The organism is Cytobacillus solani, from assembly GCF_001420595.1.
GTDB classification, from domain to species: Bacteria; Bacillota; Bacilli; order Bacillales; family Cytobacillaceae; genus Cytobacillus; species Cytobacillus solani.
In genome coordinates this window covers 4,671,490-4,729,160 of record NZ_LJIX01000006.1, presented here as the reverse complement: position 1 = coordinate 4,729,160, position 57,671 = coordinate 4,671,490, and the positions used below count along the sequence as shown (strand labels likewise).

Below are 57,671 nucleotides of genomic sequence, written 5' to 3'. Positions count from 1 at the left end.
ATTGCTGTTGAAGAGCTTTCAAGAGTCTGTGCCTCAACAGGCGTGACATTATCTGCACATACTTCTCTTGCAGGCTGGCCAATTTATAAGTTCGGCAGTGAAGAGCAAAAGCAAAAATACTTAAAACCGATGGCCCAAGGAGAGAAAATTGGCGGCTACGGCTTAACAGAGCCTGGGAGCGGTTCAGATGCAGGCGGTATGAAAACGACTGCTCGTCTTGAAGGGGATCACTATATTTTAAATGGCTCGAAAATTTTTATTACAAATGGCGGAATTGCTGATATTTACGTTGTATTTGCGCTAACAGATCCGTCTTCAAAGCATAAGGGAACAACAGCATTCATTATTGAATCAGACTTCGAAGGATTCTCAGTCGGCAAAAAGGAGAAAAAGCTAGGCATTCGTTCTTCACCAACAACAGAAATCATTTTTGATAACTGCAAGGTACCAGTTGAAAATGTGCTAGGTGAAGTAGGAGAAGGCTTCAAAATTGCAATGATGACGCTTGATGGCGGACGCAACGGAATTGCAGCTCAGGCAGTCGGAATTGCGCAAGGTGCTCTAGATGCTTCGATTGAATATGCAAAGGAGCGCGTGCAATTCGGAAAGCCGATTGCAGCTCAGCAAGGCATTGGTTTTAAGCTGGCAGATATGGCTACAAGTGTGGAAGCTTCAAGGCTATTAACCTATCAAGCAGCATGGCTTGAATCTGAAGGCTTGCCGTATGGAAAAGAGTCAGCCATGTCTAAGTTGCTTGCAGGAGATACGGCAATGAAGGTAACGACAGATGCCGTGCAAATTTTCGGCGGCTATGGCTATACAAAGGATTATCCAGTTGAGCGCTTTATGCGAGATGCAAAAATCACTCAGATTTATGAAGGAACACAAGAAATTCAGCGTCTCGTTATTTCTCGCATGCTAACGAAATAAGGCTTGCATATAGAGTTTAAAAGCGGGGTTTCCTCGAAGATCTAGATCGTCTTAGTCTGCTAAACCTGCTGAAAACTTGCCCTAAAGGCATACTCGAAATTGGGGATTGATAAAGGCGGTAGGTAAAGTGAAAAAACGTGAAGTACAAGCGTCTGTGAAAGACGAACGGCTCGTTAAAAAGAGGCGGGATCAAATGATTAAAGGTGCGGTAACCCTTTTTATTCAAAAAGGGTTCCATCGCACAACAACAAGGGAAATTGCTAAGGCTTCCGGTTTTAGCATCGGCACATTATATGAGTACATCCGAACGAAGGAAGATGTCTTATATCTTGTGTGTGACAGCATTTATGATCAGGTAAGCGAACGCCTTCAGGAAGACCTTGATACAAACCGGGGAACACTAGAAAGCTTAAGGCTTGGCATTGCGGGATATTTCCGGGTGGTTGATGAGATGCAGGATGAGGTGCTCGTCATGTATCAGGAAGTGAAGTCGTTATCAAAAGATGCCTTGCCTTATGTCCTGAAGAAAGAACTTGAAATGGTCGAAATGTTCGAACAGGTCATTAATGGCTGTGTAGAAAATGGAGAATTAGATCTAACGGAGGAGCAGGTCAAAATGATTGCTCATAATATCTTTGTCCAAGGGCAAATGTGGGCCTTCCGCCGCTGGTCATTGAAAAAAATCTACACAATCGATGATTACATTAAGCTGCAAACTGATTTGCTTTTTCAAGGAATCATTGCTGAGAAATCAAAACAAATTTAGGGGATTGCACGATAAATAAGGGGACTTGCTAGATAAACTATTCCAATTGCTAGATAAATGAACAAAGCTGTTAGATAAACCATAAAAAATGCTCGATAAGCAATCAATCTAATAGAGGGGGAGAAGAATGAGTAATCCAGAAGTTTATAAACCAAAGAATCATATTCGTTTTGTTACAGCTTCCAGTCTTTTTGATGGTCATGATGCCTCCATAAATATTATGAGAAGAATTATTCAGGCAAGTGGTGCAGAGGTTATTCATCTTGGACATAACCGTTCAGTTGAAGAAGTGGTAAATGCAGCCATTCAAGAGGATGTTCAGGGGATCGCGATTTCTTCCTACCAAGGAGGGCATGTTGAATACTTTAAATATATGTACGATCTTTTAAAGGAAAAAGGCGCGCCGCACATCCGAATTTATGGTGGTGGGGGCGGCGTTATTATTCCGAAAGAAATAAAGGAGCTTCATGAATACGGAATTGCAAAAATCTTTTCTCCTGAAGATGGGCGCCAAAATGGGCTTCAAGGCATGATCAACGTGATGCTTGAGGAATGTGACTTCACAACATTCCATACAGAAGCAACGGAGCAAATTGAAAAACTCCAAGATGGGCAGGTGAATGCCATAGCGAAGCTCATTACGCTGGCAGAACACCATGTCAGCATGGAAAAAGAAACGGCAGCCGCGCTTGATTCAGTAATGGAAAAGGTAAAAACATTAGAGAAATCTGTTCCGGTTCTTGGGATTACCGGTACTGGAGGAGCAGGAAAAAGCTCATTAACTGATGAATTAATTCGTCGTTTTATCAATGAAATTCCGGAAAAGAAGGTTGCAATCCTATCTGTTGATCCGACGAAACAGAAAACAGGCGGCGCTCTTCTAGGTGACCGTATTCGAATGAATGCGATTTTTAATCCTCGTGTATATATGCGCAGTTTAGCGACAAGACAATCAAAAAGTGAGCTTTCACTTGCTATTAAGGATGCCATTTCTGTTGTTAAAGCGGCAGGATTTGATCTCATCGTTGTTGAAACAAGCGGAATAGGGCAAGGGGATGCTGAAATAACTGAAATTTGCGACGTTTCAATGTATGTTATGACGAGTGAATTCGGTGCCCCATCCCAGCTTGAAAAAATCGATATGATTGATTATGCCGATTTAATTGTCATTAACAAATTCGAACGAAAAGGCTCAGAGGATGCGAGACGGCAAGTTCAGAAGCAATATCAAAGAAGCCATATGCTGTTTGAAAAAGACATGGATGAAATGCCGGTATACGGAACGATTGCCAGTCAATTCAATGATCCGGGAACAAATGCTGTTTTTGCAGCTTTAATCGAAAAGATCAATGAAAGGTCTGGAACAGATTGGAAAACCTCGTTTTCTAAAAATGCACATGTCGAAAAACAAAACGTTATTATCCCGAATGAGCAGCGTTACTATTTAAGAGAAGTTTCTGAAGCTGTTCGCAATTATCATAAGAAGGCAAATGAACAGGCAGAGCTTGCCCGCAAGCTATTCCAGCTCGAAGGAGCAATACTTGCCATTCGTGAGCAGGATGCAAACGAGGAAGTTCTTGCATCGTTAGAAAAGGTGAAAGCAAACACTGAAGCAAAGCTCACACCAGAAACGATAAAAATTCTTGACGGCTGGGAAGACTTAACGAAGAAGTATACAGGCGAACAGTTTGTTACAAAAATACGTGACAAAGAAATCGTAACGATTTTAAAGACGAAAAGCCTATCAGGTCTTTCAATTCCAAAGGTCGCATTGCCGAAATATAAGGATTATGGAGAAATTATCCGTTGGGTGTATAGAGAAAATGTGCCGGGTTCATTCCCGTACACGGCTGGGGTTTTCCCGTTCAAGCGTGAGGGAGAAGATCCGAAAAGGCAATTTGCTGGCGAAGGGACACCAGAAAGAACGAATCGCCGTTTCCACTATTTATCAAAGGATGATTCGGCTAAGCGTTTAAGCACAGCTTTCGACTCGGTTACGCTTTATGGAGAAGATCCGGATTACCGTCCAGATATTTACGGAAAAGTAGGGGAAAGTGGAGTCAGCATTTGTACGTTAGATGATATGAAAAAGCTTTATGCAGGTTTTGACCTCTGTCATCCATCCACATCTGTTTCGATGACAATCAATGGGCCGGCGCCGATTATTCTTGCGATGTTTATGAATACAGCGATTGAACAGCAAATCGAAGCGAAGGAACAAGAGCTTGGCCGGATCTTAACGGAAGCGGAATTTGCAGAAGTAAGGGCACTCACATTACAAACAGTTAGGGGAACCGTTCAAGCAGATATTTTAAAAGAAGACCAAGGTCAGAATACATGTATTTTCTCTACCGAATTTGCTCTTCGGATGATGGGGGATATTCAGCAATACTTCATTGACCAAAAGGTTCGCAATTATTATTCTGTATCGATCTCCGGTTACCATATTGCAGAAGCAGGAGCAAATCCAATTTCACAGCTTGCCTTCACACTTGCAAACGGCTTTACGTATGTAGAGTATTATTTAAGCAGAGGAATGGATATTAATGATTTCGCGCCGAATTTATCGTTCTTCTTCTCAAATGGACTGGATCCTGAATATACGGTGCTAGGCCGCGTGGCACGCCGCATTTGGGCTACGGTAATGAGAGATAAGTATGGAGCAAATGAGCGCAGCCAAAAGCTGAAGTACCATATTCAAACATCAGGCCGCTCGCTTCATGCGCAGGAAATTGATTTCAATGATATTCGTACAACATTGCAGGCATTAATGGCTCTTCATGATAACTGTAATTCCTTGCATACGAATGCGTACGATGAGGCGATTACAACTCCGACTGAGGAATCCGTCCGCCGTGCAATGGCGATTCAGATGATTATTACGAAGGAGCATGGATTAACGAAGAATGAAAACCCGCTGCAAGGGGCATTTATTATTGATGAATTAACAGATCTTGTTGAGGAGCAGGTGCTTCAAGAATTTGAACGGATCAATGATCGCGGCGGTGTGCTCGGTGCAATGGAAACACAGTACCAGCGCGGGAAAATCCAAGACGAATCGATGTATTATGAAATGCGAAAGCATACAGGTGAGCTGCCGATTATCGGCGTCAATACGTATTTAAATCCAAATCCTCCTTCAGAGGAAGATATGAACAATATGGAGCTGGCAAGGGCAACGAAGGAAGAAAAGGAAACACAAATCCAGAATTTGCGCAGCTTCCAGGAAAGAAGCAAAGAGAAAACAGAGGATGCGCTAACACGATTGAAGAAAACAGCGGTCAGCGGCGGAAATATTTTTGCTGAACTGATGGAAACGGTTAAAGTAGCAAGCCTTGGCCAAATTACCAGAGCTCTTTATGAAGTTGGGGGTCAGTACAGAAGGAATATGTAATATTAAATAAGAGATCGGGAGGAAATCGGCGTTACAGCCGATTTCCTTTTGTCTAGCAGGCTTGTCTTATGCTTGGCGGGACTAACCAGTCACTTTCACTTATTGTTTACAAAAAAATTCATTCCTTACTTATACTTTCCGACGGGAATTCGATATAATCGAATATAGTTAAGTGTATACTTCACAGATTTGAAAGAGCAGGGTGTGAAATAAGTGAAACGGATTTTTGTTTTTATTGGACTATTAGGGGTTTGTATTGGAACAGTCTATCTATATCAAAGGCAATTAGGGGCAATCCCGTTTTTATTAATATCCATTTATTTCTTTATTTTAGCCTACAAACAGCTCTCAAAAAAAACGAATCATAGTGACGATGAAGAAAAAGAGAAGAAAAACAACAGATATAGCTAGCATAAACAGAAAAATTTTGTTTATAATGAAGAATATGCATTTTAGAGCATGCGAATGAAAGCAGAAATAATACGTTTCTTAACTATTTTTTTGTTTATTTTTCCCTTCAGAGGAAAGTGCTGAAGGTGTTACATAGAGAAAGGACGTGCGAATATTGAGTTTACAAGAGTACTCGAAAGAACAATTGCAAGAAATGTCTTTAATTGAAATCGCATATGAGTTATTAAAGGGAAGAAAAGAAGCTTTGCCTTTCAAGGTAATCATGGATGAACTTACAAATCTTCTTGAGCTTACAGACGAACAAGTTAAGGCAAAAATTGCGCAATTCTATACAGATTTAAATATTGATGGTCGTTTCTTAGGCCTAGGAGATAACACTTGGGGTCTCCGTGTTTGGTATCCAATTGATCAAGTGGAAGAAGAAGTCGTTACAGATATTAAGCCTAAGAAGAAAAAGGCGAAAAAGGCTTCTGATGATGATTTAGACCTTGAAGATTTTGATGAACTAGACGAAGATGATATTGATTATGATGATATTGACGATTTAGATGAAGAAGATTTACTTGATGAAGATGATGATGACGATCTGATTGAAGATGAAGAGGATTTAGATGAAGATCTTCTTGAAAAAGATGAAGAATTTGATATTGATGATGAAGAAGAAGAATTAGAAGATGACGAGCTTGATCTTGATGAGGAGGAAGAAGAAGATTTATAATCTTGACTTTTTCCTAGCAGGCTTGTAGAATCATTTTTGGGCTCCTTTTAAAAAGGAACGATTCATTATACACGTACAGCGCTCCCTTACTTTTAATAAGTAAGCGGAGCGCTTTTTATTTTTTTATTGCATCGCTAGACCCTCTAACATCAAGCCGGTGATCCGGTCTGAATGATTTCTTTAATTATGTCTTTAAATAAAGGCAAATTTGTACAAACTGATACCTAAGGGGGAATTATGATGACAAAGTATATTTTTGTGACAGGCGGCGTAGTGTCGTCACTAGGAAAGGGTATTGTAGCAGCATCACTTGGAAGACTGTTGAAAAACAGAGGTTTAACGGTAACGATTCAAAAATTTGATCCCTATATAAATGTAGATCCAGGGACAATGAGTCCATACCAGCATGGTGAAGTTTTCGTTACGGGTGATGGAGCAGAAACGGATTTGGACTTAGGGCACTATGAACGCTTTGTTGACATCAATGTAACTAAATACAGCAGTGTGACAACAGGTAAGATCTATTCAACCGTGCTTCGGAAGGAACGCCGCGGGGATTATAATGGCGGTACAGTTCAAGTGATTCCGCATATTACGAATGAAATTAAAGATCGGGTATTCCGCGCTGGCCATGAAACAAATTCAGATGTGGTCATCACTGAAATTGGCGGTACAGTAGGAGACATTGAATCGCTTCCATTCTTAGAAGCCATCCGTCAGATTAAAAGTGATGTGGGCCGTGACAATGTAATGTATGTTCACTGTACATTAGTGCCGTATATTAAGGCTGCTGGAGAAATGAAAACAAAGCCGACACAGCATAGTGTAAAAGAACTAAGAAGCTTAGGCATCCAGCCAAATGTCATTGTTGTTCGTACAGAAATGCCGATCTCTCAAGATATGAAGGATAAGCTTGCTCTATTCTGTGATATTGATAAAGATGCGGTAATTGAATGCCGTGATGCGGACACATTATATTCCATTCCGTTAGCTCTTCAGGATCAGAATCTTGATAAAATTGTTTGTGACCATTTGAAGCTAGACTGCGGAGAAGCAGACATGACCGAATGGAAACAGCTAGTTGATAAAGTTACTCATTTATCGAAGACAACAAGAATTGCTCTTGTTGGTAAATATGTTGAACTGCAAGATGCATATATTTCTGTAGTTGAGGCATTGAAGCATGCAGGGTATGCACATGACTCAGATATTGAAGTGGACTGGATTAATGCGGAAGAGGTTACTGAAAGCAATGTGGCAGATATACTGAAGGATGCAGATGGCGTACTAGTACCAGGCGGATTCGGTGATCGTGGAATCGAAGGGAAAATTCTTGCGATCCAATATGCACGGGAACAGAAAAAGCCATTCCTTGGGATTTGCTTAGGTATGCAGCTTGCATCGATTGAATTTGCAAGAAATGTGCTAAACCTTAAAGGAGCACATTCAGCGGAAATTGATCCAACAACAGAGCATGCGATTATTGATCTTCTTCCAGAGCAAAAGGATATAGAGGATCTTGGCGGAACGTTACGACTTGGATTGCAAGCTTGTAAATTAATCGAAGAGACGAAGGCTTACGACGCGTATCAGGATGAAGTTGTGTACGAACGTCATCGTCATCGCTACGAGTTCAATAATCATTATCGTCAAGAAATGGAAGAAGCAGGTTTTGTATTCTCTGGGACAAGCCCTGACGGACGCCTAGTCGAAATTATTGAAATTAAAGACCATCCATGGTTCGTGGCATCCCAATTCCATCCGGAATTTATTTCAAGACCAAATCGTCCACAGCCATTATTCCGTGAATTTGTCGGTGCAGCATTACAATTCAGCGAAAAGTAATGGAAAAACCCCCGCTAATTTGGCGGGGGTTTCTATTTGGTCGATAAATCATTGAAAGTGGCCCGTAAACTGCAGAAAGTGGCCGATAAACTAGTAAAAGTGGCCCTAAAATTAGAGAAGTGGCTTATAAAAACGAACAAGGTGAAATTTCTTTCTTATGAATTACTCATATTCTGCAAGGATTTCCTCAATGGTGAAGCGGATTCCATAATAAACAAACAAAGCAGCCATTGATGCTGGAAAGCCAAAGCGGTTTCCTTCCTCATCAGGCAGAAGCCCTTTTGTAAGAGATAAATTAATATGAACATCAGCTAGATTGACTAAGTTTTCACCTTCTTCAGATACAACGGTGGAGATAGCAACAAAAGGAATCTGCTTTTCTGCTAAAAATTTTCCTGCTTTGACTGCCTCTTCATCTGTTGAATATCTGGAAACAATTAAAAATCTGTCGGTTTCGGAAATGTCATCAAAGTTATCATCAGTATTCCATATGACTCCCTTTTTTAAGGGCTCCTGACTTTCTGTTGCTTCATAAGCAACGGCCTTCATTTCATTTGCTGCAAATATGTATAACTTTCCGCTTCCGATGACAGCTTGTGCAAGCAAGCGTGCACTGTCCTCCATTGCCAATTCTTCGTTATCCTGTATTCTTTTAAACAACCCAGAAAGCTGGGTAGAAAACATTTTTAGCATCTTCTCTCTCCTTAAAATTGTTTCATTGTAAATCATGTCTATTATAAGGGAATGTAGAGAAAAAGGTAAAATTATGGCTGGGAATAAAAAAACAGGCAGGAATTGACAGGAATGGAGTAGAATTATAGGAAGGGGAGTAATTGGATAGCCAGCAGGACATCATAGGATAGAAAGAAAGAACAATCGTTATTAACGAAGGGAAGAGGTGGCTTAATGAAGGGGAAAATCTTAATTGTTGATGATCAATTTGGAATTCGGATTTTACTGAATGAGGTATTACAGAAGGAAGGGTACGATACATACCAGGCAGCAAATGGCATTCAGGCACTCGAAATTGTCTCAAAGCATTCACCTGATTTAGTTTTGCTTGATATGAAAATACCAGGAATGGACGGTATTGAAATATTGAAGCGAATGAGAGTCATCGATAAAGAAATTCGCGTAATTATTATGACAGCATACGGAGAATTAGATATGATTCAGGAAGCGAAGGATCTAGGTGCCCTTACCCATTTTGCAAAGCCTTTCGATATTGATGACATTCGTTCAGCTGTTAAGGAATATTTGCCATTATCAAATACTTTATAAGAAGCCCATGTAAATGAGGCTTCTTTTCTCTGTATTAAAATAGTAACAAACAAAAATCATACATTAATAGCAATTCTTTTTCTGTTTTGGTATGATACAAATGAATTCCAAAGGATACGCTAATCTTTACGCGCGGACATCTGTACATATTCGATTCATATGAAGGAAAGACTTTAATAAGAATCCGCGCAAATAAACCGTTTATTTTAAGGAGGAAAAAAAGATGCCTTTAGTTTCAATGACTGATATGCTTAATAAAGGTAAAGCCGAGGGCTATGCAGTAGGTCAATTTAACTTAAACAATCTTGAGTTTACTCAAGCGATTCTTCTAGCAGCAGAGGAGGAAAAATCTCCAGTTATTCTTGGTGTCTCTGAAGGTGCTGCCCGTTACATGGGTGGATTTAAAACGGTTGTCAAAATGGTAGAAGGCTTACTTGAAGATTATAAAATTACCGTTCCAGTTGCGATTCACTTAGATCATGGATCAAGCTATGATAAATGTAAGGAAGCGATTGATGCAGGTTTCACATCTGTCATGATAGATGCTTCACATGACCCTTTTGAGGAAAATATCGCAACTACTTCAAAGGTAGTTGAATATGCACACGCAAAAGGAGTATCTGTTGAAGCGGAATTAGGCACGGTTGGCGGGCAGGAAGATGATGTCGTTGCTGATGGCGTTATTTATGCAGATGCAAAAGAGTGTGATGAACTTGTTAAGCGTACGAAAATTGATTGCTTAGCTCCTGCACTAGGTTCCGTTCATGGCCCATACAAAGGGGAGCCAAATCTAGGCTTTGCTGAGATGGAGGAAATCGGAAATCTGACAGGTGTTCCTCTCGTTCTTCATGGCGGAACAGGCATTCCAACAAAGGATATTCAAAAAGCGATCTCTTTAGGTACAGCAAAAATTAATGTAAATACTGAGAATCAAATCGCTTCTGCGAAAACGGTTCGTGAAGTTCTAGCCGCGAATCCAAATATGTATGATCCACGCAAATATTTAGGACCAGCACGCGATAAAATCAAGGAAACAGTCATTGGGAAAATGCGTGAATTCGGTTCTTCTGGCAAAGCTTAATAACATCTATTTGAAGTGGAAACCGCCTCTTAATTAGCAGGCGGTTTCCATTCATTTGTCATCTTTTTTGAAGACTTTTTTCTAAAAGGTTATTGTTGGAAAAAAGCTTGGTTGATTGTAGCGAAAGGCATGAGACTCCTGCGGGAAGTGTGGGACAGCTGAGACCCCACAGGAGCGTAAGCGACGAGGAGGCTCAGCGCCCACCCCGCGGAAAGCGAGTACCAGTAGCGAAAATCAACTTCTACCACAAACATTGTATTTAGCAACAACAACGTTTGTGAAAACCGCCTTTTTGAAATTTTAATAACAGGAGGAATTACTAATGAAATTTTTTATTGATACAGCAAATATGGAAGAAATTAAAGAAGCGTTCTCTTTAGGTGTAGTTGCAGGTGTCACAACCAATCCATCCCTCGTAGCAAAGGAAAAAAATGTTTCTTTTGAGGATCGTCTACGTGAAATTACGGCACTTGTCCCAGGTTCAGTAAGCGCTGAGGTCATCGCACTTGATGCAGAAGGAATGATCAAGGAAGGAAAGGAGTTAGCAGCGATTGCCCCTAATATTACAATTAAAGTGCCAATGACTCCAGATGGGTTAAAAGCTGTTCATGCTTTTTCAAAAGAAGGCATTAAAACAAACGTAACACTTATCTTTAGTGCGAACCAAGCATTGCTTGCAGCAAGAGCGGGTGCTACATATGTTTCTCCGTTCGTTGGAAGACTGGATGATATCGGTCATAACGGACTTGACCTTATTTCCACAATCGCAGAAATTTTTGCGATTCACGATATCTCAACAGAAATTATTGCCGCATCTATTAGACATCCACAGCATGTAACAGATGCAGCCTTAAGAGGGGCGCATATTGCAACCGTTCCTTACAAAGTAATCCAGCAATTATTCAACCATCCGTTGACAGATAAGGGCATTGAAGCCTTTCTAGCAGATTGGAATGCCCGTTCATAAAAAGACTAGTTTATGAACGCTTCATTTTAGGGGGAAAAGTGTATTTTTCTGGGTCTTTAGGCTTAATTTAAACTTTTTTGCATATCGATACATGAGAATTATTTTTTCGTGTAAACTAGATGATGTGGATATTGTCGGTATACGTTAAAAACGATTAGTAATTTTATCCATTTGTTCGTTGAAGATAACTCATTACCATGGAACTATTGCATAATTAGAATAAGCCTATTTACTTGTTTTAATAAACACGCACAGTGTTTTCTTACACATACGGCTTAGAAGGGAGTTAATAATGGAAAAGCTTATGATTGCAGGCGGTTATCCTTTAAAAGGAACGGTTCGGATTAGCGGGGCGAAAAATAGTGCAGTGGCTTTAATACCGGCTACGATACTGGCTGATTCGCCCGTCACGATTGAAGGGCTGCCAAATATTTCGGATGTTCAAATTTTAAAGGGACTGCTTGAGGAACTTGGGGGGACAGTCAGCTTTAATGAAAGTGATATGACTGTCGATCCATCTTCTATGATTTCCATGCCTTTGCCGAATGGAAAAGTAAAAAAACTGCGTGCCTCTTATTATTTAATGGGTGCTATGCTTGGCCGGTTCAAGAAAGCAGTCATTGGTCTTCCTGGCGGCTGTCATCTTGGACCAAGACCGATTGATCAGCACATAAAAGGCTTTGAAGCCCTTGGGGCAAAGGTCACAAACGAGCAGGGTGCCATTTACTTGCGGGCGGATGAACTTATTGGAGCAAGAATTTATCTTGATGTCGTTAGTGTTGGTGCAACCATCAATATTATGCTTGCTGCTGTAAGAGCAAAAGGCAGAACGATTATTGAAAATGCGGCTAAGGAGCCGGAAATTATTGATGTTGCCACATTGTTAACGAATATGGGTGCAAAAATTAAGGGTGCTGGTACGGATGTTATTCGGATTGATGGAGTTGACCAGCTCCATGGCTGCCAGCATACCATTATTCCTGATCGTATTGAGGCGGGAACGTACATGATTCTTGGAGCGGCAGTAGGCGAAGGGGTTTTAATTGATAATGTTATTCCTCAGCACCTTGAGTCATTGATTGCCAAGCTTCGGGAAATGGGTGTCAAAATTGAAGCAGGGGATGATCAAGTCTTTGTCGGACCGGCAGATCAAATGAAAGCGGTAGATATTAAAACACTTGTCTATCCTGGTTTCCCAACAGATCTTCAGCAGCCAATTACAACGTTGTTAACGAATGCAGTTGGGACAAGCATGGTAACCGATACGATTTATAGTGCCCGTTTTAAGCATATAGATGAATTAAGAAGAATGAATGGGAACATTAAGGTTGAAGGCCGAACAGCCATTATACATGGCCCGGTTAAGCTTCAAGGAGCAAAAGTGAAGGCAACTGATCTGCGTGCAGGTGCTGCTTTGGTCATTGCTGGCTTAATGGCTGAAGGAGTAACAGAAGTAACGGGAGTCGAGCATATTGACCGTGGATACAGCCATCTAGTTGAAAAATTAAATGGCCTTGGAGCAACCATTTGGCGTGAAAATTTAACACAAGAAGAGCAAGAGCAAATCAAAAATGCATAATTATAAATGCGGAGCTGGACAAAAGATATAGAATACAGCAAAGAGGTTGAGGGGGAAATAAAGATGGAACGCAGTTTAACAATGGAGCTTGTCCGTGTAACTGAGGGTGCTGCCCTAGCATCTGCCCGTTGGATGGGGAGAGGGAAAAAGGATGAGGCAGATGATGCAGCAACTTCTGCTATGCGCGATGTCTTTGATACGGTTCCGATGAAAGGAACGGTTGTTATTGGGGAAGGGGAAATGGATGAAGCACCAATGCTTTATATTGGAGAAAAGCTTGGTACTGGCTATGGTCCCCGTGTAGATGTTGCTGTCGATCCACTTGAAGGAACAAATATTGTTGCATCTGGCGGATGGAATGCTTTAGCCGTTTTGGCTATTGCTGATCATGGCAATTTGCTTCATGCACCTGATATGTATATGGACAAAATTGCTGTAGGTCCAGAAGCAGTAGGCCAAATTGATATTAATGCCTCAGTTATTGATAATCTGAAAGCTGTCGCAAAGGCAAAGAATAAAGATATTTCAGATGTTGTCGCAACCGTATTAAATCGTCCGAGACATGATTATATTATCAGCCAGCTTCGTGAAGCAGGAGCAAGAATTAAGCTGATTAATGATGGCGATGTAGCTGGTGCGATTAACACAGCTTTTGATCATACAGGTGTAGACATTTTGTTTGGTTCTGGCGGAGCTCCTGAAGGTGTATTAGCAGCGGTAGCTTTAAAATGCCTTGGTGGAGAAATCCAAGGAAAGCTTATTCCGCAAAATGATACTGAAATTGAGCGCTGTCAGAAAATGGGGCTAGATATTAATAAGGTTCTTCTTATGGAAGATCTAGTTAAAGGCGATGATGCGATTTTTGCTGCTACTGGTGTAACCGATGGCGAGCTTTTACGCGGTGTTCAATTTAAAGGCTCTTACGGATCCACTCATTCAATCGTCATGCGTGCAAAATCAGGAACAGTACGTTTTATCGAAGGCCGTCATAGCCTTAAGAAAAAACCGAATCTTGTTATTCGTTAATCGATATAAGAAAAGCGGAAGCGCCTTGGTCATCGTCGTACAAACTGGAAGGACCGCGAATGAGATAAAGGAAACACGGTGAGCGAGAGCGAACCGATGTTGACGCAATCGTTGCGGAGGGGGCCTGAAGTTTGATAGGTGATAAGACGCTTGCGCTAGACAATTCTCTAACTCCAAAGTTATACTTTCTTATCTTTTAAAAAAAGGTCTGGCGAAGAGCCAGACCTATCATTTCATTACCCCTTCCTTATTTCTTCAATCAAAATTTAGTTGTGAAACCTCTTATAAAGGGGTAAAATAGAAATTGTTTTTCAAGTAGTAGAGGAATCCTCAAAAAATGACCATTCAACTTAGTTAATGATAGAAATATAGCTCCTTTTCCGGATCTATCCTCGGTTCTTTAATTACTTTTAGTAGAATTCATTACCTCAGGTAGAAAAGCGCAAGCGCCTTGTTCATCGCCGTACAAACTGGAAGGGACACGACTGAGATAAAGGAGACACAATGAGAGAAGCGAATTGATGTCGACTTATCGCAGGGAGGGGACCTGAAGTTTGATAGGCAATAGGCGCTGGAGCTAGACAATTCTCTAATTCCAAAGTTATACAATCTTATCTTTAAACAAAATCCCTTTTTCCTTTCCATAGTGATGGTTTTATTTGTGCGTATATCGAAAAAGAGATTGAAAATTCAAAAGTGTGGTGTCTATATGGGATTAAATATTTCAAGTTTAGAAAATATGAAGCTAAAAGAGCTTTATGAGCTTGCTCGTGAATATAAAGTATCTTATTACAGTAAATTATCAAAAAAGGAATTAATATTTGCCATTTTAAAGGCCCGAGCTGAAAAGGAAGGATACTTCTTTATGGAAGGTGTCCTTGAAATCATTCAGTCAGAAGGCTTTGGATTTTTGCGTCCAATCAACTATTCACCAAGCTCCGAGGACATCTATATATCGGCATCTCAGATCCGCCGCTTCGATTTAAGAAATGGAGATAAAGTTTCTGGTAAAGTTCGTCCTCCAAAAGAAAATGAACGATATTTTGGTCTTCTTCAAGTAGAAGCTGTCAATGGGGATGACCCAGAAACGGCAAAGGAACGTGTCCATTTCCCTGGATTAACGCCTTTATATCCAGATTTGCAGATGAAGCTTGAAACAACGCCTAAGCATCTATCCACTCGAATTATGGACGTGCTTGCACCTGTTGGATTTGGTCAGCGCGGATTGATTGTTGCTCCGCCAAAGGCAGGTAAAACGATGCTCTTAAAAGAGATTGCCAACAGTATTACCACGAATCACCCAGACGTTGAGTTAATCGTTTTATTAATTGATGAGCGTCCAGAAGAAGTAACAGATATTGAGCGATCTGTTGCAGGGGATGTGGTTAGCTCAACATTTGACGAGGTTCCTGAAAACCATATTAAAGTGGCCGAGCTTGTGCTTGAACGCGCGATGCGTCTTGTTGAACATAAGCGCGATGTAGTCATTTTGATGGACAGTATTACTAGGTTAGCAAGAGCGTATAACCTGGTAATCCCACCTAGCGGAAGAACATTATCAGGGGGGATTGACCCAGCAGCCTTCCACCGTCCGAAGCGTTTCTTCGGTGCGGCCCGTAATATTGAAGAAGGCGGAAGCTTAACCATTCTAGCTACAGCTCTAGTCGACACAGGTTCTCGTATGGACGATGTCATCTATGAAGAATTTAAAGGGACAGGGAATATGGAGCTTCATCTGGATCGTTCACTTGCTGAACGCAGAATTTTCCCTGCTATTGATATTCGCCGTTCAGGAACACGTAAAGAGGAGCTTCTCATTCAAAAGGATCATCTGGACAAGCTTTGGGCTATTAGAAAATCAATGTCTGATTCGCCTGATTTTGCTGAGAAGTTCTTGCGTAAGCTAAGACAGACTAAATCAAATGAAGAATTTTTTGCTAACCTCTCAGAGGAAATGAAGGCAAAGAAAAACGGGATTAAGTAATAACATAGGGTAATTTCCAAACCAATTATTTCCCTTTCCTAGGAAACAAGAAATCAAATATTGCAAAATAGGTTTGGCCTTGTTATAATAATTCCAGTGTGTTTTTAGGTTATACGGCATCGACATGATTGCCCGTACTATATACTCTGTTTCAGTATGATTCAGGGCGGAAGGAGATGAAAAGAATGAAAGCAGGAATTCATCCAAATTACAATAAAGCAATGGTGAAATGTGCTTGCGGTAACGAGTTCGAAACAGGTTCTGTTCAAAAAGAGATCCGTGTTGAAACTTGTTCTGAATGCCATCCATTCTATACAGGACGTCAAAAATTCGCTGAAGCTGGCGGACGTGTTGATCGTTTCAATAAAAAATACGGCATTAAGCAACAATAATAACAACCAAAACAGGCAAGTTTTCTTTCTTGCCTGTTTTTTATTGCCCTTTCATACTTTAGAAAAGCACAAGCGCTTTGATCATCGCCGTACAAACGCAGAAGGGCTCCGACTGAGATAAAGGAAACACGGTAAGCGTAAGCGAACCGATGTTGACGCAATCGTTGCGGAGGGGACCTGAAGTTTGATAGGCGATAGGCGCTGGAGCTAGACAATCCGAAATGCGGAGGCGGCTTGCTCAGGGGCGACAAGCATAAGACGAATCGGCAGGAAGGCTGCTCTTTAGCCTTCTTGACGAGTTGGCTTATGACCTCGAGCCCCTAGCCGCCGTAGCTAGACAATTCTCTAACTCCAAAGTTATACTTTCCTATCTCATAATAATGTCTTTTGACAGTGTCATTTTAGGATACTTAGAGATAATATATAATGCAACATTGTAAGGAGGAGAGGCCGTTCATGTATGTGATGAAGCATCATGGGTGGGTAGAAGTCATTTGTGGGAGCATGTTCTCTGGTAAATCGGAAGAACTAATCCGCCGTGTGCGCAGAGCTCAATTTGCTAAACAAAAAATTGTAGTATTTAAACCGCAAATAGACAATCGCTACAGTGACGAAGAAGTCGTTTCCCATAATGGGACTGCTTTTACAGCAATCCCCATTTCCCACTCAACCGATATTTTTCAACATATTAATTCCGAAGTAGATGTGATTGCTATTGATGAAGTCCAGTTTTTTGATTCAGAGGTTGTGAAGGTGATTCAGCACTTAGCTAATAGCGGTCATCGAGTGATTGCAGCCGGTCTTGATCAGGATTTCCGCGGAGAGCCATTTGGCCAGATGCCAGCATTGATGGCTATTGCTGAATTGGTTACGAAGCTGCAGGCTGTTTGTGCGGTATGCGGATCGCCAGCAAGCCGCACTCAACGCTTGATTAATGGCAAACCAGCTTCCTATGATGATCCCGTAATTTTAGTTGGTGCCTCCGAGGCGTACGAGCCTCGCTGCCGTCATCATCACGAGGTTCCGAAATCTCCTAGTCTCAGCTACGGGAAGGAAACATCCACTTCCATTTCATAATGCAAATACATTTTACGTTCTGTCTGAATGAGTTCAGGCAGTTTTTTTATGGCAAAAAATGAGCTTTGGCTGATAAAGTGATAAAATTCCCTGATAAACCACACAATTTGTCTGATAAAATAATTTGCAGTTATATTTTAGTTCGAGCAGCTTCAAAATAATATTGCTTAAAAACCAAAATGCGATATATTAGTTATATGTAAAACTGACATAAATTTTTAACATTAGAGGTGAAATGAATTGCGTCCGATTATTTTAGGCGTGTTTGCTGCTTTCTTTTTTGCTTTTACTTTTATTTTGAATCGGTCAATGGAGCTATCGGGAGGCAGCTGGATTTGGAGTGCTTCGCTTCGCTATTTATTTATGGTCCCCTTTCTTCTTATTCTTGTTATGTGGCGAAGAAATTTGAAGCCACTTTTGCTTGAGATGAAAAGAAATCCGGGCATTTGGTTTTTGTGGAGCATTATTGGCTTTGGTTTATTCTATGCGCCATTAAGTTTTGCAGCTGCTTATGGGCCTGGCTGGCTTGTTGCAGGGACATGGCAAATAACCATTGTTTCGGGGGCTTTGCTTTCTCCTTTATTTTTCGAGACAAGGCAAACGGAAAGTGGTCCACTGAGGATTCGAAGCAAAATACCGATTGTTGGCTTGATGATGTCTATCCTCATCTTAATAGGTGTAGGAGTCATGCAAATAGAGCATGCGGGTCATTTATCGGCAAAAGCAATTATTTGGGGTGTCCTGCCGGTAATCATTGCTTCCTTTGCTTATCCGCTTGGGAATCGGAAAATGATGGAGGTATGTCAAAATCGATTGGATGCCTATCAGCGCGTTTTAGGGATGACGTTAGCAAGTTTGCCCTTCTGGCTTCTTCTTTCTGTTTATGGCGCTGCAACGGTCGGTCTGCCTAGCATGGGACAAACGATTCAATCGCTACTGGTCGCAGTTTGTTCAGGTGTGATGGCAACTGTTCTCTTTTTCAAAGCAACTGACTTGGTGAAGGGGAATATGCCTAAATTGGCTGCAGTTGAAGCAACCCAATCATTTGAAGTATTGTTTGCTGTATCCGGTGAATGGCTGATATTATCTGCACCGCTGCCTTCCTATTTGTCATGGATTGGAATGCTTCTTGTCATTATTGGCATGGTTTCGCATAGCTATGTTTCACAAAGAGAGATTCCGATTAAGCTATCAATCGTAAAATATAAGTCAGTTTAATTGGAATTGACTTTATATAGCACTGATTGATATATTGGTTTCATGAAAACAATAAAAACGATTGAACGACCAGCATTAAGAGATCAAGTGTATGATTCATTAAAAAAAGCGATTATTACTTTGGAGCTGGAACCGGGTCAGCGCATTAAAGATAAGGATTTAGCAGCTGAATTTGGCGTCAGCCGAACCCCTGTTAGAGAGGCGCTTAAAAGACTCGAAGATGAAGGGCTTGTTGAGTCGCTGCCAGGTTCTCAAACGCGGATTACAGAAATTCATTTAGAGGAGGCGAAAAACGCATTCACTGTTGTGGCTGCTTTGCAAAGTTTAGCGGCACGGCTTGCAGTTCCCATCATTTCTGATGAAGACATTCAATTAATGGAAGAAAGCAACATGGAATTGCGTAAAGCATTAGAGAAAAAAGATGTGATTCAAGCAGTGGAAGCAGATGATCAATTTCATGCTGTTTTGCTAAAGGCTTCAAGAAATGATGAAATTGAACGGGCGTTGGATCGAATCATTTCAAAGGTGAGGAGGCTGGAGTTTTCAAAATTCAGCTCAGTTGATGCAGAACAATCACTTGAGGAGCATAAAGCAATTATACTCGCATGCCAAAAGAAGGATTACATCCTGGCTAGCTCTTTAGTGGAGGAAAACTGGCTAAGTTTAGGAAGAATTCTTGTTGGTGATGCTGAACACAAAAAAAATAATGAGTAGTGGAGAGTGTAACGAAGGTTATGCTCTTTTTTATTCAGCTTACTTAAATACAGAATAATCTGATTAGTATATTGACCATTAATCCAAAATGCGATATATTGGTTTTAAGAAAGAGCCTATTTCTAGATCCTTTCATTCATAGATCATCCTCCCAACTTGATAGAATCATAGGTTCTTTACAGGTTCAGTGATAGAAAAACACTTTTTTCAATGGATATTTTTTAAAGAACATGATTGAGGAGGAATGTAGAATGAGTTCTGTGACGAAAGCGGCTGAAAACTATGAAATTCATGATTCCAAGGTGTTAGACTGGGCAAAGGATCTAATTGAAAAAAGCTCTTCCCCTCGTTTAATTCAGAAAGAGATCATCAATGCTGTCGATCGAAATGCGATTTGGAGAGGTGAGGAATGTCTCAATTTATTGGCTCCGGAAGCACCAACGAGTCCGACGGTTCGGCAATTGCTTGCATCTGAGGTAGGCACACGGGCTGCCGAAGGGCATATTGGACCGACACAAAGATGGTTTTCCGGTACGAAATACATTGATGAAATTGAATCTCTCTGTGTGGAGCTTCTGAAAAAAGTATTTAAAAGCAAGTATGCGGATCATCGCTTAGTTGCAAGTATGATTGGGAATATGACCGTGTATGCAGCCTTAACGAAGCCGGGGGATACTATTTTAACCATTGCACAGCCATTTGGCGGTCACTCCAGTAACCGGTATGATGGTCCGGCGGGGATTCGCGGTTTGAATATTTACGATGTTCCAATGGATCCAATTGACTTAGTCGTAAATATCGATGAGTTTGCAAAGGTTGCTAGAGAAGTAAAACCGCGGTTAGTAACACTTGGTGCTTCGATGACGTTATTTCCGTTTCCGCTAAAGGAAATGTCTGAAATTGTGTGTGAATGGGGTGGGAAGATTTTCTTTGATGGTGCCCACCAGCTTGGACTCATTGGCGGTGGACAGTTCCAAGATCCGCTAAATGAGGGTGCATGCATTATGACTGGTTCCGCCGGAAAAACATTTAGCGGTCCACAAAGCGGAATCATTGTCTGGAATGATCCAGAATTAACACAGCCTGTTTGTGATACGATTTTCCCTGCGCTTGCTGCGACACATCAAGTAAACCGTGTAGCTGCTTTAGCGGCATCTGCTGCAGAATTTTTAGCTTTTGGCAACGAGTATATGGCACAAATAGTTGCGAACGCAAAGGCGTTAGCAAAAGCATTGTATGATCGAGGCATTTCTGTACTTGGTTCTCATAAAGGTTTTACAGAGACACATCAAGTGATTCTTGATGTGAAACGTTTTGGCGGCGGTTTAGAGGTGGCCCACAAACTTGCGAAAGCCAATATTATTACGAATAAAAATTTGATTCCTAGTGACAAGCCTGAGGACTGGGATTATCCGAGTGGTTTACGGATTGGAACAATTGAAATTACTCGTTTGGGAATGAAGGAAGCTGAAATGGACATCATCGCTGATTACATCGTTAGTGTCTTAGAAGGAAGAGATACAGTCGAGGATATTCGAAAACGTGTGATTGAAATGCGGTCTGGATACCAAAAGATTCATTATTGCTTTGATTAAAACATTTTTAGTGAGACCTTCTGAGTAATCGGAAGGTTTTTTTCTGTTCTGGAAGGTGAAATGCTTGATAAATGAAGTCAATTGCTAGATAAACTTGAAAAAATGCTCGTAAAACTAGAAAAGGTACTCGATAAAATGAAAAAGTTGCTCGATAACCTTTTCACAAGTAACCAATGCCTTTCTTAATTTGTTTTTGACTGCATCTTTCACCTATACTATAATTAGAATGTTATGGATTTGTGTATAAATGAACAAAAATAACTTACTTTATATAGACTGCCCGGAAATTACATCCGAGGATTAATGGAAAAATTGAGGTGAAATGCTGTGTTTGATCGTCTTCAATCAGTGGAGGACCGCTATGAAAGATTAAATGAGCTTTTGAGTGATCCGGATATTGTAAATGATCCAAAAAAATTACGTGAATATTCGAAAGAACAATCAGATATACAAGAGACTGTTGAGGTGTATCGTGAATATAAAGAGGTACGCGAACAGCAGCAAGATGCGAAAGCTATGCTTGAGGAAAAATTAGATGCAGATATGCGTGAAATGGTAAAGGAAGAGTTGGGTGAGCTTGAAGAGAAGGTAGAGGATCTTGAAGCCCGTCTGAAGATTCTTCTCATTCCGAAAGACCCGAATGATGATAAAAACGTAATTATGGAAATCCGTGGAGCTGCGGGCGGAGATGAAGCTGCTCTATTCGCTGGCGATTTATACCGTATGTACAGCCGTTTTGCAGAGATGCAAGGCTGGAAAACAGAAGTAATTGATGCGAACACGACAGGTGTTGGCGGATATAAAGAGATCATTTTCATGATTAACGGAAATGGCGCTTATTCAAAATTAAAATTTGAAAATGGTGCGCACCGAGTACAGCGTGTCCCAGAAACCGAGTCAGGTGGCCGTATTCATACGTCAACAGCGACTGTTGCTGTTCTTCCTGAAGCGGAAGAAGTGGAAATTGAAATTCATGACAAGGACATCCGTGTTGATACATTTGCTTCTAGCGGACCAGGAGGACAAAGTGTAAATACAACCATGTCAGCTGTCCGTCTGACTCACTTGCCGACAGGAACGGTTGTTTCATGTCAGGATGAAAAATCACAAATTAAGAATAAAGAAAAGGCAATGAAAGTATTGCGTGCCCGTGTATACGATAAATTCCAGCAGGAAGCACAGGCAGAATATGACCAAGTTCGTAAATCAGCTGTTGGTACAGGGGACCGTTCTGAACGGATCCGTACGTATAACTTCCCGCAAAACCGTGTAACCGATCACCGCATTGGCTTAACGATTCAAAAGCTAGACCAAATTCTTTCAGGAAAGCTAGATGAAGTGATCGATGCATTAATTCTTGAAGAACAATCTGCGAAGCTTGAAAGTGCTTCTAATGAGTAATGAAGCAATGAAAGTGTATGAAGCCCTCCATTGGGCTTCTTCTTTTTTAAAAGAAAAAAGTCGGGATGAAAATGCGGGAGAATTATTGCTACAGCACTATATGGGGATGAACCGAGCAAGCTTCTTGGCGAGTCTGCGTGATGAACTGGATGCGAATGTTTTTGAGGATTTTAAGAAGGGTGTTTTTCTCCATGCGGAGGGGAAGCCAATTCAATATATTATTGGCTATGAAGAATTTTATGGCCGCAGCTTTCAGGTCAACGAGGATGTTCTAATTCCACGGCCGGAAACGGAAGAGTTGGTTTTTGGCGCACTAAAGCGGATGGATAGACTATTTGGCGAGCGGAAGGCACTTGAAATAGCCGATATTGGAACAGGCAGCGGTGCGATTGCCATTACGCTGAAGCTTGAAAAAACAGATTTACAAGTGACAGCGACTGATATTTATGAACCAACACTAGCTTTAGCAGCAGAAAATGCAAAAGCGCTTGGAGCGGACATTCAATTTGTTGAAGGGGATCTCCTAGAGCCGTTAATGACCAGTGGAAAAAAGTTCGATGTTGTGATCTCGAATCCTCCGTATATTCCAATCCGTGATATGGAGTGGATGTCAGAGGTCGTCTGGGAGCATGAACCCCATCGCGCATTGTTTGCTGGTACAGATGGCCTTGATATATACAAAAGGTTAATCGAATCACTGCCTGAAGTATTAAAAAATGAGGCGCTAGTCGGTTTTGAAGTCGGGGCGGGGCAAAGCAGGGCAGTTGCCGAATTACTTGAGCAAGCTTTTCCACAGGCAGATATAGAAATTGTTCACGACATAAACGGAAAAGACCGAATTGTCTTCGCTGCTATCCGGTGTTAGGCACTGCTCGTGGACGAAAACTGTAGTTTGTCCCGTACATGAGACCGAATGGACTTAAAATAAAAAAGTGCCCTCTGTGGAAGAGCGAATATACTGGATTTGCTCTTCTGCGGTGCCAGGGACTTTTTTAAATTTTAATAGTTTAAGATTCTGTCATTTTGTCCACACTGGGTTAGTGAAGGGGCGGTGTCAGAATTGAAAACAAAAATGATCGTGAATTTATATATTATTATTCTATGCTTAGGAACGATAGCAAGTTTATATATACCGAAAAACGAGGTGGTGGCGGATGAGCCGCTTGTCATACCGAATGAGGCCATTAGGCTGCGGATTCTAGCAAATAGTGATAGTGAATCTGATCAGGCAATTAAAAGGCTTGTCAGGGATGCAGTCAATGCAGAAATTACAAAGTGGGTAGCGGAATTAACGTCAATTGAAGAGGCACGTAATTTAATTCGCTCACGTCTGCCTGAGATTCAGAAAATAGCAGAAAGTGTAGTAGAAAAGGAACAATCATCTCAGTCTGTGAAAGCTGAATTTGGAAAGGTAGACTTTCCTACAAAACTTTATGGACAATTCCTTTATCCAGCCGGGGAGTATGAAGCCATCTTAATCACTCTTGGAGAAGGAAATGGAGCCAACTGGTGGTGTGTATTATTTCCGCCGTTATGCTTTCTGGACTTTTCAAACGGTGTCGCTGTAAGCGATGGCTTTGAAGGAGAAGAAGCAGAAAAGGTCAGCGCTGAAACAGAGGTAAAGGCAGCGAATAAGATAGAAACAGAAACAGTAGAAATAACAGAAGAGGAAAAGGAAGAGCCTGAACCAGACCTAGTAAAAGATGAAATAGAAGAGGAAGAACCTCCTGTATATGCAGAAGAAGACGAACAGCCAGTAGAAGTGAAGTTTTTCATAAAAGAGCTTTGGGACAATCTATTTAGCTGAAAGCCTTGGCAAGTGCAAGGCTTTTTTTCTTTTAAAGCAGTTCTACTTTCTCTATTTTTCCATATTCATAGAAATAGAATATGAAAAATGGGGTGGGTCGAAATGGAGACTATCATTCGCTGCGCACAAACAGAGGATATTGCGAGATTGGAAATATTTTTAGAAGAGGCAGGATTAAGCAAGGATGGTGTGCAAGCATCAATTGACTATTTTTTACTAATGGAGAATCAAATAGGGGAAATGAAAGCCACACTAGGGATTGAACCGCTCGGAAAAGTGGGTCTGCTTCGTTCGCTTGCGATGCGGCCGGATTGCACGGAAAAAGATTTATTTCTTCTTTTTGAGCAAATCTTCATTTTAGCAAGAGATAGACAGTTAAATACACTCTATTTAGCCTCCAATAAAAAGAGCTCAATCGAAATTTTCCGCTTGATTGGATTTACCGAGGAAATAATAGAAAACTTACCTGAGGAGCTTTTTCAGTCTGAACATGTAAAACATATTTTAACTGTGGACAACTCCTTCTTTTTGAAATTATCCATCTAAATTGTGGGTATCTTTCCAAAGTTATTCACAAAAACGCTCAATCTATCCACAATTTGTGGATAATACTTGAGTTATCCTCTATCTTCTTTTATACTTTCAAAAGTAAACAACAGAAAAAATCACGGGAAATAAAGGAATAACCCCTTCTAATTTTCGTGATTAATGAAGGTGGAGCTGAATGAATACAAAACGATGGTCGGTGGATAAATATGTGGATGATCAAGATAGTTATCCACAAATCTCACAGGCTGCCGATCTTTTAATAAACAATGAAGTGGTCGCCTTTCCAACTGAAACAGTGTACGGTTTAGGTGGAAATGCAGAAAATGATGAGGCAGTCGCAAAAATTTTCGCTGCAAAAGGGAGACCGAGTGATAATCCGCTTATTATCCACATTGCTAAAGAAGAGCAGCTGAATGCTTTTGTTGAAAAAATACCTGAGAAAGCTGCACAATTAATGAAGCAGTTTTGGCCAGGTCCATTAACCCTGATTTTTAAAAAGAAAGCGGGATCACTTTCAGATAAAGCAACAGCTGGCTTATCCACAGTTGCGGTCCGAATGCCAGATCATCCAGTGGCGTTAGCGATTATAAGTGCAGCAGGGCTTCCTGTTGCAGCTCCTAGTGCCAATCGGTCTGGAAGGCCAAGTCCAACAACAGCTGAGCATGTATGGGAGGATTTGAACGGAAAGATCGCTGGGCTAGTTGACGGTGGACCAACCGGAGTAGGAGTTGAATCGACTGTAGTTGATTGCACAGAATTCATTCCTGTTATCTTAAGACCTGGCGGTGTAACGAAGGAGCAGCTTGAAGCGGTGATTGGTGAGGTAAGCGTTGATCCAGCACTTGTGGATAAAGGTGAGGCTCCGAAATCTCCGGGAATGAAATATCGCCATTATGCACCAGATGCGCCGCTTACTCTTGTGAATGGGACAAGGGAGTATATCCAGGAGCTTGTGGATAAAAAGAAAGCTGAAGGTTTATCTGTGGGTATTTTAACAACTGAGGAGAATCTGGGTTTTTACAGGGCCGATTATGTGATTGCCTGTGGAAAACGGGCTGACTTGAATTCGGTCGCAAGTTCTCTATATGATGTGTTAAGGAAATTTAATAATACAAATGCCGATGTGCTTTTTAGTGAAATGTTTCCACAGGAGGGTGTGGGGCATGCGATTATGAACCGCCTAATGAAGGCGGCTGGTCACCGTGTGATAAATAGCTGAGCCGTTCCTATTGAAGGAGCGGTTCTTTTCATACACCTGGAAATGATCTAATCTGATATTGTTAATATCTTTGTTGATTTCTGCCTTGAACGGCTTTTCATTTAACGGTGTTTATTCTTCTAAAATCCTTTGGACGTGCATATGCTGAATTAGCAAGTCCAAGGGGGAGGAAGAATGGGAGAAATGTTTGGTGTAATATTCACACTGACCTTAATGGCATTTGCCTTAGCAATGGATGCCTTTTCAGTCGGTCTAGGGATGGGGATGTTTAAGCTTCGCCTTAGGCAAATTTTCAAAATCGGTATGATCATAGGTTTTTTCCATATTTGGATGCCTCTCTTAGGGATGATAGCCGGCAAGTTTTTATCCAATAAATTTGGAGAGTTTGCTACCTATGTAGGTGGGGGCTTGCTTCTTCTATTAGGAATTCAAATGATCTGGTCAGGATTTAAAAAAGAAGATACTAGTATGATCACTCCAGTGGGCTGGGGTTTAATTCTATTTGGCTTTACTGTTAGCCTAGACAGCTTTTCCGTTGGGTTAACTCTAGGTATTTATGGGGCACAAACAGTCCTAGTACTCGCGTGCTTCGGCATTACAGCAACCATTCTTACATGGCTTGGCTTACTCATTGGCAGAAAGGTACAAGGGTGGTTGGGATCATACAGTGAAGCCCTTGGCGGCAGCATCCTCCTCGCTTTTGGAATTAAACTGCTTATAGGTTAACAAGTGTGACGAGTGGTGCTTGGCAATGCTCGTGGACAAATTGCGCAGATGTTTGTGTGTGAGATGGACAGTCCAGAAACACGTAGTCAGCTTGTTTTTGTCGAATATTCTTTGTTAAGAAGGGGAAAACGGCTCCCTTTCTTTTTTTGTAATGGACTAATAAAATTTTTGTCGAAGAACACTATTGAATCTGGGAGTTTTGACTTATAATGGTGGAAAGGAGGCACACCTATGACTCGCGTTTTATTTGTTTGTACAGGAAATACGTGTCGGAGCCCGATGGCTGAGGCCATTTTGAAAAGCAAGAATCTCCCAGGAATTGAAGTGAAATCCGCTGGTGTGTATGCAATGGATGGGAGTGCAGCATCGGAAAATACAAGAAAAGTCCTAGCGGAGCATGGAATTGTGTTTGATTCCCATCAGGCGTCGATGCTAAATGATGAGCTAGTGAGTTGGACGAGCTACATTATCACGATGACAGCAAGCCATAAAGCGGCAGTGATCAGTATGTTTCCAGATGCTGCAGGGAAAATCTTTACCTTAAAGGAATTTGCAATTGGAAATAGCAAGAGTGATATTGCTGATCCTTTTGGCGGGCCAATTGAACAATACAGACACACTTATAATGAAATGAATGACATGATGATAAAAATAATTCAACGGCTACAAACAGAAAACAGGTAAGTAGGGGGACAATAATGGAGGAGAAACATAAATATAAATTTGGTTTGAGAAAGAAACTTGTACTGTTTATTACTACATTGGCAATTATTACTTATACAACAAGTGCTTTCTTTATTTACTTTTTATACCCGCTGATCCAGGAATCCCTTCCATTTGGGGAAGTTTGGTTTACGATCATCACGCTTAGCCTTGGAATTATTTGGTCAGGGATCTTAGCCTTTTTCGCAGCCGGCTTTATTGTGAAGCCTTTACAAAAGTTAGAAAAAATGGCTTTAAAAGCAGCTCAAGGCAATATTCAAGAAGATGTAGAACTAGCAAAATCAGACGATGAAATTCGTTCGCTTGGAAAGGCCTTCAATGATATGCTTTCAAACTTGAGGGAAATGGTTCATCAAATCGATGAGAATTTCCGTGAAACAAATGATAAAGTCATTGCTATTTCAAAGGAATCTTCCTTTGCAGCAGATCAAGTCGATTCGATTTCGCGAACAATCAACGAAATATCTATTGGAGCTGACAACTCAGCCATTTCGATTCAATCAACAGCCGAATCGGTTGAAGATGTCATTCGAATTGCCGAAGAGGTGCAAGAAAAGGCTAAAGCATCTGAATTAGTTTCCACAGAAATGGTTCAGGATCTTTATAATTCTAAGAAGATCATTCATGACCTTATTTCAGGAATTGAAAATCTGGCCAAGGAAAACCAGCAATCTCTTCAAACAGTCCAACGCTTAGAAGAAAATGCAGCAAAGGTTGAACAAATCATCCAGCTTGTTGGTGATATAGCAGCGCAAACGAACTTGCTCGCTTTAAATGCTTCAATTGAAGCAGCACGTGCGGGTGAACACGGAAAAGGCTTTGCCGTTGTTGCCGAAGAAGTCCGCAAGCTTGCAGATGAAAGTGCCACGGCTGTACAAGGCATTTCGGAATTAATTAAAAATATTCAGGGAGAAGTCCAGAATGTCGTGCGCCAAATTTCAGAGCAGGTCGAAACGGCAAACAATGAAGCGAAAAAAGGTACGGAAACAAATAAAGTCATTGAAGAAATGACAAAAACCGTGAATGAAATGGCTGAATCTGTTTCAACGATAACGATCTTAGTAGATCGTCAAATGGAAAGCATTCAGCATACTTCCACACAATCACAGGAAGTAGCAGCCATTGCCGAAGAAACATCTGCAGGTGCCCAAGAGGTGGCAACAGCAACCGAACAGCAGACAAAAGTAATGGCCAATGTAGAATGTCTAGCAAATGAGCTCAAAGGCCAAGCGGAAAAATTGAAAAATACCATCACGAGATTTCAGATTTAATTGAAAGCAGCCTTCGTTCATGAAGGCTTTTTTCTTTATAACTTAAATTTTCGGTCAGCCTTTACAAGTCAATCCCTCTTTATAATATTTGCTTTTTGTGCCAAAATAAGAGCAGGTTATAAAAGTTAGGTTTATTTTAGGAGGATTAAAGATGAAAGTAGCGATTGCATCAGACCATGGCGGAGTAAATATTCGCGAGGAAATAAAAGATTTAATGAAAGAAATGGGTATTGAATTTGAAGACTTTGGCTGTGAATGCGAAACGTCTGTAGATTACCCTGATTATGCCCTTCCTGTTGCGGAGAAGGTGGCAAACGGAGAATTTGATAAAGGCATTTTGATTTGCGGAACAGGCATCGGCATGAGCATTGCGGCTAACAAGGTAAAAGGCATTCGCTGTGCGCTCGTTCATGATCTTTTCAGTGCAAAAGCAACACGTGAGCATAATGACAGCAATATGCTTGCTATGGGCGAACGTGTCATTGGACCAGGACTGGCGAGGGAAATCGCGAAGGTTTGGCTGACAACGGATTATGAAGGCGGACGCCATGAAAATCGTGTTGGAAAAATTAAAGAATACGAAAACAAATAGAAACAAAGCTTCCGAGAAAGGGTGAGCCTTTATGACGGAATCCATTCAAACATGGGAAGAACAGCTGCGCACGATTCTCCGTGAATTTGCGGATCAAGTTCAGCTGACAGACAAGCATCTTTTTGTTGTTGGCTGCAGTACGAGTGAAGTGGCTGGAAAGAAAATTGGCACAGCAGGTACGGAGCAAGTGGCAGAAATGATTTTTACCCAGCTGAAAAAATATCAGGAGCAAACAGGTGTTGCTCTTGCCTTCCAATGCTGTGAACATCTAAACAGGGCGTTAGTTGTTGAACGAAAAACTGCGGAAGAAAGAAAGCTCTCCGAAGTAAGTGTTATCCCTGTAAGAAAAGCGGGCGGTGCAATGGCCACTTATGCGTTTGAACACTTTAAGGACCCCGTTATGGTTGAACATATCGCTGCTGATGCAGGAGTGGATATCGGGGATACATTTATCGGTATGCACTTAAAGCATGTCGCTGTCCCGATAAGAACCTCACAGAAATGTATGGGGGAAGCACATGTGACATTGGCAAAAACAAGGCCCAAACTTATTGGCGGTGCTCGCGCTGTGTATGAAAGAAGCCAAGCAAATGAGTCATGCAGATAGTAAAAGCCTTTGCAAAACGCAATGGCTTTTCCTTTTGGATGAGAAAACCGCTTACGATTGTTTCTATTCTTCTTTTCATTACAAAAACATGATAAGATATAATAGAATTTTCAAAATAGGACGTTACATATCTATTGAAAAGAGTTTAGTCGAAAAGGGAGGATTCTATAATGAAGCATTTAGCACAACAGGATGAACAAGTTTTTCAATCGATTCAAGATGAGTTAGGACGTCAAAGAACGAAGATTGAATTAATTGCTTCTGAAAACTTTGTCAGTGAAGCGGTAATGGAAGCACAAGGATCTGTGCTGACGAATAAATATGCTGAAGGCTATCCAGGCAGACGCTATTACGGCGGATGTGAACACGTGGATGTCGTAGAGAACCTGGCTCGTGATCGTGCGAAGCAAATTTTTGGTGCTGAACATGTAAATGTACAGCCTCATTCAGGTGCACAAGCGAATATGGCTGTTTACTTTACAATTTTAGAACAAGGCGATACGGTCCTTGGTATGAATCTTTCCCATGGCGGTCATTTAACACATGGAAGCCCTGTTAACTTTAGTGGCATTCAATATAACTTTGTTGAGTATGGTGTCGATGAAAAGACACATTTGATTGATTACGATGTGGTTCTTGAAAAGGCCCGTGAGCATCAACCGAAATTGATTGTTGCTGGAGCAAGCGCATACCCGCGTGCAATTGACTTCAAACGTTTCCGTGAGATTGCCGATGAAGTCGGTGCGTATTTAATGGTCGATATGGCTCATATCGCAGGTCTAGTTGCAGCTGGTCTTCATCAGAATCCAGTTCCTTATGCAGATTTCGTAACTACAACCACACATAAAACACTTCGTGGTCCACGAGGCGGAATGATTCTTTGTAAAGAAGAATACGCGAAGAAAATTGACAAGTCGATTTTCCCTGGGATCCAAGGCGGTCCATTAATGCATGTCATTGCTGCAAAAGCGGTTGCATTTGGTGAAGCGCTTCAGGATGATTTCAAAGGTTATGCAGGAGAAATAATTGCCAATGCGAAGCATCTGGCAGAAGGTCTTCAGAAGGAAGGAATTGACCTTGTTTCTGGTGGTACTGATAATCATTTATTGCTCGTTGATCTTCGTTCACTTGGCTTAACTGGAAAAGTTGCTGAAAAAGTGCTAGATGAAGTGGGCATCACAGTAAATAAAAATACAATTCCTTTCGATCCGGAAAGTCCATTTGTAACTAGCGGCATTCGTATCGGGACAGCTGCGGTTACATCTCGCGGCTTCGGTGCAAAGGAAATGGAAGAAATCGCTTCTATCATTGCCTTTACATTGAAAAATCATGAAGATGAAGGCAAGCTTGAAGAGGCAACCAAGCGTGTCGAAGCATTAACAAGCAACTTTACTTTATATCCTGAAAGATAGTCTTTACAAGCTGCTCTTCGAAAAGAAGGGCAGTTTTTTTTATTGAAAAATTTTAGTAGATAAAGCAGAGCAAAGGTCAAATGCTCGATAAAACAAAAAAGCTGCTTGATAAAATGATTGAAATGCTAGACAAAACATGAAAGTTGGTAGATAAATGACAGAGACTGCTAGATAAGGTGAATCCAAATGATGATTTGCCTGATGATACACGATAAAAGTAAACGAACCAAAAAACTTTTAACGAATCTCAAACTTTTTACACTGATAGTTGCCCTGATTATTTTTTTTCTGTAAAATTAGACGAAGTGTTAGAACGAACCATTTTACATATTGAAAAGGAGAGAATGTTCATGGCAAAGGTATACGTATTTGATCACCCACTTATTCAGCATAAACTTACATATATTCGTGATAAAGCAACAGGAACGAAGGAATTCCGCGAGCTTGTTGATGAGGTTGCTACATTAATGGCATTCGAAATTACAAGAGATATGCCGCTTGAGGAAACTGAAATTGATACACCAGTAAGCCGTACAAAGTCAAAAATTCTGGCTGGGAAAAAAATGGGGATTATTCCAATCCTCCGTGCGGGAATTGGAATGGTCGATGGGATATTAAAGTTGATTCCAGCAGCAAAGGTTGGCCATATCGGACTTTATCGTGATCCTGAGACATTGAAGCCAATCGAATATTATGTAAAGCTTCCAAGTGATGTGGAAGAAAGAGATTTCATCGTTGTTGACCCAATGCTTGCAACAGGCGGTTCTGCAGTGGAAGCAATCAATTCTTTGAAAAAGCGCGGAGGCAAACATATTAAATTCATGTGCCTAGTTGCTGCTCCAGAAGGAGTGAAAGCACTGCAAGAGGCACACCCGGATGTAGATATTTACATTGCTGCGCTTGATGAAAAGCTGAATGATCATGGCTATATCGTGCCAGGACTTGGTGATGCTGGCGATCGTTTATTCGGGACAAAATAATTCTAGGTGATATCTGTATCACTTTAATAAAAGAAGGCTGACCTGATTTTGGGTTAGCCTTTCTTTATTTTTACATCTTCACATATTCCCTCGTTAAATGGAAAACCCTATTACAAAAAAGGGTGCTTTCTATGAAAAAAATCATCTTGTTTTTAACCGTCATCCTCATATGCCTATCTCAGTCAGCGGTATCCGCACGAACCTTAAATCACCCGCAAATTCCAATGGAGTCATCGGACAAGGAGAAAGTTGCTATTGTTGTTTTATCAGAAGAAAAAAGTGAGGAAGAAATAATGAAGCTCGTTCGTTCAATCCCTCATTTACAGCTAAGGCATATTTATAAATACGCTCTAAATGGCTTTTCGGTAAAGGGGAGGCAGGCAGAAATTGAGCAAATATCAAACAAAGTGAATACCTCACTCATCTCTCCGGTTAATACGTATAAGGTTCATGCAGAAGAGAGTATAAAAATGATTGGCGGAGAGGAGGTTCGCGGACTTTTTGATCAAAAAAATCAGCGATTAACAGGAAAAGGAGTGAAAGTTGGGATCATTGATACTGGAATCGACTACACCCACCCAGATTTAAGAGTCAACTATGGCGGCGGGCATGATTTAGTGGATGGAGATGATGATCCGATGGAAACGAATGCTGCTGATGGTGAAGGCACGTTGCACGGGACTCATGTGGCTGGCATTATCGCGGCAAATGGGAAAATTCAAGGAGTAGCTCCGGATGCAACAATTATAGCTTATCGTGCGCTTGGTCCCGGAGGCAGCGGGACAACGGAACAGGTCATTGCCGCAATTGATCAAGCGATTAAGGATAGAGTCGATATATTAAACCTATCACTTGGCAACAACGTGAACGGTCCAGATTTGCCAATAAGCATGGCATTAAATAAAGCGGTAGATAAAGGGATTACAGCAGTTACTTCCTCCGGCAATTCCGGTCCGAATTATTGGACGGTCGGTTCACCAGGTACGGCTTCAAAGGCAATATCCGTTGGTGCTTCAACACCGTCCATAAATATTCCTTTCTTGGAGGTGTCGGGTCAGAAGCTCAGGCTAGAGCCGCTTCAGGGATCGGTTGATTGGGAACTCAATCAATCGAATGAAATGGTTTTTGCTGGATTAGGCAAAAAGGACGAACTGAAGGAAGTTAAAGGAAAAATCGTTCTTGTAGAAAGAGGAGAGCTTACCTTTACAGAAAAGGGGATAAATGCATTCGAAGCAGGCGCAAAAGCAGTCATTATTTACAATAATACGAAGGGGAACTTTTTCGGGAATTTAGAAAGAGAACTGCCTATTCCGGTAACTGCTTTATCAAAAACGAAAGGGGAGCAGTTAAGAAAGAAGCTCTCCAAAGATAAGATTTTTGCAAGGACCTATATAATAGAAGAAAAGGATATTCTTGCCGATTTCAGCTCTCGTGGTCCTGTAACATCTACATGGGAAATCAAACCAGACATCGTTGCACCAGGAGTCGCTATCAATAGTACGGTACCAGGCGGATATTTGCCGCTGCAAGGAACGAGTATGGCAGCTCCGCATGTAGCAGGAGCTAGTGCACTTATCAAGCAAGCACATCCTGATTGGGGTCCAGACAAAATTAAAGCAGCCCTTATGAATACAGCAAAACCGCTCCTAAACAAAAAGGGAAAGCCGTACCGAGCGTATGAACAGGGAGCAGGAAGAATCCAAATGGAAAAGGCATTAAAATCAAATTCTCTTGTCATGCCTGCCTCATTACAGTTTGGCAAGTTTCAACTAGCTGATCGTATGCACGAACATAATGGATATATAACGGTAGAAAATATTGGTGATTCCCCCCTGTCGTACTCATTTTCTATTCCGCATGCTGAAAATGGTCTAAGCTGGACGCTTCCTCTTTCTTTCTATTTAAAGCCAGGAGAAAAAAAGCGGCTGGAGCTGAAGCTTGCTGTCGACCCAAATGTATTCAAAAAAAAGGTGTATGATGGAACCATAAGATTAAAAGCTGGATCACAAGAAATCAATATTCCATATATCTATGTTCTTGAGGAACCAAATTATCCAAGAGTCATGGGGTTTGGAGTTGGAAAGGGAGACAAGCCTGATACGTACCGTTATGAGGTCTATCTGCCGGGAGGAGCGGAGGAATTCGGCATTGCAATGTTTGATGCAGATAGCCTGCGTTTTATTGATTTTCTTGATTGGAAAAGAGGGGTAGGAAAAGGGCAGCTGCTGCAGGAGATTAAAAGAGATCAGCTCCCAGAGCCAGGCCTTTATAAAATTAAGGTGTTTGCGAAAAAAGCGGGGAGAGAGGATGCGGTTGAATCCTATTTGTATATATTACCAAATGGTGAAATGGAATCATCATCTATCCATTTGCTTAAGTAAAATTGAAAAAAATCTATTAAAATGAAGGATTTTTCTACTGTATGAAAAACCTTCAAATACTTGATAAAAGGGGTGTAGCAGAACTTCACCCCTTTTTCAATAGGTAAGATTCAAATTATTATGAAAATAGTGTGAACACACTTTCTTTCCCTTGATATATATGACTTTTTTCATTTTAAATGCATTGACATTGACAAGCCCCTATTGTATGCTTACAAAGGGTATAATATGATAGGGTTTTCATAATATTTGGGCAGTCATTATTCCCACGTCTGCATGTTGCTAATAGTAATTAGTAACACCTCAAAACCCACTTACCATTCACCTCAAAGTGAGGGAGAATGCGTTTAATGAGCATCAAAAGACCGCAACCCATACAAAGCAGTCCATCAATTTTTTACAGGAGAATAAATCATAATGCCAGAATTAAAAGCTACCTATGTGAGACAACGAAAATACATATTTTTATTGTTGTCAATTTATGTTCTTGGCTGGGGATTTACTTCTTACCAATCTATCTTTTTAGGATTAGTATTGGGTACTTCCTGTAGTTTGTTTAACTTGTGGCTTCTAGCAAGGAAAACAGAGCAATTTGGCAATGCGGTCGCAAACGGTGAGAAGATACGCTCACTCGGAATGATTTCCAGAATGGCAATGGCAGTACTTGCTGTGTTTGTTGCAATGGAATATCCCGAGAAGGTCCATCTGATCAGTGTAGTAATTGGATTAATGACTTCATATGTTGTCATTATGATAGATTTTTTTCTTCAAACTTTTCATTTACGTAAATAGCGGGGAAGAGAGGTGAATATTAATGCATCATGGAGCTCCTTTACGTGAGTTTATGGGCTTAACTTTTAACTTAGGGAATATTATGATGATTACGATTGCCAGCGCAGTTGTATTTATTATAGCTGTTCTCGCTACTAGGAAATTAGCCATGAAACCTACAGGGATGCAAAATATACTCGAATGGGTAATGGATTTTGTTAAAGGCATTATTAACAGTTCGATGGATTGGAAGGATGGCGGACGATTCCATCTGCTTGCTTTAACGTTGATTATGTATATTTTTGTTTCCAATATGCTTGGTCTGCCATTTTCAATCACTTATAACGGGGAACTCTGGTGGAAATCACCAACAGCTGATCCCGCAATTACATTGACTTTGTCTCTAATGGTACTAGCCTTAACGCATTTCTTTGGGATTAAGGCAAAAGGAGCAGGCGGTTATGGACGTGAATTTCTTAAGCCATTTTGGATCATGTCTCCAATTAAGATTGTTGAGGAATTTGCCAATGCCCTCACATTAGGTCTGCGTCTTTATGGAAATATTTATGCTGGAGAAATTCTCCTTTCATTATTAGTTGGTACTCTAGCTGCTGGCAGCTGGGCCGGCAAATTTGCTGCAATCATTCCAACGGTTGCTTGGCAAGGATTCTCGATCTTTATCGGTGGAATCCAAGCGTTTATCTTCTGTATGTTATCTATGGTTTATATGGCACACAAAGTGAGCCGAGACCATTAATATATACCCTGTTCAATTTTGAACAAAACACAAATAAAAAAATTAATTATACAATTCAAGGAGGAAATTTAGAATGGGTCTATTAGCAGCAGCAATCGCAGTAGGTTTAGCAGCACTAGGTGCTGGTATCGGTAACGGTCTTATCATTTCAAGAACAGTTGAAGGGATGGCTCGTCAGCCTGAAGCTCGTGGAATGCTACAAACAACAATGTTTATTGGTGTAGGTTTAGTAGAGGTACTACCAATCATCGCAGTAGTTATCGCGTTCATGGTTGTTGGACAGTAACTCCTAGTTTAAACAATTTGAAAATGGCGAAGATCATTCGATGAGGACCTTCGCCATTCCTTTATGTCTTAAATATGAAAAATCTAAGTTTTATATAAATGAAACATCGTTTTTGCATTTCTTATAGCTCTTGAAGGGAGTGAATCGAGGGTGTTATCAAACAGTTTAGTATTAGGTGCATCAACCGGTTTTAACAGTGGAGATATGATTTATCAGTTGATTGCGTTTATTATTTTATTACTTTTGCTTAAAAAGTTCGCATGGGGTCCGTTAATGGGCATCATGAAAGAACGTGAAGAACATATTGCAAATGAAATCGAATCGGCTGAACAAAGCCGTACAGAAGCGAAAAAGCTTTTAGAAGAGCAAAGAAACCTTCTAAAAGAAGCGCGCAACGATGCGCAAGGCTTAATTGAAAGTGCGAAGAAGCAAGGCGATGTACAGCGTGAGGAAATCATTGCTGCTGCACGTGCGGAATCTGAGCGTATTAAGCAATCTGCTAAGGTTGAGATCGAACAGCAGAAAGAACAGGCAGTTGCAGCTATTCGCGAACAAGTGGCTTCACTATCTGTATTAATTGCTTCCAAGGTGATTGAGAAGGAATTAAGTGCAGAGGATCAAGAGAAGCTTATTAACGAATACATTCAAGAGGCAGGAGAAGAGCGATGACGGGCTCTATAGTAGCAAAGCGCTATGCGTTAGCTCTTTTCCAGCTTGCAAATGAACATCAGCTTCTTGACCAAATGGAAGAAGAGCTTCGTGCAGTGAAAAAAGTAATGAATGAAACTTCCGAATTACAGGCAGTGCTTAAGTCTCCTAAGCTTTCAATTGAAAAAAAGAAGGAGATTCTAAAGGATGCATTTGCATCTGTAAATACATTCGTTTTAAATACGTTAATGCTTTTAATTGAACGCCATCGAGAAGATGAAATCTCGGATGTGGCGGATCACTTTGTAAATATGGCAAATGATGCAAGAGGCATTGCAGAGGCGAAGGTATACTCGATCCGCCCGTTAACAGACGCGGAACGTGAAGCGCTGTCTTCATCATTTGCAGAAAAGGTTGGCAAGAAATCACTTCGCATTGACAATATCGTAGATACTAATTTACTCGGCGGCATCAAGCTTCGAATCGGAAACCGGATTTTCGACGGCAGCTTGCGCGGTAAGCTAGATCGTCTGGAACGTCAATTATTAGGATAAGATTCGTAGATAGGGGTGAAACTCATGAGCATCAAAGCTGAAGAAATCAGTGCGCTGATAAAAAAGCAAATCGAAAACTATCAGTCGGAAATTCAAGTGAGTGATGTAGGTACAGTTATCCAAGTTGGTGACGGTATCGCTCGTGCTCATGGCCTCGACAATGTCATGGCTGGAGAGCTTCTTGAATTTTCAAACGGCGTTATGGGTATGGCGCAAAACCTTGAAGAAAATAACGTCGGTATTATCATTTTAGGACCTTTCACAGAAATTCGTGAAGGGGATGAGGTACGCCGTACAGGACGTATCATGGAAGTTCCTGTTGGGGAAGAGTTAATCGGTCGTGTTGTAAACCCATTAGGACAGCCAGTGGATGGAATGGGCCCAATCAATACAACAAAAACGCGCCCGATTGAAAGCCCGGCTTTTGGTGTTATGGATCGTAAATCTGTACACGAGCCACTTCAAACGGGAATTAAAGCGATTGACGCTCTTGTGCCAATCGGACGCGGACAACGTGAGTTAATCATCGGTGACCGTCAAACTGGTAAAACATCCGTTGCTATCGATACAATCTTGAACCAAAAGGGTCAAGATATGATTTGTATCTATGTTGCAATCGGACAAAAAGAATCAACGGTTCGTGGACTAGTTGAAACGTTACGTAAAAATGGTGCAATGGATTACACAATTGTTGTAACAGCTTCTGCATCACAACCTGCTCCATTGTTATACTTAGCACCATATGCTGGGGTTTCAATGGGAGAAGAATTTATGTTAAATGGAAAGCACGTATTAGTAGTCTATGATGACTTAACAAAGCAAGCTGCTGCATACCGTGAACTTTCCTTATTATTACGCCGTCCTCCAGGTCGTGAAGCATATCCAGGGGATGTATTCTACTTACACAGCCGCCTTTTAGAGCGTGCTGCTAAGTTAAGTGACGCAAAAGGTGCAGGTTCAATCACCGCATTGCCATTTATTGAAACGCAAGCAGGTGACGTTTCTGCATATATCCCAACAAACGTTATCTCTATCACAGATGGACAGATCTTCTTGCAGTCTGACCTTTTCTTCTCTGGAGTACGTCCAGCGATCAACGCAGGTCTTTCTGTTTCACGTGTAGGGGGTTCAGCGCAAATTAAAGCGATGAAAAAGGTATCTGGTACATTGCGTCTAGACCTTGCTTCATACCGTGAGCTAGAAGCGTTTGCTCAATTCGGTTCTGATCTTGATAAAGCTACTCAAGCAAAACTTAACCGTGGTGCTCGTACAGTAGAAGTATTAAAACAGGATCTAAATAAACCATTAAAAGTTGAAAAGCAAGTTGCGATTCTTTATGCATTAACTCGTGGCTTCCTTGATGATATTCCTGTACAGGATATTCGTCGTTTCGAATCAGAATACCTTTCTTGGTTAGACCACAACCGCAAAGATTTGTTAGACCATATCGCTACAACGAAGGAACTTCCTTCTGATGATGATATGGCTGCTGCGATCAACGAATTCAAAAAATCTTTCGCAGTTTCCGAATAATTGGGGTCTGACAAACTTTGAAAAAAGGTGGTGAGAACCTGTGGCATCATTAAGAGATATAAAGAATAAGATAACTTCCACTAAGAAAACGAGTCAAATTACGAAAGCGATGGAAATGGTATCTGCATCTAATTTTAACCGTGCGGAGATGAATGCGAAAAAGTTCGTTCCTTACATGGATAAAATTCAAGAGGTTACTGCATCCATTGCTTTAGGCAGTAAAGATGCAACGCATCCGATGTTAAGCTCTCGCCCTGTCAAAAAGACAGCTTATTTAGTCATTACTGCTGAGCGTGGTCTTGCAGGTGCATTTAACAGTAACGTTTTGCGTTTAGCATTCCAAACGATTCAGAAGCGCCACAAATCAAAAGATGAGTATGTGGTTATCGCTTTAGGGAAGATGGGCCGCGAATTCTTCATGAAACGTGACATGAACGTTATTCTCGACATTACTGGAATAGCTGATCAACCAACATTTGCTGATATTAAAGATACTGTAAATAAAACAGTGAATATGTTTGCTGATGGAGCATTTGATGAGCTATACATGTACTACAATCACTTTGTCAGTGCAATCCAACAGGATGTTACAGAGAAGAAAGTTCTTCCACTAACCGATATTGCGACATCTAACAAACTAACATCTTATGAATTTGAACCATCTGCAGAAGAGATTTTAAATGTATTATTACCTCAGTATGCAGAGAGTTTAATTTATGGAGCACTTCTAGACAGTAAAGCTAGTGAGCATGCTGCTAGAATGAGCGCGATGAAAAGTGCAACTGACAACGCGAAAGAGCTTATTGACTCATACAGCCTAAGCTACAACCGTGCTCGTCAGGCTGCAATTACACAAGAAATTACCGAAATCGTCGGCGGAGCAGCCGCGTTGGAATAATTTGAAATGCGAAAAGTGCCTGGGTCAGCCCCGACAAGCATAAGACGAGCCGGCATGAAGGTTGTTCTTTAATCTTCTTGTCGGATTGGCTTAGACCCAAGAGGGGCTAGGCGCTGAAGCTAGACAAAAATTAAATAAATACAAGGGATGAGGACCAAGTCGGTCCCTTGCCCTTTTGTATGTTGAATTGAACGTTAGGAGGGAAAAAGATGAACAAAGGACGCGTTCTTCAAGTTATGGGTCCAGTTGTTGACGTAAAGTTCGAAAGCGGACAACTTCCTGAGATCTATAATGCATTGACAATCGTAAATAAAGCGCGTAATGAATCTGAAGTTGACATCAACTTAACCCTTGAAGTTGCCCTTCATTTAGGTGATGATACAGTTCGTACCATTGCAATGTCATCTACTGACGGTTTAACACGTGGTAGTGAAGTAATTGATACTGGTGCACCAATTTCTGTACCTGTTGGTGATGTTACACTTGGCCGTGTATTTAACGTATTAGGTGAAACAATCGACTTAGATCCGGCACTATCTGCTGATGCTCGCCGCGACTCTATCCATAGAGAAGCACCAAATTTTGAGCAGCTTTCAACAGAGGTAGAAATTCTTGAAACTGGAATTAAAGTAGTAGACTTGCTTGCTCCATATATTAAAGGTGGAAAAATCGGTCTATTTGGTGGTGCCGGTGTAGGTAAAACCGTTTTAATCCAGGAATTAATCAATAACATCGCTCAAGAGCACGGCGGTATTTCCGTATTCGCTGGTGTAGGTGAGCGTACACGTGAAGGTAACGACCTTTATCATGAAATGACAGATTCAGGCGTTATTAAGAAAACAGCGATGGTATTCGGTCAGATGAACGAGCCGCCAGGTGCACGTATGCGTGTTGCTTTGACAGGTTTGACAATGGCAGAATATTTCCGTGATGACCAAGGACAGGACGTTCTTTTCTTCATGGATAACATCTTCCGTTTCACTCAAGCAGGTTCAGAAGTATCAGCGCTACTTGGCCGTATGCCTTCTGCCGTTGGTTACCAGCCAACTCTTGCTACTGAAATGGGTAAACTGCAAGAACGTATCACATCTACTAACGTAGGTTCTGTTACTTCTATCCAAGCGATTTATGTACCAGCCGATGACTATACGGATCCGGCTCCGGCTACTACTTTCGCTCACTTAGATGCAACAACAAACCTTGAGCGTAAGCTTTCTGAGATGGGTATCTATCCTGCGGTGGATCCACTTGCTTCAACTTCTCGTGCACTGTCACCGGAAATCGTTGGCGAAGAGCACTACGCAGTAGCTCGTGAAGTACAGTCAACATTACAGCGTTATAAAGAATTACAAGATATTATCGCAATTTTAGGTATGGATGAGCTTTCTGATGAAGATAAGCTTGTTGTACAGCGTGCGCGTCGTATCCAAGTATTCTTATCTCAAAACTTCCACGTGGCTGAACAGTTCACTGGCCAGCCAGGTTCATACGTACCGGTTAAAGAAACAGTTAAAGGCTTTAAAGAAATTCTTGAAGGTAAATATGATCACCTTCCAGAAGATGCATTCCGTCTAGTCGGCCGCATTGAAGACGTGATTGAGAATGCAAAACGTATGGGTGTAGAAGTCTAATCTCGGACCAGGAGGGTAAAAAATGAAGACGATTAAAGTCAGTGTTGTTACTCCCGATGGCCCGGTGTATGAATCAGATGTGGAAATGGTAAGTACAAAGGCCGAGAGCGGTGAGCTCGGAATTTTACCAGGGCACATTCCAATGGTTGCACCGTTACAGATTGGAGCCGTTCGTTTAAAAACGCAAGGAAAAACAGACATCGTAGCAGTAAGTGGCGGATTTGTAGAAGTTCGTCCAGACAAAGTATCTATTTTAGCGCAATCTGCTGAACAAGCAGATGAAATTGATGTAGATCGTGCTCTTCGTGCGAAAGAACGTGCGGAAAAGCGTCTGAACGATCAGAAACGTGAAAGCGTCGACTTCAAACGTGCTGAACTAGCTCTACAGCGCGCACTAAACCGTATTAATGTTTCAGAAAGACAATTTTAATCATAGAGGACACCTCCCAGTTGTACTGGGGGGTGTTTTTTTGTGGAAAATCATAGATTGGATTGACCGGAATATGAGAGGAAATGACCGGAATAATGAAATTTTGGCCGGAATACAGAGGGAAGTGACCGATAAAGGGACTTTGGCAAACTTTTAACTATAAATATATATACATTATCAAAACAACTTCTTATTTTTAAGGAAATGAATAGATTTATTTTAAGAGACATTCTGTCCAATAAAAATAATGAAGATTTGTTGACAAATCTCACTGACAGAAAGATGAATTTGACCTTTAATGGTAAATGGAATGGGGAGGAATTAGAGATTAGTAGGTAAAGAGGATAGGTGGATTCACAATATTGCCATTTTGTTGTGTGTTCGGGGAATGTGTTGGGCTTTGAGTGTAAGGGATGAAAATTCTCTAGGGCTGTGTTCCAGCTTACAAAAGTGCTGATAGTATTAGACTAGTAATAATGCAGATGTCAGTTCGCATTTGTGCTAACTTGTGGATGGATTCGGGGAAGTGAGTTTAGGAGCTTTGCGCAAATGCTCAGGGTGGAGGGGATGGGTAGACATCTAGGATGGAAGATGGAAACCTTCTAGGGGCTGACGCCCCAACTCACAAGAGTGCTGATAGTATAAGACTAGTAATAATGCAGATGTCAGTTCGCATTTGTACCATCTTGGGGAGAGTATTCGGGGGAGTGATTCAGGGAGATGGTACAAATGCTCAGCGGGGAGGGATATGTGTCGACATCCGGGTGTGTTAGATGGAAAATCTCTCACCCGGATGTGCTGCCGCACCTCCGGCTTCAGCTGCCGCTGAAGCTTGCCAAACAAAGCTTTTTCCGCTTTTTGAGAGCGAGCTCTCAAACGCTGCAAAAGCTTTGTTTGGCAGGTGAGGGATTTTCCAATAATATACTAGGGCTTGTCGACACTTATTTGGAAGAGTGCTATAATGGTTACGGTTACAAATATTGAAGAATTAAAAATTTTACAACATTGGAGGGGATAGACATGGAAATGCTAAATTTATATCAAAATAACTATTTGATCGTGTTTGTATTCCTATGTCTGGGGATTTTGTTACCTGTGGTGGCGTTGTTTTTAGGGAAGCTTTTGCGTCCTTATAAACCGTATGATTCGAAGTACACCACGTATGAGAGTGGACTTGAACCATTTAGTGATTCAAGGGTACAGTTCAATGTGCGCTATTATATTTTTGCCCTTATGTTTGTTATTTTTGATGTGGAGACAGTGTTTTTGTATCCTTGGGCTGTTGCATATGAAAAACTCGGAATCTTTGCATTAATTGAAATGTTGATTTTTGTATTTATGCTTGTCATCGGGCTTATTTATGCTTGGAAGAAGAAGGTGTTGAAATGGATCTAAGAATCGAAAACATCCCTGAAGAGGATATGCAAGAGATACAAAGAACGGTATTTATGTCAACGCTTGAACAAATTAAAGCATGGTCTCGCAGCAACTCGTTATGGCCTATGACTTTCGGGCTTGCTTGTTGTGCGATTGAAATGATGCAGGCAAGTAATGCACACTATGACTTAGAACGCTTCGGTACATTCTATCGCAATTCCCCTCGCCAATCAGATGTTATGATCGTATCAGGTACAGTAACAAAGAAAATGGCGCCAATTCTTCGCAGGTTATATGATCAAATGCCAGAACCCAAGTGGGTCATTGCTATGGGCTCTTGTGCAACAGCTGGTGGACCCTATGTGAAATCTTACTCAGTTGTAAAAGGGGTCGATCAAATTGTACCTGTTGATGTATACATACCTGGATGTCCACCAAATCCAGCTGCTTTAATATATGGAATTAATAAATTGAAAGAAAAGATCCGTTACGAGGCTAAGACTGGGAAGAAGGTGATCTAACCCATGAGCGGTGAAAAAGATTTAGAACAGCTAAAAAAAGAGGCTGCCGCGAAGGCGAAGGCTGCCGCACTAGCGAAAATGAAGGCTAAAGAACTGGGTGAAGAGAAGGAAGAGGCACCGTCAGAAGACCTTGATATAGCCAAGCAAAAAGCTGCCGCTGCAGCGAAAGCAAAGGCCGCCGCACTAGCGAAAATGAAGGCGAAGGAACAAGGCGAAGAGAAGGAAGAGGCACCGTCAGAAGACCTTGATATAGCCAAGCAAAAAGCTGCTGCCGCAGCAAAGGCAAAGGCTGCCGCACTAGCGAAAATGAAGGCGAAGGAACAAGGCGAAGAGAAGGAAGAGGCACCGTCAGAAGACCTTGATATAGCCAAGCAAAAAGCTGCTGCCGCAGCAAAGGCAAAGGCTGCCGCACTAGCGAAAATGAAGGCGAAGGAACAAGGCGAAGAGAAAGAAGAAGCGCCAACTGAAGACCTTGATATAGCCAAGCAAAAAGCTGCTGCTGCTGCCAAAGCAAAGGCTGCCGCCGCAGCGAAAGCGAAAGCTGCTGCTCAGGCAAATCAATCAAGTGAGGCTGGAGATGACGCGAAGGCGAAAGCCGCTGCCGCTGCCAAAGCAAAGGCCGCCGCAGCAGCCAAAGCAAAAGCAGCAGCATTGGCAAAACAATCAGGTGAATCTGGTGGGGATGACGAAAAGGCGAAAGCGATAGCTGCCGCGAAAGCAAAAGCAGCAGCAGCCGCGAAAGCAAAGGCCGCAGCATCAGCAAAAGCTGGAGGCGCAGCAGGAGACGATGAAAAAGCAAAAGCGATTGCAGCCGCCAAGGCAAAAGCCGCAGCTGCAGCAGCAGCCAAAGCGAAGGCTGGTGGTGGAACCGTAAAGGCTGAACCAGCAGAAGAAGCGAAGCCATCACCAAATCAGCCATATCTTGATAAATATATTAGAGTCATAGAAGAGCATCTTGGAAATGATCATATAGAAGATTATTATATTAATAATCTATCAAAGGATGTTCCAACCCTTGTAGCAAAGCCAGAAAGCTATTATAAAATTGCAGAGTTTTTGAAATATAACGAGCAATTAGGCTTTGATTATTTATCAGAGCTGCATGGAACGGATTTTGAAACACATATGGAAGTGTATGTTCATTTATATTCATATAAAAATAGTCAATCCGTTGCATTAAAAGTAAAGATTGACCGTGATGGACCAACGATTGATTCATTGCAGCCGCTTTGGGAAGGTGCGAATTGGCCAGAGTGTGAGGCATATGATTTACTGGGCATTAAGTTTAACAATCATCCGAACTTGCACCGCATTATGCTTGGTGAAGAATGGGTTGGCCATCCACTAAGGAAAGACTATGAACCGTATGATGTGGAGGTGTAACCAATGTTGCGAACAGAAGAAATGCTTTTGAACGTAGGACCTCAGCATCCAAGTACGCACGGTGTTTTTCGTCTCGTCTTAAAAATTGATGGAGAAACCATTGTAGAGGCAAAGCCAGTCATCGGCTACCTTCACCGCGGAACAGAAAAGCTGGCAGAAGATCTTCAATATACACAAATCATCCCTTATACTGACCGGATGGACTACGTTTCAGCGATGACGAATAACTATGTAATTTGCCATGCGGTTGAAACGATGATGGATATTAAAGTACCTGAGAGAGCCGAGTATTTACGTGTCATTGCAATGGAACTTGGCCGGGTAGCAAGCCACCTTGTCTGGTTTGGTACGTACTTGCTTGATCTTGGGGCAACGAGTCCACTTCTATACGCTTTCCGTGAAAGGGAAATGATCATCAATATGCTGAATGAGCTATCAGGCGCTCGGCTAACATTTAATTACATGCGTGTTGGCGGAGTCAAATGGGATGCGCCAGAAGGCTGGATTGATAAAGTAAGAGAGTTCGTCCCTTATATGCATGAACAATTAAAGGGCTATCATATGCTCGTAACAGGAAACGAAATCTTTATGAACCGTGTAAAAGGAATTGGGACATACACGAAGGAAGACGCACTTAACTATTCCCTTAGTGGAGCCAATCTTCGCTGTACAGGAGTCAAATGGGATCTGCGTAAAAATGAACCTTACTCCATTTATGATCGGTTTGATTTTGATGTGGTTACCCGTGAAACAGGGGATGCATGGGCGCGTTATCATGTTCGCCTTGATGAAATTGAGGAATCATTGAAAATTTTAGAACAAGCGTGTGAACAGTTCCCTGCTGAAGGGGAGATTTTAGCGAAGGTGCCAAAGATCATTAAAGCACCTAAAGGAGAGGCCTTTGTACGAATTGAGTCTCCTCGAGGAGAAATCGGCTGTTATATCGCAAGTGATGGAAAAAAAGAACCATATCGCCTGAAATTTAGACGACCATCATTCTATAATCTCCAAATTCTCCCTAAGCTATTAGAGGGAGAGACAATTGCAAACTTAATTTCCATTCTAGGAGCGGTTGATATCATCCTAGGGGAGGTGGATGGCTAATGGTTGAAGATTTATTGCATTCCCAGCCGGGGATCTTAAACTTTGGGATTTTCTTTTTACTCGCAACCGTATTGCTTTTAGTCATTTTGGGATTCGTAACCTATGCGATCCTAGCAGAGCGGAAGGTTATGGGATTTATGCAGCTTCGCCAAGGTCCGAACCAAGTGGGCGGACGCTGGGGATTATTGCAAACTGTTGCTGACGTTTTAAAGCTTCTGCTAAAAGAAGATACGATTCCAAAGCTTGCTGATAAACCATTATTTATAATTGCACCAGTTATCGCATTTGCACCATCATTTATAGTTATTGCAGCAATTCCGTTTACAGATAAATTGCAATTTGCAGATTTAAATATTGGATTGCTTTACTATATCGCCATTTCAGGTTTGACGACGATTGGAATGGTTACCGGTGGATGGGCTTCCAACAATAAATATGCCCTACTCGGGGGAATGCGTGCAGCTGCACAGATGATTTCCTATGAAATCCCGCTTGTGATGTCAGTGCTCGGCGTTATTCTTTTAACAGGCAGTTTAAACCTAAATGATATTGTGGCTGCGCAAGAGAATGTATGGTATATCCTGCTTCAGCCCGTTGCATTCATTGTCTTTATCATTGCTTCAGTGGCTGAGTTAAACCGTGTCCCATTCGATCTTCCTGAATCCGAAAACGAACTTGTAGCCGGGTTCCATGTTGAATATTCCGGATTCCGTTGGGCATTTTTCATGCTTGCTGAATATGTGTATATGTTTGCGATGGCATCATTAACAACTGTTTTATTTTTAGGAGGATGGCTTCCGCTATTCTCATTCCTAGACTTTATTCCAGGTGCCGTCTGGTTTGCGCTTAAGTTCATGTTTGTCGTCTTTCTATTAATTTGGTTCCGAAGCACGTTTCCGCGTATTCGTGCAGATAAGTTAATGGAGTTTGCCTGGAAAATACTTTTACCAATCGCATTAGCGAATATTTTCCTAACAGCCATCATCAAGGAAATTTTTAAACTGTTATAGGAAAAGCGGTAACGCCTTGGTCATCGCCGTATAAACGCAGAAGGTCCGGTTCTTTCGATAAAGGAAACACGGTGAGCGAGAGCGAACCGATGTTGACGCAATCGTTGCGGAGGGTGCCTGAAGTTTGATAGGCGATAGGACGCTTGCGCTAGACAATTCTCTAACTCCAAAGTTATTACTTTCTTATCTTAAAAAAAGCTTACTTTAACCGCAAGGGGTGAAAAACATGCTTGGATTTGGATTAGCAAAAGGCTTAAAGTATACCCTGAAAAATTTAACGAAAGAAAAACCAACCTATGAATATCCGAATGAGCCACTCCCATTGCCAGACCGATTTCGGGGAATTCAAAAGTTCTATCCGGAAAAATGCATCGTTTGTAATCAATGTGCGAATATTTGCCCGACCGATTGCATCCAGCTGACAGGGAAAAAACACCCGGATCCGAACAAAAAGGGAAAAATTATTGATACGTATGATATTAACTTTGAAATTTGTATTCTTTGCGACCTGTGTACGGAGGTTTGTCCGACAGAGGCAATCATTATGTCAAATAACTTTGAACTCGCTGAGTATAGCCGTGATGAGCTATTTAAAAATCTCGAATGGCTGGATGAAAATGACGAGAATATACGGAAGGTGAATAAAGCATGACGTTATCAGGTGAATTTTTCGCGTTTATTTCACTCGCTTTAGTTGCAGTAGTCGGCGGCGTGCTCTTATTAAACCTTACCAAGGTCGTGCACATGGTCCTTGCACTCGTTTTTACATTTGTCAGCATCGCGGGAATCTTTATCCTGCTGTCAGCTGAATTTCTTGCGGCCGTTCAAATACTCATCTATTCTGGGGCGATTACAATCATTATGCTCTTTGGAATCATGTTAACCCGTCATGATGATACGAAAGAACCGAAGACAGGCCTTCTGCGAAAGCTGCTTCTTTTCTTAGGGATTCTCGGCTTTGCATTCGCCTTTTACATCGGAATTTATAATCTTGATTTTGGTGAAGTGTCAACCACATTACATGAGAACAACACAGAACAGATTGGGATCGCGCTTTATTCAAAATATATTATTCCATTTGAATTAACATCTGTCTTGCTGCTCGCTGCGCTTGTTGGAGCGATTGTGCTGTCAAAGAATGATCAGGAGAAGGAGGCGAAGAAGGAATGAGTTCAGTTCCACTTTCAGCCTACTTGGCGCTGGGTTTAATTCTATTTTGTATCGGTTTATATGGTGCACTAACAAAGAGAAACATCATCATTGTTCTTATTTCGATTGAGCTAATGCTTAATGCGGCGAACATTAACTTAGTAGCGTTCAGTAAATTCGGTGTGATGCCATCTATTACAGGACAAATCTTTGCACTTTTCGTCATGGCTGTTGCCGCTGCAGAAGTTGCTGTTGGGGTAGCGATACTGATTGCCTTATACCGTAATCGAAATACCGTTAACATTGATGAAGTGAACACATTGAAACACTAGAGGATGAAGCAAGTCTTTATAAAGTGAGTTCAAATTGAGGCTGAAAATAGAAATCACAGGCCGATTTCCGCTAATCTAGCCTCTGACCTCTAGTAATCTAACACGTTGGCTCTAGGACTATACAAAACTATAAACGTGTTCAAAAAGGGGATTGTGATATTGATGGAGAATGCATGGATCATACCGCTTTTCCCGCTTTTATCGTTTTTGTTCCTTATCTTTTTTGGCAAACGACTGAAGGAAGCAAGTGCATACATAGGAATCCTGCTCTCGCTTGCATCGTTCGTTTACTCCTTATTGGTGCTGTTCGAAAGATTTACATCACCCACACATAAGGCAGAGTCGGTTTGGCTGACGATAGGGGATGTTCAGTTAACAGCGGGTTTTGAAGTCAATCAATTAAATGCATTAATGCTTGTAATCGTATCGCTAGTGAGTTTCCTTGTACATACGTATTCAAAGGGATATATGCACGGTGATGAACGATTCCATGTGTACTACGCTTACTTAGGATTATTTACATTTGCAATGCTAGGCTTAGTGCTTTCGCCAAACCTTCTGCAAACGTATATTTTCTGGGAGCTTGTCGGTTTAGGTTCATTCTTGCTAATCGGCTTCTACTTTTATAAAGAAGAAGCGAAGAAGGCAGCCAAAAAGGCGTTTATTATGACGCGTATTGGAGACGTAGGTCTTTTAATTGGAATGATTCTATTATTCTGGCAGGTTGGAAGTTTCGAATATGATGAAATTTTTGCTGCGGTTGAAGCTGGAGCAGTTTCTTCAACCATGATTACATTAACTGCCATTTTAATTTTTATTGGTGCTGTGGGGAAGTCAGGTCAATTCCCGCTTCATACATGGCTGCCGGATGCGATGGAAGGTCCAACGCCAGTTTCTGCTTTAATCCACGCCGCAACGATGGTTGCAGCAGGGGTTTATTTAGTGGCATCCCTGTTCCCGCTCTTTACGGCAAGCGAGACAGCGCTAATGACGGTGGCGATTATTGGGGCATTCACTGCGATCTTTGCAGCAAGCATTGGTCTTGTTCAGAAGGACATTAAGAGAGTGCTTGCGTATTCAACTGTCAGCCAGCTAGGCTACATGATGCTTGCACTTGGATCTGCCGGCTATGTTGCTGGTGTGTTCCACCTTATGACACACGCTTTCTTTAAAGCCTTGCTATTCCTTGCGGCAGGTAGCGTTATTCACGCTGTTCATACGCAGGATATTGAAAAAATGGGCGGTTTATGGAAAAAGCTTCGTGTAACAGGTCCGTTATTTTTGATAGGAACATTAGCAATCAGCGGTGTCCCTTTATTTTCAGGATTCTTTAGTAAGGATGAAATTCTAATTGCAGCTTGGGCACATGGGAATACGGTGTTATTCTGGCTAGCGGTTATTGCTGCTTTCTTCACCGCATTCTATATGTTCCGTCTCTTCTTTATGGTATTTTCCGGTGAATCCCGCAGTGACATGAAGCATGTGAAGGAGTCACCAAGTGTGATGACTGTACCGATGATGGTTCTTGCTATCCTTGCTGTTGTAGCAGGGTATGTTAATACACCTTGGTTTGGGACATTTCTTGGAGATTGGCTAACAGAAGGAAATCCTGCTCTTGGGCATGGGCATATCGAAGGTCCGTCGTGGATTATGATTGTTGCAACAGTCGTTTCTTTATTAGGTATTTTCCTAGCATGGCTAATTTACAGCAAGCGGTCACTATCACGTGATTGGCTAGGTGCTTCGACACTATATACGATTCTATATAATAAATATTATATCGATGAATTGTATGAATTAACGGTTTTAAAAGTAACGAAAGGACTCAGCCTGATTCTGCGTTTCATTGAAACATTCATCGTTGAGGGCATAGTCAAAGGGGTTTCAGGAGCGGTTTCTGGACTTGGACACTTAGGCTCAAGATTCCAGAGTGGACAGATCCAAAGATATGGTGCCGTCGCATTTGTCGGCTTAGCGATCTTAATTGTCGTATTTGCTGTAACAGGGGGGTATTTGAAATGAACTTTGCTTATTTATCCATCTTAGTTTTCTCCCCTTTACTCGGTATAATCGCTTTATTATTTGTTCCGAAAGCAAAGGAATCTGTCATTAAAACGGTTGGGTTCCTTGCAACTCTTCCGGCGCTCGTGCTGTCCTTGATGGCATATTTCCAATATCGATCAGGAAGTTCACTTGAGCGTTTAGATGAAATGGTCAACTGGATTCAATTTGGTAATCCAAATAGATTAGGCGAATTGTTTTCTATTAAATATGAATTAGGTGTTGATGGATTCTCGCTGATTATGCTTGTGTTAACAGCCATCCTGTCTACACTAGCAGCGATTGCTTCCATGTATATTAAGAAAGAATGGAAAGGCTACTTTATGCTATTCCTTCTTTTAGAGGTTGGAATGCTTGGCGTTTTTGCTGCTGAAAACTTAATTCTGTTCTTTATCTTTTTCGAAATTACACTTATTCCGACGTTCTTCCTTATTGGGAAGTGGGGCTATTTTGAAAAGGAAAAAGCAGCATTTAGCTTCTTAATTTATAATGGGTTAGGCTCGGCTGTACTGCTCATTGTCATCATGGTGCTGTTTGCACGTACAGGGACATCGAATATAGAAGCGCTAACTTCCATTCTTGCCGCTGACAGCTCTAGCCTTGTTTTGTCAGAAGGTGGAAAAATGGGCTTGCTAATTGCTATGCTGATTGCATTTGGAGTTAAGCTGCCAATCTTCCCGCTGCATAGCTGGATGGTACGCGTTCACGTTCAAGCATCTCCATCTGTCGTAATGCTTCACGCAGGGATTCTCTTAAAAATTGGTGCATACGGGATTATTCGCTTCGGTATGGGCATTTTCCCTGAACAATTCCAGGATCTTGCCGTATTAATCGCAGTTCTTGGTGTAGTCAACCTGCTTTACGGAGCATTCCTTGCACTTGTTCAAACAGATTTCAAAATGGTACTTGCTTATTCATCTATTTCCCATATGGGGATTGTCTTAATTGGTTTAGGCGCTTTAAATGAGGCAGGGATTCAAGGAGCGATTTTCCAAGTAGTTTCACATGGATTAATTGCTGCGCTACTATTCTTCCTTGTCGGTGTATTCTATGAGCGTCTGCAAACATCTAATATTCCTAACCTTGGCGGCTTGGCAAAGGGAATGCCGATTACGGCAGGTTTCCTGCTTGCAGGGGCAATGGCTTCGCTAGGTATGCCAGGAATGTCAGGCTTTGTGAGTGAATTCATGGCTTTCCTGGGATTATTTAGGGAAATGCCGGTTTTAGCTGCTGTGGGTGCGCTTGGTATCATCCTAACAGCTGTCTATCTGCTGCGTGCGGTTCTTGGGATTACTTATGGCAAGGCTCACCGGGAGTTTGCTGGAATTACTGATCTCAGGAAAGCGGAATGGGTTCCTGCTTTAGTTCTACTAGGGATTATTGTCTTAATTGGCGTATATCCAAGTGTTTTAACTGAACCGCTCACATCTACACTTGAAACTATCATGCTTGGGATTGGAGGGTGATGAAGGATGGATCTTGAAACATTACTATCATTTAAATGGAGCATCATGACACCTGAGTTCATCATCCTCGGTGTAATTACGTTACTTTCATTATTAGATTTATTTATGGCAAAGAGCGTGAATCGAAAGCTGCTTGGCTGGCTCGGCTTAGCTGGGATTCTCGGAGCGCTTATATCGTTGCTTAGCCTAATGGGCAATGGCCCTGAAACAATTCTCTATGATACATTCCGTTTGGACTCTTTTGCGATTGCGTTTAAGCTGCTATTGTTAATCGGAGCTGCGTTAGTCTTCCTGATTGCGATCAGCTATGAGCCAAAGGAAGGGCTAAATGAATATAGAGGAGAATTCTATTACTTATTCCTAGCCGCCTTGCTTGGTGCGATGATGATGTCCTCTAGTGGCGATTTAATTACATTGTTTATCGGGCTTGAGCTTCTCTCGATTTCTTCTTATATTCTTGCAGGGATTCGAAAGAAACATAGTGGCTCGAATGAGTCCGCGATGAAATATGTCGTGAATGGCGGAATTTCTACATCCATTACGATTTTTGGAATGAGCTATGTTTATGGCCTAACTGGAACGACAAACTTGCTTGATATGGCTCGTCATGTGATTACATTAGCTGATTCACAGCATATATATCTTTTAGGGCTTGCGTTCTTTATGATTTTCGTTGGTCTTTCCTTTAAAGTGGCAACGGCACCGTTCCATATGTGGGCACCAGATGTGTACCAGGGAGCACCAACACCAGTTACGGCATTCTTGAGTGTTGTTTCGAAAACAGCAGGATTTATTTTGATCGTCCGTATTTTAATGGTGATTTTCTATAACATCCCGACTGAAGGACTGGGTTCGATGCCGCTTCTTATCAAGGTTCAGGATTATATCGCCTTCCTTGCAGCAGCAACAATGATTATTGGGAACGTGGTTGCATTAAGGCAGAAGAACATTAAGCGATTATTTGCTTATTCTAGTATTGCACAAGCAGGTTACTTGCTTGTAGTTGTAGCTTCCATGTCTGCGTTCTTGTTTGATACGCTGTGGTTCTATTTAGGGGCATACTTGTTTATGAACTTGGGTGCATTCGCGATTATCCAGCTGATCACACAGAAAACAGGTTCTGAGGACATTGCAGAATTTGCCGGTTTGTATCGAAAAGCGCCGATTTTGGCGATTGCAATGGCCGTTTTTATCCTGTCATTAGCGGGGATTCCAGGAACAGCCGGCTTTATCGGGAAACTAAACATTTTCATGGGTGCCCTCGTTGTTGAACCAGCACACTATGTGCTTGTATCCATCATGATTGCGACCACGGTTGTCTCGTATTTCTACTACTTTGGCGTTATGGTCCAGATGTTCTTTAGACCAGCGGCCAATGATGAAGTGAAATTTAAGCTTCCTGCAGGACTAGGCGTTGTTATCGGTGTCTGTGTATTCGCAACAATTCTGTTCGGGGTAGCACCAAACATTGCTCTTGATTTCTTGCAAGGGAACTTCAATCAGTTCAGCGATTTTTTTCAATAAAATAAGCTAAACAGAAAAGCGGAAGCGCCTTGGTCACCCCCGACAAGCACAAGACGAGCCTCACGGAAAGGTGTTCTTTACCTTTCTGGAGGAATGGCTTGGGACCTCGAGGGGGTAGGTGCAGGAGCTAGATAATCTGAACAAAGGGTTATAACAAAGGGGTATAATAAAAAGTGGAAGAGGGTGGAATCGTATAGATTTCACCCTCTTTTTGCATGAATCTGGCTGCAGGACGGAAATAATGCATTTTAATATTTGTTCATTGCGCTCATAGGTTTCCTTTGTAACTTAGTAAGATAACGTTTTGTCATAATACCTAGAAGAACCTCGACAAGGATTGCAAAAAGTACAATGACAAATACTTGATCTGAAAAACGATCAAACAACACACCATATAAGGACTGACCAATTGGATAAGAACACATCACGATTGTTGCAACAACCGCGCTTACTTTTCCTAGCATTTCATTTGGTGTCTCTGTTTGGATAAATGTTTGTGCAAAAATGGTGAAAATCCCTACTGATGCCAAGCATAAAAAAGTACTTATACAAATAACAATATAAGCAATCATTGGCTGTATTTGTAGACCTGATACAATTGCTATGGGTATTAGCATGACTCCTCCTAATATGATGAAAACATGAGAATTATGAATGCTATACTTTTTACCTACTAATCCAATAGAAAGGCCTGCTCCAATCGATCCGATTGCCAAGAAGCTTTCAGCAAAACCGTATAGTTGTGAACTTAGACCAAGCTGCACTTTTATAATATAAGGCAAGCCGATCATAATCATTGAGGAGAAAAACAAATTAATTGATGCAACCACTAGTAAAATTTTAAATAAAACTTGATTATCTTTACTAATAAATGTTAATGCCAACTTTAAATCCACAATTACTGTATTTATTACTTTTCCATTCGATGCTTGTTTAATAAAAGGGATACGTATAAATACTTCTAAGAGTGATGAAATAAAGAATGCAATTGCGCTAACTATTACGATTACCTTTAAATCTAAAAATCCATACAGCATTCCACCTAAAATCGGTCCTAAGAAATTAGCAAGGGCATTTACTTGGACAACCACTCCATTAGCTTGCAGCAAATGATTGCTATCTACCAATACAGGAATACTTGATTGAACAGCTGGTTGATACATAGACTGAATAATGGAGAGAATAATCATCACACCTGCCACTATGTAGACAATTTGGTTGCTCCCTAATTGTGTAAGAAACAAGATACACACTAATGAAGTGATAATATCCAAACATATCATGATATTCCTGCGATTGACCCGATCTGCTAGCACGCCACCAAAAGGTGATAATAAGATTGTAGGAATCATTGATACCGCAAGGATACTTCCAAAAGCTGCAGCTGAACCAGTCACATCCAAAATATACAGTGAAAGAGAAAAACGCAGAATAGAATTGCCGAATAAAGAAATAATTTGACCAATAATCAATAGCGTAAAATCTTTTTGAAATAGAGTACTTTCCTTCATTAAAATTTCTTCCCTTCGTATTAAAACAAATATAACAAACCAACCGACGGTATGTTTAAATTAAATAATATACTGCCTTCTTAAAGGCAGCTCATTATTTAAATATGTTTTTCAGATAATTATTCATTGCATTTAAAACATCTTCGTCTATAAACGGAATACCCATAAGTTCAGTAAGTTCTTTTAAATACAAAATTTTACGTTCTAAATCTGTTTCATTTCCTTGACCTATCATTGGACTTAGCCAAACGTTATTTAATAATAAGATAACTTCACTCGCACTTTTGCTATCCGATATAGAAATTGAGCCATCTTTTTTTCCTTCTTCGATTAGCTCTTGTAAGATTGGTACACCATGTTTTAGCGTACCATTCAATAAGATACTAACGAATTTAGGGTTTTCCGTTAAAGATATAGCCATTTTATCAAACTGCTGCTTTTCAAGATTCTCAAATTCAGTACAGATGATCTTTTTTAGTTTCTGCAATCCATTTAAATGGTTAAGATTTTTGAATTTTTCAATTGAATTTGGATAATAGAAACCCTTATCACCAATTGCATGCAAGATGTCTTCCTTTGATTTGAAGTGATGATAAATAGCGCCTTTACTCATGCCCAATTCATTTATAATATCTTGAATTGTTGTTTGTTCATAACCCTTTTCTAAAAATAATCGATACGAAATTGAAAGGATTTGTTCAATGGTTTTTTCAGGATATTTATTTCGAGCCATGTTTCCTCCTTTATACATACCAATGGTATGTATAAAGGGTAACACTTCGAAAATGATAAGTCAAATACATTTCAATACATGAAAAACGGATGCAGGTTGGAAATTCAATATGACACACAGGCGGAAAAAGTGAATGAAGTGCAGGAAGAAATTTATGTACGGACACCAAAAAATCAGACAATATGAAAGAGATTTGGCCATTTTCCGATCTCTTTTTTGCGTTATTTTCATTGGTGAATATAGAACCTTGAAAAATCCCTCCATATTTGAACCTGTCGGTAGATGAAGGATGAAAAACATCGGATTTTTGTAACGATACAATGATGGAATTCGCCTAATACATGGGACAGGATTTCAATGCTGAACGGTAAAATGTGCTAATATGGAAACGGGGTGCTGGCTGCAAGCATACTCATTTTGAAAGGAGTGTTTTTATGATTTCTGGCTTTGGACAGCAGGCATTAATTAGCATTCTATCCCATTTAGCATTTATTGCACTTGCATGGTGGGCTTTGCAGGCATTGCGCATTGACCAAATTTTAAAGCCAAATCGCGTATTCCAAGCAAGAGTATTATACATATTATTATCAATTGTGATTGGATCATCTGTAAGCAATTTCTTCCTTGATTATCTCCTATGGTCCCAACAGCTTCCGCTTATTCTGCAAATCGTCTATTAAGGAGAGAATCCATCGAGAAATCAACTTGCTTGCCAGATTTCTCCCGATACCATAAATATAGGCCTTCGTACATGTTTTCATTTTGGCTATTATTAAGTACAATTCTATTTGTTATGCTTATTTTCAACGATGAATGATCAGGAAGTAATCCCAATTTATTCAATGATGAATATAATAACGAAACCAGTTTTTTTCATCAAGAAAAATGTATATGGTTGACTGGTCTGTAAAGAAAAATCCTTCCCAGTGAACCTAAATCGCTTTTGTCAAAAAGTGACGACTTTTCCTACGTATGCTCCTCTTCTCCTTGGTAACAATTGTAGTAAGGGGAGGAGTTACCATTGAAAAAAACAAAAAAGATTTTAGCAATAGTTGTTCTTATTGGTTTTATGTTAGTAAATCTTGGGAATAAAACGACAGTAGCAGTTGGGGAGCTTGACTTGTTGAAAATAGCGTCCGTTTTACAGGACGAGAATATTTTAATCACTGAATGGTCTTTACATGCGAGAGAAAAAATGGAAATGCTCGATAAGGTGGAAATTAAGGATTATACTAAAGAGCTGAAGCAGCAATTTCCTAACTGGGAATGGTCAGTACAAACAAGCAAAGGTCATTCTGAAGCTGTTGCCGTTTTAAAACATGGAAGTGAAACAGAAACAATAAAAA

Annotated in this window: 56 protein-coding genes (2 of these 56 only partly in view); 53 read left to right on the top strand and 3 right to left on the bottom strand. The window is 41.1% G+C overall.

Going from position 1 to position 57,671, the window contains the following annotated elements:
* The 6 genes from AN957_RS25250 to AN957_RS25225 form a co-directional block, all read left to right on the top strand.
* Positions 1 to 930: the 3' portion of an acyl-CoA dehydrogenase gene (locus AN957_RS25250; protein WP_053478516.1), read on the top strand. It extends 210 nt beyond the left edge of the window; the window shows 930 of its 1,140 coding nt (coding positions 211–1,140); its start codon lies beyond the left edge, outside the window; its stop codon occupies positions 928 to 930.
* Between the two features lie 127 nt (positions 931 to 1,057).
* Complete coding sequence (locus AN957_RS25245) at positions 1,058 to 1,696, top strand: TetR/AcrR family transcriptional regulator (RefSeq protein WP_053478517.1); 639 nt, start codon at positions 1,058 to 1,060, stop codon at positions 1,694 to 1,696.
* A gap of 127 nt (positions 1,697 to 1,823) precedes the next feature.
* Positions 1,824 to 5,090 carry a fused isobutyryl-CoA mutase/GTPase IcmF gene (gene icmF, locus AN957_RS25240; protein WP_053478518.1) on the top strand — a complete coding sequence of 1,089 codons (3,267 nt, stop codon included), beginning with the start codon at positions 1,824 to 1,826 and terminating at the stop codon, positions 5,088 to 5,090.
* 213 nt (positions 5,091 to 5,303) lie between these two features.
* Positions 5,304 to 5,501, top strand: coding sequence for a hypothetical protein (locus AN957_RS25235; RefSeq protein ID WP_053478519.1), 198 nt, complete (start codon positions 5,304 to 5,306; stop codon positions 5,499 to 5,501).
* Positions 5,502 to 5,655: 154 nt separating this feature from the next.
* On the top strand, positions 5,656 to 6,219 hold the full coding sequence (rpoE, locus tag AN957_RS25230; protein WP_053478520.1) for a DNA-directed RNA polymerase subunit delta: 564 nt from the start codon (positions 5,656 to 5,658) through the stop codon (positions 6,217 to 6,219).
* 240 nt (positions 6,220 to 6,459) lie between these two features.
* Positions 6,460 to 8,064, top strand: coding sequence for a CTP synthase (locus AN957_RS25225; protein WP_053478521.1), 1,605 nt, complete (start codon positions 6,460 to 6,462; stop codon positions 8,062 to 8,064).
* A 162-nt stretch (positions 8,065 to 8,226) separates the two neighbouring features.
* Here AN957_RS25225 and AN957_RS25220 read toward each other — a convergent pair whose 3' ends face one another.
* Positions 8,227 to 8,757 carry a DUF2529 domain-containing protein gene (locus AN957_RS25220; RefSeq protein WP_053478522.1) on the bottom strand — a complete coding sequence of 177 codons (531 nt, stop codon included), beginning with the start codon at positions 8,755 to 8,757 and terminating at the stop codon, positions 8,227 to 8,229.
* A 213-nt stretch (positions 8,758 to 8,970) separates the two neighbouring features.
* Here AN957_RS25220 and AN957_RS25215 point away from each other — a divergent pair, with 213 nt between their 5' ends.
* From AN957_RS25215 to nuoN, 45 genes are all read left to right on the top strand, one after another.
* Entirely contained in the window at positions 8,971 to 9,345 is a 375-nt protein-coding gene (locus AN957_RS25215; protein WP_053478523.1) for a response regulator, read from the top strand.
* A gap of 223 nt (positions 9,346 to 9,568) precedes the next feature.
* Positions 9,569 to 10,426 carry a class II fructose-bisphosphate aldolase gene (locus AN957_RS25210; RefSeq protein ID WP_053478524.1) on the top strand — a complete coding sequence of 286 codons (858 nt, stop codon included), beginning with the start codon at positions 9,569 to 9,571 and terminating at the stop codon, positions 10,424 to 10,426.
* 322 nt (positions 10,427 to 10,748) lie between these two features.
* Positions 10,749 to 11,393 carry a fructose-6-phosphate aldolase gene (fsa, locus tag AN957_RS25205; protein WP_053478525.1) on the top strand — a complete coding sequence of 215 codons (645 nt, stop codon included), beginning with the start codon at positions 10,749 to 10,751 and terminating at the stop codon, positions 11,391 to 11,393.
* 292 nt (positions 11,394 to 11,685) lie between these two features.
* On the top strand, positions 11,686 to 12,972 hold the full coding sequence (locus AN957_RS25200) for a UDP-N-acetylglucosamine 1-carboxyvinyltransferase (protein ID WP_053478526.1): 1,287 nt from the start codon (positions 11,686 to 11,688) through the stop codon (positions 12,970 to 12,972).
* Positions 12,973 to 13,035: 63 nt separating this feature from the next.
* Positions 13,036 to 13,998, top strand: a complete 963-nt coding sequence (gene glpX / locus AN957_RS25195; protein WP_053478527.1) for a class II fructose-bisphosphatase — start codon at positions 13,036 to 13,038, stop codon at positions 13,996 to 13,998.
* A 709-nt stretch (positions 13,999 to 14,707) separates the two neighbouring features.
* Positions 14,708 to 15,982 carry a transcription termination factor Rho gene (gene rho, locus AN957_RS25190; RefSeq protein WP_053478528.1) on the top strand — a complete coding sequence of 425 codons (1,275 nt, stop codon included), beginning with the start codon at positions 14,708 to 14,710 and terminating at the stop codon, positions 15,980 to 15,982.
* Between the two features lie 185 nt (positions 15,983 to 16,167).
* Complete coding sequence (gene rpmE / locus AN957_RS25185) at positions 16,168 to 16,374, top strand: 50S ribosomal protein L31 (RefSeq protein ID WP_053478529.1); 207 nt, start codon at positions 16,168 to 16,170, stop codon at positions 16,372 to 16,374.
* Between the two features lie 456 nt (positions 16,375 to 16,830).
* Positions 16,831 to 17,451 carry a thymidine kinase gene (locus AN957_RS25180; protein ID WP_053478530.1) on the top strand — a complete coding sequence of 207 codons (621 nt, stop codon included), beginning with the start codon at positions 16,831 to 16,833 and terminating at the stop codon, positions 17,449 to 17,451.
* A gap of 240 nt (positions 17,452 to 17,691) precedes the next feature.
* Positions 17,692 to 18,669, top strand: coding sequence for a DMT family transporter (locus AN957_RS25175; protein WP_053478531.1), 978 nt, complete (start codon positions 17,692 to 17,694; stop codon positions 18,667 to 18,669).
* Between the two features lie 42 nt (positions 18,670 to 18,711).
* Positions 18,712 to 19,383: a GntR family transcriptional regulator gene (locus AN957_RS25170; protein ID WP_053478532.1), complete on the top strand. Its 672-nt coding sequence runs from the start codon at positions 18,712 to 18,714 to the stop codon at positions 19,381 to 19,383.
* A 251-nt stretch (positions 19,384 to 19,634) separates the two neighbouring features.
* The gene (locus AN957_RS25165) at positions 19,635 to 20,978 is read left to right on the top strand and encodes a serine hydroxymethyltransferase (protein ID WP_053478533.1); all 1,344 of its coding nucleotides are present in this window, start codon (positions 19,635 to 19,637) and stop codon (positions 20,976 to 20,978) included.
* Positions 20,979 to 21,305: 327 nt separating this feature from the next.
* The gene (gene prfA / locus AN957_RS25160; protein ID WP_053478534.1) at positions 21,306 to 22,379 is read left to right on the top strand and encodes a peptide chain release factor 1; all 1,074 of its coding nucleotides are present in this window, start codon (positions 21,306 to 21,308) and stop codon (positions 22,377 to 22,379) included.
* A gap of 7 nt (positions 22,380 to 22,386) precedes the next feature.
* Positions 22,387 to 23,244, top strand: coding sequence for a peptide chain release factor N(5)-glutamine methyltransferase (gene prmC / locus AN957_RS25155; protein ID WP_053478843.1), 858 nt, complete (start codon positions 22,387 to 22,389; stop codon positions 23,242 to 23,244).
* A 195-nt stretch (positions 23,245 to 23,439) separates the two neighbouring features.
* Positions 23,440 to 24,186 carry a stage II sporulation protein R gene (gene spoIIR, locus AN957_RS25150; protein ID WP_245637814.1) on the top strand — a complete coding sequence of 249 codons (747 nt, stop codon included), beginning with the start codon at positions 23,440 to 23,442 and terminating at the stop codon, positions 24,184 to 24,186.
* Between the two features lie 102 nt (positions 24,187 to 24,288).
* Positions 24,289 to 24,732 (top strand): GNAT family N-acetyltransferase, encoded by a 444-nt coding sequence (locus tag AN957_RS25145; RefSeq protein WP_056686800.1) that lies wholly within the window; start codon positions 24,289 to 24,291, stop codon positions 24,730 to 24,732.
* A gap of 178 nt (positions 24,733 to 24,910) precedes the next feature.
* A complete protein-coding gene (locus AN957_RS25140; RefSeq protein WP_053478536.1) occupies positions 24,911 to 25,954 on the top strand; it encodes an L-threonylcarbamoyladenylate synthase in 1,044 nt (347 codons plus the stop codon).
* Between the two features lie 174 nt (positions 25,955 to 26,128).
* Positions 26,129 to 26,680 carry a manganese efflux pump MntP gene (locus tag AN957_RS25135; protein ID WP_056686797.1) on the top strand — a complete coding sequence of 184 codons (552 nt, stop codon included), beginning with the start codon at positions 26,129 to 26,131 and terminating at the stop codon, positions 26,678 to 26,680.
* 231 nt (positions 26,681 to 26,911) lie between these two features.
* Positions 26,912 to 27,364, top strand: a complete 453-nt coding sequence (locus AN957_RS25130; protein ID WP_056686794.1) for a low molecular weight protein arginine phosphatase — start codon at positions 26,912 to 26,914, stop codon at positions 27,362 to 27,364.
* Between the two features lie 14 nt (positions 27,365 to 27,378).
* Positions 27,379 to 28,674, top strand: a complete 1,296-nt coding sequence (locus AN957_RS25125) for a methyl-accepting chemotaxis protein (RefSeq protein WP_056686792.1) — start codon at positions 27,379 to 27,381, stop codon at positions 28,672 to 28,674.
* A 151-nt stretch (positions 28,675 to 28,825) separates the two neighbouring features.
* Complete coding sequence (gene rpiB, locus AN957_RS25120) at positions 28,826 to 29,266, top strand: ribose 5-phosphate isomerase B (protein WP_053478540.1); 441 nt, start codon at positions 28,826 to 28,828, stop codon at positions 29,264 to 29,266.
* 31 nt (positions 29,267 to 29,297) lie between these two features.
* Positions 29,298 to 29,873: a TIGR01440 family protein gene (locus tag AN957_RS25115; RefSeq protein WP_056686789.1), complete on the top strand. Its 576-nt coding sequence runs from the start codon at positions 29,298 to 29,300 to the stop codon at positions 29,871 to 29,873.
* 170 nt (positions 29,874 to 30,043) lie between these two features.
* Positions 30,044 to 31,285: a serine hydroxymethyltransferase gene (locus AN957_RS25110; protein ID WP_056686786.1), complete on the top strand. Its 1,242-nt coding sequence runs from the start codon at positions 30,044 to 30,046 to the stop codon at positions 31,283 to 31,285.
* A 350-nt stretch (positions 31,286 to 31,635) separates the two neighbouring features.
* A complete protein-coding gene (upp, locus tag AN957_RS25105; protein ID WP_053478543.1) occupies positions 31,636 to 32,265 on the top strand; it encodes a uracil phosphoribosyltransferase in 630 nt (209 codons plus the stop codon).
* Positions 32,266 to 32,396: 131 nt separating this feature from the next.
* The gene (locus AN957_RS25100; RefSeq protein ID WP_056686782.1) at positions 32,397 to 34,646 is read left to right on the top strand and encodes a S8 family serine peptidase; all 2,250 of its coding nucleotides are present in this window, start codon (positions 32,397 to 32,399) and stop codon (positions 34,644 to 34,646) included.
* 417 nt (positions 34,647 to 35,063) lie between these two features.
* Positions 35,064 to 35,438, top strand: a complete 375-nt coding sequence (locus AN957_RS25095; protein WP_056686779.1) for an ATP synthase subunit I — start codon at positions 35,064 to 35,066, stop codon at positions 35,436 to 35,438.
* A gap of 22 nt (positions 35,439 to 35,460) precedes the next feature.
* Positions 35,461 to 36,174: a F0F1 ATP synthase subunit A gene (gene atpB, locus AN957_RS25090; RefSeq protein WP_053478546.1), complete on the top strand. Its 714-nt coding sequence runs from the start codon at positions 35,461 to 35,463 to the stop codon at positions 36,172 to 36,174.
* 73 nt (positions 36,175 to 36,247) lie between these two features.
* Positions 36,248 to 36,460 carry a F0F1 ATP synthase subunit C gene (gene atpE, locus AN957_RS25085; RefSeq protein ID WP_053478547.1) on the top strand — a complete coding sequence of 71 codons (213 nt, stop codon included), beginning with the start codon at positions 36,248 to 36,250 and terminating at the stop codon, positions 36,458 to 36,460.
* Between the two features lie 150 nt (positions 36,461 to 36,610).
* Entirely contained in the window at positions 36,611 to 37,129 is a 519-nt protein-coding gene (locus tag AN957_RS25080) for a F0F1 ATP synthase subunit B (RefSeq protein WP_053478548.1), read from the top strand.
* A complete protein-coding gene (locus AN957_RS25075) occupies positions 37,126 to 37,662 on the top strand; it encodes a F0F1 ATP synthase subunit delta (RefSeq protein ID WP_053478549.1) in 537 nt (178 codons plus the stop codon). Before AN957_RS25080 ends, AN957_RS25075 begins: the two co-directional genes overlap by 4 nt.
* Before the next feature lie 24 nt (positions 37,663 to 37,686).
* A complete protein-coding gene (atpA, locus tag AN957_RS25070; RefSeq protein ID WP_053478550.1) occupies positions 37,687 to 39,195 on the top strand; it encodes a F0F1 ATP synthase subunit alpha in 1,509 nt (502 codons plus the stop codon).
* 40 nt (positions 39,196 to 39,235) lie between these two features.
* Positions 39,236 to 40,093: an ATP synthase F1 subunit gamma gene (gene atpG, locus AN957_RS25065; RefSeq protein ID WP_053478551.1), complete on the top strand. Its 858-nt coding sequence runs from the start codon at positions 39,236 to 39,238 to the stop codon at positions 40,091 to 40,093.
* A gap of 209 nt (positions 40,094 to 40,302) precedes the next feature.
* The gene (gene atpD, locus AN957_RS25060) at positions 40,303 to 41,724 is read left to right on the top strand and encodes a F0F1 ATP synthase subunit beta (protein WP_053478552.1); all 1,422 of its coding nucleotides are present in this window, start codon (positions 40,303 to 40,305) and stop codon (positions 41,722 to 41,724) included.
* A gap of 22 nt (positions 41,725 to 41,746) precedes the next feature.
* On the top strand, positions 41,747 to 42,154 hold the full coding sequence (locus AN957_RS25055; protein WP_053478553.1) for a F0F1 ATP synthase subunit epsilon: 408 nt from the start codon (positions 41,747 to 41,749) through the stop codon (positions 42,152 to 42,154).
* Positions 42,155 to 42,904: 750 nt separating this feature from the next.
* Positions 42,905 to 43,138, top strand: coding sequence for a hypothetical protein (locus AN957_RS27935; protein WP_156341167.1), 234 nt, complete (start codon positions 42,905 to 42,907; stop codon positions 43,136 to 43,138).
* A 36-nt stretch (positions 43,139 to 43,174) separates the two neighbouring features.
* On the top strand, positions 43,175 to 43,549 hold the full coding sequence (locus tag AN957_RS25045; protein WP_053478555.1) for an NADH-quinone oxidoreductase subunit A: 375 nt from the start codon (positions 43,175 to 43,177) through the stop codon (positions 43,547 to 43,549).
* Positions 43,540 to 44,052, top strand: a complete 513-nt coding sequence (locus tag AN957_RS25040) for a NuoB/complex I 20 kDa subunit family protein (protein ID WP_053478556.1) — start codon at positions 43,540 to 43,542, stop codon at positions 44,050 to 44,052. The genes AN957_RS25045 and AN957_RS25040 overlap by 10 nt, the downstream gene beginning before the upstream one ends.
* Positions 44,053 to 44,055: 3 nt before the next feature.
* Positions 44,056 to 45,435, top strand: coding sequence for an NADH-quinone oxidoreductase subunit C (locus tag AN957_RS25035; protein ID WP_056686772.1), 1,380 nt, complete (start codon positions 44,056 to 44,058; stop codon positions 45,433 to 45,435).
* 3 nt (positions 45,436 to 45,438) lie between these two features.
* Positions 45,439 to 46,539 carry an NADH-quinone oxidoreductase subunit D gene (locus AN957_RS25030; protein WP_053478557.1) on the top strand — a complete coding sequence of 367 codons (1,101 nt, stop codon included), beginning with the start codon at positions 45,439 to 45,441 and terminating at the stop codon, positions 46,537 to 46,539.
* A complete protein-coding gene (nuoH, locus tag AN957_RS25025; protein ID WP_053478558.1) occupies positions 46,539 to 47,549 on the top strand; it encodes an NADH-quinone oxidoreductase subunit NuoH in 1,011 nt (336 codons plus the stop codon). Before AN957_RS25030 ends, nuoH begins: the two co-directional genes overlap by 1 nt.
* A gap of 226 nt (positions 47,550 to 47,775) precedes the next feature.
* Positions 47,776 to 48,201, top strand: a complete 426-nt coding sequence (nuoI, locus tag AN957_RS25020; RefSeq protein WP_053478559.1) for an NADH-quinone oxidoreductase subunit NuoI — start codon at positions 47,776 to 47,778, stop codon at positions 48,199 to 48,201.
* On the top strand, positions 48,198 to 48,719 hold the full coding sequence (locus tag AN957_RS25015; RefSeq protein WP_053478560.1) for an NADH-quinone oxidoreductase subunit J: 522 nt from the start codon (positions 48,198 to 48,200) through the stop codon (positions 48,717 to 48,719). Before nuoI ends, AN957_RS25015 begins: the two co-directional genes overlap by 4 nt.
* Complete coding sequence (gene nuoK, locus AN957_RS25010; protein WP_053478561.1) at positions 48,716 to 49,030, top strand: NADH-quinone oxidoreductase subunit NuoK; 315 nt, start codon at positions 48,716 to 48,718, stop codon at positions 49,028 to 49,030. The genes AN957_RS25015 and nuoK overlap by 4 nt, the downstream gene beginning before the upstream one ends.
* Before the next feature lie 159 nt (positions 49,031 to 49,189).
* The gene (gene nuoL, locus AN957_RS25005) at positions 49,190 to 51,052 is read left to right on the top strand and encodes an NADH-quinone oxidoreductase subunit L (protein ID WP_053478562.1); all 1,863 of its coding nucleotides are present in this window, start codon (positions 49,190 to 49,192) and stop codon (positions 51,050 to 51,052) included.
* On the top strand, positions 51,049 to 52,557 hold the full coding sequence (locus tag AN957_RS25000; protein WP_053478563.1) for a complex I subunit 4 family protein: 1,509 nt from the start codon (positions 51,049 to 51,051) through the stop codon (positions 52,555 to 52,557). The genes nuoL and AN957_RS25000 overlap by 4 nt, the downstream gene beginning before the upstream one ends.
* 6 nt (positions 52,558 to 52,563) lie before the next feature.
* A complete protein-coding gene (gene nuoN, locus AN957_RS24995) occupies positions 52,564 to 54,081 on the top strand; it encodes an NADH-quinone oxidoreductase subunit NuoN (RefSeq protein ID WP_053478564.1) in 1,518 nt (505 codons plus the stop codon).
* 248 nt (positions 54,082 to 54,329) lie between these two features.
* Here nuoN and AN957_RS24990 read toward each other — a convergent pair whose 3' ends face one another.
* Both AN957_RS24990 and AN957_RS24985 read right to left on the bottom strand, forming a co-directional pair.
* The gene (locus AN957_RS24990; RefSeq protein WP_053478565.1) at positions 54,330 to 55,592 is read right to left on the bottom strand and encodes an MFS transporter; all 1,263 of its coding nucleotides are present in this window, start codon (positions 55,590 to 55,592) and stop codon (positions 54,330 to 54,332) included.
* Between the two features lie 94 nt (positions 55,593 to 55,686).
* Positions 55,687 to 56,325, bottom strand: a complete 639-nt coding sequence (locus tag AN957_RS24985) for a TetR/AcrR family transcriptional regulator (RefSeq protein ID WP_053478566.1) — start codon at positions 56,323 to 56,325, stop codon at positions 55,687 to 55,689.
* A 434-nt stretch (positions 56,326 to 56,759) separates the two neighbouring features.
* Between AN957_RS24985 and AN957_RS24980 the strand changes: the two genes are divergently transcribed.
* Positions 56,760 to 57,005, top strand: a complete 246-nt coding sequence (locus AN957_RS24980; protein ID WP_053478567.1) for a DUF1146 family protein — start codon at positions 56,760 to 56,762, stop codon at positions 57,003 to 57,005.
* Between the two features lie 341 nt (positions 57,006 to 57,346).
* Positions 57,347 to 57,671: the start of a YwmB family TATA-box binding protein gene (locus AN957_RS24975; protein WP_053478568.1), read on the top strand. It continues 416 nt past the right edge of the window; 325 of the gene's 741 nt are visible here — the first part of the coding sequence; it begins with the start codon at positions 57,347 to 57,349; its stop codon lies off the right edge, out of view.

Coding starts and splice junctions, on each gene's coding strand:
- prmC (WP_053478843.1), top strand. CDS start 22,387: ATGAAAGTGTATGAAGCCCTCCATTGGGCTTCTTCTTTTTTAAAAGAA.
- AN957_RS25055 (WP_053478553.1), top strand. CDS start 41,747: ATGAAGACGATTAAAGTCAGTGTTGTTACTCCCGATGGCCCGGTGTAT.
- AN957_RS25130 (WP_056686794.1), top strand. CDS start 26,912: ATGACTCGCGTTTTATTTGTTTGTACAGGAAATACGTGTCGGAGCCCG.
- AN957_RS25215 (WP_053478523.1), top strand. CDS start 8,971: ATGAAGGGGAAAATCTTAATTGTTGATGATCAATTTGGAATTCGGATT.
- AN957_RS25030 (WP_053478557.1), top strand. CDS start 45,439: ATGTTGCGAACAGAAGAAATGCTTTTGAACGTAGGACCTCAGCATCCA.
- AN957_RS25095 (WP_056686779.1), top strand. CDS start 35,064: ATGCCAGAATTAAAAGCTACCTATGTGAGACAACGAAAATACATATTT.
- AN957_RS25180 (WP_053478530.1), top strand. CDS start 16,831: ATGTATGTGATGAAGCATCATGGGTGGGTAGAAGTCATTTGTGGGAGC.
- AN957_RS25165 (WP_053478533.1), top strand. CDS start 19,635: ATGAGTTCTGTGACGAAAGCGGCTGAAAACTATGAAATTCATGATTCC.
- upp (WP_053478543.1), top strand. CDS start 31,636: ATGGCAAAGGTATACGTATTTGATCACCCACTTATTCAGCATAAACTT.
- rho (WP_053478528.1), top strand. CDS start 14,708: ATGGGATTAAATATTTCAAGTTTAGAAAATATGAAGCTAAAAGAGCTT.
- AN957_RS25170 (WP_053478532.1), top strand. CDS start 18,712: ATGAAAACAATAAAAACGATTGAACGACCAGCATTAAGAGATCAAGTG.
- atpE (WP_053478547.1), top strand. CDS start 36,248: ATGGGTCTATTAGCAGCAGCAATCGCAGTAGGTTTAGCAGCACTAGGT.
- AN957_RS25225 (WP_053478521.1), top strand. CDS start 6,460: ATGACAAAGTATATTTTTGTGACAGGCGGCGTAGTGTCGTCACTAGGA.
- AN957_RS24990 (WP_053478565.1), bottom strand. CDS start 55,592: ATGAAGGAAAGTACTCTATTTCAAAAAGATTTTACGCTATTGATTATT.
- AN957_RS25100 (WP_056686782.1), top strand. CDS start 32,397: ATGAAAAAAATCATCTTGTTTTTAACCGTCATCCTCATATGCCTATCT.
- glpX (WP_053478527.1), top strand. CDS start 13,036: ATGGAACGCAGTTTAACAATGGAGCTTGTCCGTGTAACTGAGGGTGCT.
- atpD (WP_053478552.1), top strand. CDS start 40,303: ATGAACAAAGGACGCGTTCTTCAAGTTATGGGTCCAGTTGTTGACGTA.
- AN957_RS25075 (WP_053478549.1), top strand. CDS start 37,126: ATGACGGGCTCTATAGTAGCAAAGCGCTATGCGTTAGCTCTTTTCCAG.
- nuoN (WP_053478564.1), top strand. CDS start 52,564: ATGGATCTTGAAACATTACTATCATTTAAATGGAGCATCATGACACCT.
- AN957_RS25200 (WP_053478526.1), top strand. CDS start 11,686: ATGGAAAAGCTTATGATTGCAGGCGGTTATCCTTTAAAAGGAACGGTT.
- AN957_RS25015 (WP_053478560.1), top strand. CDS start 48,198: ATGACGTTATCAGGTGAATTTTTCGCGTTTATTTCACTCGCTTTAGTT.
- AN957_RS25220 (WP_053478522.1), bottom strand. CDS start 8,757: ATGCTAAAAATGTTTTCTACCCAGCTTTCTGGGTTGTTTAAAAGAATA.
- AN957_RS25035 (WP_056686772.1), top strand. CDS start 44,056: ATGAGCGGTGAAAAAGATTTAGAACAGCTAAAAAAAGAGGCTGCCGCG.
- AN957_RS25125 (WP_056686792.1), top strand. CDS start 27,379: ATGGAGGAGAAACATAAATATAAATTTGGTTTGAGAAAGAAACTTGTA.
- AN957_RS25210 (WP_053478524.1), top strand. CDS start 9,569: ATGCCTTTAGTTTCAATGACTGATATGCTTAATAAAGGTAAAGCCGAG.
- AN957_RS25140 (WP_053478536.1), top strand. CDS start 24,911: ATGAATACAAAACGATGGTCGGTGGATAAATATGTGGATGATCAAGAT.
- AN957_RS24980 (WP_053478567.1), top strand. CDS start 56,760: ATGATTTCTGGCTTTGGACAGCAGGCATTAATTAGCATTCTATCCCAT.
- nuoI (WP_053478559.1), top strand. CDS start 47,776: ATGCTTGGATTTGGATTAGCAAAAGGCTTAAAGTATACCCTGAAAAAT.
- AN957_RS25145 (WP_056686800.1), top strand. CDS start 24,289: ATGGAGACTATCATTCGCTGCGCACAAACAGAGGATATTGCGAGATTG.
- nuoH (WP_053478558.1), top strand. CDS start 46,539: ATGGTTGAAGATTTATTGCATTCCCAGCCGGGGATCTTAAACTTTGGG.
- AN957_RS25000 (WP_053478563.1), top strand. CDS start 51,049: ATGAACTTTGCTTATTTATCCATCTTAGTTTTCTCCCCTTTACTCGGT.
- rpmE (WP_053478529.1), top strand. CDS start 16,168: ATGAAAGCAGGAATTCATCCAAATTACAATAAAGCAATGGTGAAATGT.
- AN957_RS25135 (WP_056686797.1), top strand. CDS start 26,129: ATGGGAGAAATGTTTGGTGTAATATTCACACTGACCTTAATGGCATTT.
- rpiB (WP_053478540.1), top strand. CDS start 28,826: ATGAAAGTAGCGATTGCATCAGACCATGGCGGAGTAAATATTCGCGAG.
- icmF (WP_053478518.1), top strand. CDS start 1,824: ATGAGTAATCCAGAAGTTTATAAACCAAAGAATCATATTCGTTTTGTT.
- atpB (WP_053478546.1), top strand. CDS start 35,461: ATGCATCATGGAGCTCCTTTACGTGAGTTTATGGGCTTAACTTTTAAC.
- AN957_RS25110 (WP_056686786.1), top strand. CDS start 30,044: ATGAAGCATTTAGCACAACAGGATGAACAAGTTTTTCAATCGATTCAA.
- atpA (WP_053478550.1), top strand. CDS start 37,687: ATGAGCATCAAAGCTGAAGAAATCAGTGCGCTGATAAAAAAGCAAATC.
- AN957_RS24985 (WP_053478566.1), bottom strand. CDS start 56,325: ATGGCTCGAAATAAATATCCTGAAAAAACCATTGAACAAATCCTTTCA.
- nuoK (WP_053478561.1), top strand. CDS start 48,716: ATGAGTTCAGTTCCACTTTCAGCCTACTTGGCGCTGGGTTTAATTCTA.
- fsa (WP_053478525.1), top strand. CDS start 10,749: ATGAAATTTTTTATTGATACAGCAAATATGGAAGAAATTAAAGAAGCG.
- AN957_RS25040 (WP_053478556.1), top strand. CDS start 43,540: ATGGATCTAAGAATCGAAAACATCCCTGAAGAGGATATGCAAGAGATA.
- AN957_RS25115 (WP_056686789.1), top strand. CDS start 29,298: ATGACGGAATCCATTCAAACATGGGAAGAACAGCTGCGCACGATTCTC.
- AN957_RS25045 (WP_053478555.1), top strand. CDS start 43,175: ATGGAAATGCTAAATTTATATCAAAATAACTATTTGATCGTGTTTGTA.